We start from the raw sequence: 56,001 nt of genomic DNA on the forward strand, positions 1-56,001 counted from the left end.
AGCAGCCGATGCCTTACTAGGCGATCAGCCAGCAGAGAGCGAGAATCAACCACCGCGACCCGCGAGTGAAGACCCGTATGGCGATCCGGCAAATCAAGCGACCGATGCTGGGCAGTTCGGCAATGTGCAACCTGCGAGTGAAGATCCGTATGGCGATCCTGCTAACCAGGTCGCTGAGTCTGGGCAGTTCGGCAAGGTGCGACCTGCGAGTGAAGACCCGTATGGCGATCCCGCTGACCAGGCATAGCACCTGATACAGGGTGAATATATTGAGCGAGCCGTGAATCGCCAACACAAAAGCACCCTAACCAACGATTGGCTAGGGTGCTTTGTTTTGAATCCAATTTGGCATTCCTGTAGCTTTTGAACCCAAAAAGACTCTAAGCCTGAAAGCCTCTCTAGGACTGACTTGCGATGGTTATAGCCGTCGCCGAGTGTATTAGGACAGATTGGTGATGGACATCATCACCCGTGGGCTTTGTGGATTGACCGTTGTCCTAAGTCTTCCGTCCGTTGCTATAATTTCTCGGTTTCCCTAAAGCCAGAAACCGCTCGACGCATCAGGTTTCCAAATACCTCGATTAGACTTGGTTCTCTGCACCGGCAGCAGAAGTTCCACGCAATAATGGGAGCTTTAGCCATTACAAGGAACGAGTGAATTATGGTTTCAGCTCTTTGTAGTGCAGTGTAACAGTCCAAAATTAAGCCCGTCCTGTAGTATCGGCGAAAATGGACTTAATCAAACCTTATCAATTGTCTGGCTGAAATTCCCTAACGATTTCTCTGACCCGAAAGCTACGGGAACGCCGGATAGGGCTTTCAGAGGCTTTTGTTTTTCTCTGACCAATTCAATAACAGGATTGTATCCTGTTCAATCCCTATAGCTGAAAACTATAGGGAGAAAGCCTTTCAGCCGAAACCGTAAATTTATGTTCAAATGCGCCCGCCGGTCCTTGATCGTCAGACCATCTGATAAAGTAGTGGCAAATGTACTAAAGGCACCCATTGCCGACTACTTCTAACTACCGCACAGTTCTACCTACAAATCCAGCCCGAAGTCCGGCTGCTGCTTCACTCACTGCTTTTTTTCCTTTGTCAACAACTGCTCCAGTGCCAAAGAATTCGTGGGTCACCCCGGTGTAGTTGGTTGCCTTGACGTTGACTCCGGCTTCTCGAAGTTTTTGCGCGTAAGCTTGTCCTTCACTGCGAAGCGGGTCAATATCGGCAGTGATCACCGTCGCGGTTGGCAGTCCGCTCAGATTTCCTCGTAGCGGAGAAGCATAGGGGGTTTGACCGTCTGCTTCGTTTCTCAGATAATGACTCCAGAACCACTGCATCATGGCTCGATTGAGGGGTTTAGCATTTGCGTTCTCTTGATAAGACTGCGTATCAAACGCGTAATTTGTGACTGGATAGATGAGCATCTGATGCACCGGCAGTTTGCCCTTACGATCACGCGCCATCAAACACGTCACAGCGGCTAGGTTTCCCCCTGCGCTCTCGCCTCCTACAGCCACTTGGTTAGGATTGCCTTTAATTTGAGCTGCATTCGTCATCACCCACTGCGTCGCTGCGTAAGCATCTTCGGCGGCGGCAGGAAACTTAGCTTCGGGTGCTTGTCGATAAGCAACGGATACGACAATGCAGTTTGCTGCATTCGTGAGCGCACGGCACGAGGCATCATAAGTATCGAGATTGGCAATCACCCAACCGCCGCCGTGAAAGTACACCAAAACAGGAAACGACGAACCATTACCTTTTGGCTGATAAATGCGAACTAAGAGGTCGCCTGCAGCTCCAGGAATCAGTCGATGACTGACCGCTCCGACAGCTTCCACTGTGGGTCTACCTCGCTTCGACAAAACGCCCATTACGGCGTTCGCGATCGTCGGATTATTGCGGGCATTAAATGGGGTTTGTTTCTCGATCGGGGGTGCCCCAAACGATGTTAGTTCATCTAACACCGCTTTCATTTGAGCATCTGGTGCCGACGCTGCCTCAGCAGTTGGAGTCAAAAACGAGTTGCCCAGTGCGATTGTAGTGACTCCTGCTCCGGTGAGCATCAGTGCGTCTCTTCTCGATAGCTTATAATTCAAAATCCCTCCAAACAATCCGCAATATGGCGGTGTCTTCTTCTAATTTGGCGTTCGTTAAACTGTGGACAAATCACACTGGCGCATAATTCGTCGAAATTGAAGTGAAGCTGTCGCTGCTTCACCCGTTGTAACGGTTTGCAAAAGCAGTCTGGTTGAAACAGTTCACTAATACGAACGCCTGAGGTTAATCATAGGAATCTGGAAGTTTTAACTCCTCTAACCGCAGTCAGGAGTTCTCTCTCACAATGCCTATCTGGAGGCACAGATCAGACTAATTTGAACATCAGTTCGGGTTAAGCCGGAAGCAGCAAGTTGTGGCCAATCATAATTGCAGCCTTCTTTGGCTGAAGCTTGCTTTGGCATCCTTTCTCTAACGTGGGCACGATCGCAAAGTTCTGAAACCAGAGTAAGCGTGAAACTTAGACTAGGTGAGAGCTTCAGCATTTACTCCTCCACTGGTTGCGTATCTCGTGGGGACACACAGACAGTTCTCTGATACTCAATAATTGACCTCTCGATGGCTAGGTGCACGAGCATTTGTTAGACACATTACACCTAAGTTGTAGCGAGCAATGCCTACGCGCTTATTACAATCGCTTAAGAATGCCTCTAAAACAAACTCATACCGAGTACGATTAAGCTTGTAACTATTTCACGCGAATTCAACCCGCTTTCTCGGCAGCTCTAGTTTGCACCGTAGATTAGCGTTTTCTAAAAGACAGGAGATACTATGAGCAGCGAAAGCGGATGCCCATTTGTGGGCGGAGGTCAAAAAATTGCAGCGCGTCATAAGCCGTCGAACCGCGACTGGTGGCCGAAGTATTTGAATCTGAGCATCCTCCACCAGCACTCACCCGAAACCAACCCGATGGGTGAGACGTTCAACTACGCTGAGGCGTTCAAGAGCCTCGACTTAGCTACTGTAAGGGCAGATATCTTTGAGCTGATGACCACCTCTCAGGACTGGTGGCCAGCCGACTACGGTCATTATGGACCGCTCTTCATCCGGATGGCGTGGCACAGCGCTGGCACCTATCGGATTGGCGACGGTCGCGGCGGCGCAGGTTCGGGTAGTCAGCGGTTTGAGCCGCTCAACAGTTGGCCCGACAATGCCAACCTTGATAAGGCGCGGATGTTGCTTTGGTCCATCAAGCAGAAATACGGCAAGAAACTCTCGTGGGCTGACCTGATGGTCTTCGCAGGCAACTGCGCGCTTGAGTCGATGGGCTTCAAGACGATCGGCTTTGCAGGCGGACGCGAAGACATCTGGCAACCCCAAGAAGACATCTACTGGGGTTCTGAGAAAGCTTGGCTTGGCAATGAGCGTTATGAAGGCGATCGAGTGCTAGCGAATCCCCTCGGCGCCGTTCAAATGGGTCTAATCTACGTCAACCCGGAAGGACCGGACGGTGAGCCTGATCCGGTTGGCTCAGGGCACGATATTCGTGAGACCTTTGGACGGATGGCGATGAACGATGCAGAAACGGTCGCGCTCACCGCTGGTGGACATACCTTTGGCAAGTGTCATGGCGCGGGCGAAGCGACGCACGTTGGTGCTGATCCTGGGGGTGCCACGATCGTCGATCAGGGACTCGGCTGGAAGAGCACCTTCAACACGGGTGTCGGCGTTGATGCGATCACCAGCGGGATTGAAGGCGCATGGACTCCCACGCCAACGCAGTGGGACAACACCTATTTCGAGACCCTATTCAAATATGACTGGGAGCTGACGAAGAGTCCTGCTGGTGCATGGCAGTGGAGACCCAAGGGCGGCGCTGGTGCGGATACGGTGCCCGACGCGCACGATGCGTCGAGACGGCACGCCCCCATGATGACCACAGCAGACATGGCGATGAAGATGGACCCCACCTACGAGCCGATCTCGCGGCGTTACCTCGAGAACCCGGATGAGTTCGCCGAGGCGTTTGCCAAGGCGTGGTTCAAGCTGACCCATCGCGACATGGGACCTCGATCTCGCTACCTTGGTTCAGAGGTTCCCCAAGAAGAATTCTTGTGGCAAGATCCCATTCCCGAAGTCACCCATGAATTGATGGATGAGCAGGACATCGCCGCGCTCAAAGACAAAATTCTGGCTTCAGGACTGTCTGTTTCTCAACTGGTTTCGACTGCTTGGGCATCAGCCTCCACGTTCCGGGGGTCTGACAAGCGCGGCGGAGCGAATGGAGCGCGCCTTCGTCTTGCACCTCAGAAGGATTGGGAAATCAACCAGCCGGCCCAACTGGCAACGGTGCTGCAAACCCTGGAGGCAATCCAACAGGAGTTCAACAGCTCGCAGTCTAATGGGAAGCAGGTGTCGATCGCTGACTTGATCGTGCTGGGCGGATGCGCAGGCGTTGAACAGGCGGCAAAGAACGCTGGGCATGGGGTCAAGGTTCCCTTTAAGCCAGGACGGGCAGATGCCTTGCAAGAGAAAACTGATGTCGAGTCCTTCGCCGTACTTGAGCCAGTCGCAGACGGGTTCCGCAACTACACCAGCGGCAAGCACAGCGAATCGCTTGAAGAGTTGCTGCTTGATCAGGCGCAATTGCTCAGCCTATCAGCCCCTGAGATGACGGCTCTCTTGGGCGGCTTGCGCGTCCTGGGTACGAACTTTGGAGGCGCTAAACACGGTGTCTTAACCGATCGCCCGGAGACGCTGACCAATCACTTCTTCGTGAACCTGCTTGATCTGGGCACAACGTGGAAGGCGACCTCTGAAGATGAGTATGAGTTTGAGGGAAGCAGTCGCAAAACAGGCGAACTCAAGTGGACTGCGACCCGTGTTGACCTGATCTTCGGCTCAAATTCTCAGCTACGTGCCCTCGCGGAGGTCTACGGATCTGAGGACTCGCAGCAGAAATTTGTAGATGACTTTGTGGCAGTGTGGGACAAGGTGATGAACCTCGATCGCTTCGACCGCACCTAGTCTCAGCGCAAAGGTCTTTGAGGGTTTCTCAGCGTCATTTCTAAGATGGGTGATCGCAGATCGAGGCGACGCAAATCTGTAGAAATCCTGAACGCAAGTGAAAGCCAGTGACAAAAATGAGGGCGGTGTTTCAACTTATCTTGAAACACTGCCTTATCTTTAGGCTCTTGCATCAACCATCTAATAAAATCTATGAAACCGTCAGAATTCAACGCAGACACATATCCGCCTAGTACGCCAGGTGCATATTACTACTCGCCTTGAAGCCTAACGGCGAAGTTCAACGGCTGTAGACCAACCCTAACTGAGACAAGTAGAACGAAACAGTCTGTTGTAACGATCTGTCAGACCGCTGCTTCGGCTTGAACAATTAAACTGGATGCGCCGCCATACCCAACGATCAACACGAAGCAGATAAACGCAAGACTCGAGATGGAGCAATAGAGCGCGGAACTATGCAATGAATGTGATCGACGAGAGGTGGGATAACGGCTCAAATCAGCGGCAGCTAGTGACTTTGGCAAGGGTATGTCAACTAGGAACGGCGGACGCATTTGAACAGAAAGTTACGGTTTCGGCTGAAAGGCTTTCGCCCCTCGTTCGTACAAGGCTCATTCTAGAAGTCATCAAAGTAGTGGCTCATTACCGAGCAGATAACTGCTGGAAGCAGAATGAGCGAGCAGATCGGAAGTAGCTCAGAAAACTATTCCTGCTGGGGCACGAAATCGAGATGTATTTGATGGCAAGTTAATCAGGTCACTGTTTCGTTTCAACTAGAACTGATAACTCATGCCTAAAATCACCGTCTATGGAACACCCGTCAGCACCTATGTCCGCACAGTGCGACTGCTGCTAGAGGAAGCGAATGCAGACTATGACCTCAAAAGCGTTGATATCTTTAACGGCGAAAACACGTCAGCCGAGTATCTAGCCAAGCACCCATTTGGCAAAGTGCCGACGGTCGAGGTCGATGGAGAAGTCATTTACGAAAGCGCTGCCATCACAAGCTATCTAGATACGACTTTGGCAGGTGGGAAATTCGGACCTGCTGAGCCGCTGCTGCGATCACGAATGCATCAGATTGTGGCGATTATAGACAACTATCTCTATCCATCGGCAATTCTGACCATTGTGATTCAGCGCTTGATTGTACCCAGTCAGGGCGGACAGACCGATGAGGCTGCGGTGAAAGCGGCGGTTGCGCCTACGCAAAAAGCCATCTCTGCGATCGAAACGCTGACGGTTGGCAGCCCATATCTACTCGGCAGCGAGGTCAGTATTGCCGACTTCTACCTGATTCCCATCTTTATCTACCTCTCGAAAACTCCAGAGTTTGATCGCATCATGGCTCAGGCTCCAAAGCTGCAAGCATGGTGGCAGACCGTGCGCGCACTGCCCACCGTGAAAAAGGTGTGCGGCTAACAGTATTCGCAGTGGATCAGCCAGCAGTTGGTCTCTTTGGCGATCAGCTCTAGAGTTAAGCTTCGGATTTGAGCTGATTGAGTGCGGAGTATCGAGGATCAGCGGTCGCAGACAGGGGTTGAGTGTCTATCGGTTAAATAGTAGACGTGTTGGGAAATAAAACTGGCTTCAAGACAGGGTTTTCCAATTCTTCTCCCATCTATGCGGCATCTAAATAGAAGTTCCACAAGCCTGCTGCCGTTAACATCAAACGGTCATCGAAATCAGGCACACGATTCCTATACACCTGTGTTACGGCATTGTATCGCTTGATGCCCGCGTGGGCATGTTCACATTTGACTCGTTGAGCACTAAATTCTCGGTTTTCTTGCTTCTGTTGTGCGCTCAATTCTTTGCCTCTCGGCTTTTTGTGCGGCAGATGAATGTTATCAAACTCATTTTGTAATCCCTGAAATCCTAAATCTCCCTCGACAGCCACTTCATCCGGGATGTTGCCCACCAGGTCTTCTTCATCCAATTGCCGCTTGTCATGGGTTTTGCCCGGTCTTGCCTTGGTTAGGAGGATCACTCGCTTTTCTCGCGTCGTTGCGGTGATGTGCTTCCGGGTATGCCGCTTCTTTTTGCCGGAATAATGCTGCTTCTGGCTTTCTGAGTCTTGGGGACGCTGCACTGGACGTTCTGTGCCGTCCAAAATCACTGCCTTGACCTCGGGAACGCCGTTCTGGAAAACCAACAGATAAAAGGGTTGTTGGGTAATAAGCTCGAAAATTCTTGAAATCCTTTTGTAGTAAACTTTTCAGCGATTTTACGGCAGAATCCTTGAAACTCAGTCTACTCAGAGATTCCAGCAATTTTTCACTATTTCCCAACAGGCTCAAAGAATTGGTAGCTAGTAAGTAGAACTCAAGTTAGATAGAAAACTCTAAAACCTCTATCCCGTAGAGGTTTGTATGATTACTTTTAAGACGTATTTCAGCACGATGTCATTAATATTGTCTCGGTGAGCTTGGTAATTATACTGACGACGTTCCTATCGCAAACAAATATGGTGCTTTATATAGTCCTTTATTGTACTTGTTAAATTCAGCGTTTCTAAGAACCGTGATTGAACCGCAAAACATTGCAGAGTTGGTTCGGGAATTTCGGCTACGGTTAGGTTTAACTCAAGAGGAGTTTGCAGCCAAGCTGGGCGTTACTTTCCCGACTGTCAATCGTTGGGAGAATCGCCGTGCTAAACCGTCTCGAATGGCAATAAAGCTGATCGAGGGGCTGCTTCGGCAGACCGGTGAAAGTGCTCAAGATTTACTGACTAAGTATTTTACGAACTAAGAATTCAGAGCTAACGCTACCCTCTCCACCCCACTTACTGCAAATCTATGTCTGATTACACTGGCATGACTCCCACCGTCATTATTGGATTGGGGGGCACTGGAAAAGAAGTCTTGCTCAAAATTCGGCGAATGATCGTGGAGACCTATGGCTCTCTAGAGAGTCTGCCGATCGTGTCTTTTCTGCACATCGACACAGAGCAGAATGCGAAAGCGACAGAGTCACAGGTTGTCCTCAAGCAAGACATCTCTTTGAGTCCGGTTGAGCAAATTTGGGCAAAAGTCGAGAATGCTAAACCCATCCTCAACAATCTTTCTTCCTACGGCTATCTGTCTGAGTGGTTTCCGCCGCAGCTAAAAGGAACCGATTCGATTTTGGCAGGAGCAGGACAGGTGCGGGCATTAGGTAAATTCGCCTTCACAGCTAACTATCCGCAGATTAAAACCGCTTTTCAGTACGCAAAACAGAAGATCGTAGGGCATGAGAAATTTATGCTCGATCGCTGGCAAGTCGAGCTAGACAAAGGTATCAACATCTTTGTCGTCTGCTCCTTCTCTGGCGGCACCGGGTCTGGGATGTTTCTTGACCTTGCCTATAATCTACGCGACTGGATACCCGCTTCTGAAATTCCGCAGAGTTCCGCTTATCTGATGCTACCGGGCGCATTCTCAGGCTTAGGCGATCGGGTGGTTGCCAATGCCTATTCCGCGTTAATGGAACTGAACCACTACTCCCGCAACGACACCCGATTTGAGGCACAGTATAGCGTCAGTGGCTCTGATCGCATTAGCAGCAATAGCGGTCAAGACGTGCCCTTTAACTTCTGCTATCTGGTCGGCAACAGCAACGACAAGGTGACACTGCCCACAATCGGATCAGTGTTAGAGATGGTGTCTCAGAATATTTTTCTAGACTTCAGTTCTGGGTTTAGCCAATACAAAAAGCTGGTGCGCGACAATATTCGTAAACACTGGTCTAGTCCTGATCCCCTCGGTTTTCCGCAAAACTACTTGACCTTTGGGCTTTCTAGCATTCAGTTTCCGGTCGATCGGGTCCTCAACGCTTGCGCGGCTCGTCTTGCCCGTCATGTGGTTTCCTGGTGGCAAAATCCTACACCCTCGCCGTCTGCGATGCGGGACGTGATTAAGACCGAAATTCTGCCCAGCTTAAACTTGGCGGAGTCGGAAAACGATCACCAACTGCTCGACAGCATTAGCCTGGGTGACAACCTGAAACCCTACAGCAAAGAAGTTGCCGATTGGGTTTCTAGCATTCGCAAAAAGCGCAACGATCTGAACATTCCGTTTGAGAATTTGCAGCGCTTTGTCTCGGTCGAACAAGAGAAATACGCTCCTCACTTTAACGATAGCCATCCTGACCCTAAGCATTGGAGCGACTACTTCCAAAAAATGTGGGATAACCTTCAGAACTTAATCCCACTGAAGCGTCAGGAACTGCGTCAGACTGTTTATAAATTGATGGAAGATCGCTTCCGGGGACCTAAATTTACCCGTCAGTTTCTCGAAGTGCTGCAAGAAGTCTTCACCGACTATCGCAATCAGTTTGATCAAGCGCGCCAGAAAGATTGGCTACCCAAAGAAAAGTCTACTACCAATGCCCTGCAAGCGTTGCTGAAGCAGATCGATGACCACGCCAAGCAAATGCTAATGCTCAATCGGCGGGGCGTGATTGACGAAGAGTTCAAAAATATCTTGCAAGCGCTAGAGCTAACCTATGCCTCCAAAGTGGAGGTCAAAGCCCGCACACTGGGAGTCATGCTGCTGGATGAGTTGAAGCAGGAAGTTGATTTACTACTGGCGGACCTGACTGGTTTTGATCGCGTCCTAGAAACCCTCCAAAACAACATTGCCGAGCGAGAAAATGTCTACGTCCAGGAAACCGGAACTCTGACCGTCAACGGTATTTTGCTCTATGACGCGAAAGACATTGATCATGTTTATGGTCAAACCCTGGCAGACCGAGAAGATATCATTTGTCAAAGCGTTTCTCAGTCGATTTTGACTGCTGTAAACAGCCGACTGTTTGACTTACATCGCTTTAATCCGCTCCGCGTCAAAGATTTGCAAGAGCGTCTCCTCGTGCGGACTCAAGACGAATTCAAAGCCAGCACTCAAGTCCAAATTTCAACCGCGCAAAAGTTTCTAGAGCGCTACCAAACGCTAGAAGAACAGGAGGCACAGATTAAAACCACCTTTCAAAAAAGTGAGCCGTTCCTGCGGTTTAGCAAAGAACAAATGGGACTGGGCTGGAATGATATAGCCGAAAAACGACAGAAGTTAGTGGGCATTCAGGGCGGCACCAAGCCCACCGATCCGGCTGTAGAGGCTGTTCTGCCCATTCTGCGAAAAGTCAGCGCTTTAGATGACAAAAACATTAAGCCGCTTAATGACCCGCATCGCATCTACTTCATCCATGAGGTTGGAGCCTTTCCCCTGCGATTGATTGAAGGCATGGAAAAGATGCGATTAATCTATCGATCGGTTTCCCAGTCAGATAAAAATCCACTTCACACCCATCAAGACAACCGCCAGTTCAAAGACTTGCTGCCCGCACCTCAAGAAGAAGCACAGGTAAAGCAAAACCTGCTGCTGGGTGTCGCGCTCGGACTGATTACCACCACTGAAAACAAAGCGACAGGCTTTTCTGAAGTGCGAATGCAGTATCAGGACAAGCAGACCGGACGGGAAAAAATGCAGACGATCGGGGCTGATTTACGTGAAGCCGAGGAATATTTGCTCGGTGATGCCAATAATAGCGCCCGAAATATCTTGAGCGATGCGCTGAACAACATTGGCAAGAGTGTAGTGACAAAGCCTGATAAGCAAGCTATGCACCAGCGCTTGATCACTTACTTGCATCAGTTTGAAGCGACGCTGCCGCACGGCAAAGACAGCCCAGAGTATACGCTCGTTGAGACGGCGATCGACGGATACATCAAAACTCACAATCTGTTTATTGCTACAGCTACAGCAACCGTTTCCCCAACCACTACAACGCCAGTAGTTAACACCAAGGTAGTCACCAGCACTAGCACTGAGAATATCGAGAAGTTTCGTAAGCTGGCACAGACTTGTTATCGTCGCGGCAACCCATCAGCAACAGAAATGCAGCTTTTAGAACGCTTGCGCCAGAAACTCGGCATCACGCAAGAACAAGCTGATCAAATCATCGCAGAGGTAGCGCCTCAACCAACGTCGAATGAAGCGATCGAGGAATATACCTTGATGTTTAAGGCATTCATTGGGAATGACGGCGAGATCGACTTAGAAGAGCAGGCGCAGTTGATGGATCTTCAGGAAGAACTGCACTTGACGGAGGCGCAGATTACGGCGATCGAGACCAATGTTCGAGACGAACTGGGCTACAGCACCTAAGCCAACTTGTGCGTCGTGATCTCACCCCACATCAATTCACTGCATTGCGCCCAAACAATCAAACGATTCCAACCAGTAAAGACTCATGACCACCAACTTTAATTACGTCAAATGTCCGAAATGTGGACACGATCGCAATCCGTCTACTGCTACTAAATGTGAAATCTGCGGGACTTCTTTGCGAAAGACCGGTTCACCTGTAGCGCTGATTGGAGCAGGAATCGTCACGATCGCCCTTCTAGGAGCGGGAGCCTATCTCTTAAAAGACAAAATACCAGGATTAGCACCTCAAGCAACAAAATCTCCTGATACTACAGCAGTTGCCCCAAATCAACCCACTCCATCGGCCTCCCCATCTTCAGTTGCGATCGCCCCTAACAATGTTCCACAGGTTCAGGGTGCCGTTGTTTCTACCTATCGCAGCCTTGCAGAGGTGCCGAATGTGCCTCAGGGCGTGTTCAATTACGGGGGATCGACCACATTTGCGCCATTGCGCTCTCCGGCTGTGGTCGGCACAATCAATCAAGCTCACCCGCAATTTCAAGTGCGCTACACCGAGCCAACCACAGGCAAACCGGGTTCGGGCAGCGGCATTGAAATGCTGGTTGGCGGGCAACTGAGTTTCGCGCAATCTTCACGGTCGCTCAAAGATGAAGAATATGCGAAGGCAAAGAATCGAGGGTTTGCTTTAGAAGAGGTTCCGGTAGCGATCGATGGCATTGCACTTTATGTCAATCCTCGACTGATTAATCAAGGGGTCAAAGGTCTGACTCTGGCTCAAGTGCGAGATATCTTCACAGGCAAGATCAACAACTGGCAAGCAGTCGGAGGACCTAATCTCGCCATCGCTCCGTTTAGCCGCAACTTGCAATCGGGGGGCACCGTCGATTTCTTCCATGAGAACATTATGGAAAAACAACCGTTAGGTGCCAATGTGAAAGAAGTGCGAAACACAACCGAATCTATTCGGCAAGTCGCCACAGCTGAAGGGGGCATTGGTTATGCAACCGCAGCAGAGGTGATTAATCAGCAACTGATTCGTCTAATCCCAATTGCTAAAGAAGATGGTAGTCAGGCATTTGTGTCGCCTTGCGCTGACGCTACTTGTGCAGCCATCAACGAAAAAGGGTTTGCAGACAGCTCTTACCCGATCACCAGGCGGCTATTCGTCATTATTAAACGAGATGGTAGATTTGATGAGCAAGCGGGAGTCGCCTACGCCAATATGCTTTTAAGCGATGAGGGACAAAAGCTGGCAGAGCAGGCAGGTTTTGTGCCGATTCGTTAGAAAAGTAGTTGGCTATGACTCACCCCTACCCAAAGGGGTCGAGTCGCCAAACCACGATCGTGTCTTCTTTTCGGGCAAACTCAAAGGCTTGTTTCAGTCCAGGGCGATCGGCGTTTGCTCCGCTCATCTTGTCTGAGAAGATTTTTTCACAATCGGCAGATTGCAAAGCATCATGTTGCAGTGCCAGATTTTGGTCGTCTGTAGAAACTCGTTCGTAGCCAATCAGCATCGTTGAGGATTCTAGTGTCCTGTTATTGTCTCAGAACTCGTTAAACTTGCCACGTTTTGAGACATAGATTCATTAACAAGTTGATTGACACGTTGGTGAACCTGAAAGCCTCGTTTTGGGAAAGCGCGTTCCACTGTAAAACAAAGGAGCGTTTAAGACAGATGTCACGATCGTGGTCAGCGGCTACTAAGATCATTGCAACTTCACCAACGGTCTTCAACTGCTCGGTGCACCACGGTTGTTATACAGTGGCGCGATGCGATGATCCCACTGCTCCTGCGTGATTCGCCAATCTACCTCGTTCCACCCTCGCTCAGACATCCACGAGGAACCCGGACGAATGGCAACGACTTCTGCACCAATCCCCTGAGCCAACCGAGCGATCCGCTCGTTCGCGCTCACGGTGGAACCGGAAATGACATCCAGCTTTAATTCTCTAAATCCAAAATTGAGCAGGGCACGCCCCACTTCAATCGCATAGGCATAGCGGCCCCAATAGTTCGGTGCAAGTTCGATTCCCAGTTCCATTTCACCCCCTGGGCACTGTGCTCCCCGCAGTCCACAGCAGCCGACGAGTACTTTAGGTTCTTGTCGTTGCACGATCGCGAGTTGGTAGTTAATGCGGGGGCGATCACCAGCCCACCTCAAAAATGTTTCAAACAAACGTGTTGCTTGTTCAGGGTTAGCATCTCCTGGCTTGTAGAAGGTCTGGCTGCGTGGATCAGCTTGATAACCCAAAAATGAAGGGCGATCCGACTCAACGAAATCCCGCAGTAGAAATCTTTTGGTCACAATTTCCATATCAGCAAACGACCCAATCGAGAGCTAATGATTACGCCCTACGAAGGCGAAGTGCTGGGGATGCTAGTGCACTACCTGGTGCTGTAGGTAAGTGAGGGGCAATCACTTCTATCGGGGACCGCCCTCTCTTCCATAACCCTACTGTGTATACACAAGCGATGTGAAATCGGGGATAGGCGCGTACTGAGCCGCCCCAGACTACACGCTTGAAGATGAGCTGTGCCGACGGCGGTGTAGCTCATGCACTTGCTCCGCGAGTTCAGAATAGGGACCCTCTACCACGAGATCGGGAACAATCTCTCGAATCGGCAGAGTTCGCACAGGCGATGCGGGAACCCCCAAATCGGCAAGCCAGGCTGCCAGTTGCTCGCAGGAACTGACATACACGATGCGACCCAGCCCAACCCAGCCGTGGGCCGCCGCACACATCGGGCAGTGCTCACCCGACGTGAAAACGGTTGCTCCAGCTCGTTCTTCAGGCGTCATATTCGTTGCCGCCCAGCGTGCCAGCGCAAACTCAGGATGCTGGGTGAGATCGCCAGAAGCGATACGGTTGTAGTCCTCAGCCAGGACAGTTCCGTCGGCACCGACCAACACAGAGCCAAAAGGCTCGTTACCAGATTCTAGTGCCTCGGTTGCCAGTTCTACACAGCGGCGCAGATGCCGCAAGTCGGCGTCATTCATTCTGATGGGTTCCAAGCATTGTCGCCTATCTTACCGCAAGCCCCTCGTGAACTAACCCAAACCACTTCAACCCTTGGGGATCCGCAAAAAAGGGAATTGCTGACCTTATCGATAAAACGTCACCTTGTAGGGCTGATCCTTTTGGGGAGTGTTGCGATTGACCAGGTCAGAGATGCTATTCGTGCTGCTAATCACCTCCCAACCCACCTCAGAAAAAGTCTTTCCATTAAAAATATTTTCTGCTAACAAAGGCTGCGTCAAAGCCTGAGAAAAGGCATCAAGCCCGACCAGTCGTTCAATCAGAGGCGCTAACGCTGCATTGTCTGGTACATCCTCCGCACAAAGCCCGACATAAAACTCAACCTTATCTACATCACCGTATAGCTCTTGCAAAAGTTTTTGAGCCTCGCGATCTCCCGTAATCTGGTCAAAATCAGTAACCCGTGGATAGCCAGACATTTCTCGATAGTCGTTATAGCTTGCCATTTGAGAGACTCGCCCCAGGTTAACGGTCGCCAGCTCTGTGAGCTTGACTAAGAAATCAGCCGTATTGAACAAACCAAGACGACTTGCGGGTTGTGAGCAGGTTTCCTCAAATAATTCCCCTAATCCCTTATTAATTAGCATCTGGTTATTCCACAGGCTGGTGATCATGGGGACTTCTTTACCGTCATAGACCAACGTATTGGGAAGGGCACTGTGCCAACGGTAAACCAGACTAAATTCCAGGGTCATCCAGTTGGTGCGATACCACTTTTCTTGGGTGAAGGAGGGAGGATCAACAATGACTTTGAAATGGTAAGGAGTCAGGTGGTTAACATACTCCTCCACCACAATTTTCATAATTACAACCATTAGAATGTTTCTTGCCGTTTGAAAGAGGCGTTCATCATCCCAATCTGGATATTTTTCTGCCATTAACTTGCACAGGCGATTGTGTTCTCTCAAGCAGAGAACATTCAGCATGACATAGCCAACCTGTACATTTGCCCGCTCAACTCCCATCGCAAACAGTTGAGATTTTACCGCTGGAGGGAGTCTTTTCTCATCATTGAGGGGTTCATAAAGCCCTGCGAATTCTGGTTTAACAATCCCCTGTTCAGGGTCATCGTAATAAAACAGTGGATACTCTTCACCATTAATCATTTGGCTCTTAAGCCTACCCCCCTTGAATGATCGCAACAGATGAGTGGATTTTGGAGTTAATCCATAAACCGGACTCAGATCAATATGGTGATTGGAGGTGTTTTTGAGGGGATTGTCGCGATCTTTGCGGAGAAACCCATCGGTGAACCACTGCACCCAGTAGGGAAACAAGAGGGAGGATTTTTCTGAATGGATCGTAATGGACTTGCCGTTTTGGTCTCTTCTTTTTTCAAATAAAACAGCCAGGTCTTCGAGTTTAGGTAAATTTCCTGCCTGATTGAAGACCGGATCGGGGGGAAGATGGCGACCAATATAGGTGCGATCAATCAGCGAGTCCCATGACGTATAGGTATAGCCGTCGCCACTTTGCTTAGGACATTTTTGGCAGTGTGCTTCGCGTGCTGCCGAAGATGTCTCTGTCCTAACCTATGTGGCGACGGCTATATCAGTTTTCTTAGGAATTCCCTTTCCCGGAATATATCCCTCGATCGATTGAAATCTCTCATCCTCTGTTCCTGGAATAAACGGCTCTAGCGTCATCATACTGAACGCATAAGGGCGAGTCGGAACTTTGTAGACGACGTTGTTGATCAGCAGCTTATTGGCTTGACGCTTGAAGAAATCGTTGCTTTGAATCAAAGCCCAAAACCACTGAAAGTGAGTTAAAGCAAAGGTTTGAAGCTTATTACCAAACCCATCTCTGGATGTATCTCTGCCTGTAGCCATTTGATTGCTTCCCTCTCAATAACGCCTCAAGCCTGTTCGCACCCATCTCAAGCACGAAAATAACATTCCGGGAGAGGAACTCCTAGAATGTAATACTTCTTCTCAAGTAAAAATACGTTCAATGGTTCGGCATTTGCCTGTTTTGATGGGAGAAGTAAGGCGATTGTTCTTTGCGTTTCTAAAATTGATTAAGCAGCATGTCGTATTTTGCGTGAGAACCAATCCAGAACCAGATGATCGTGTCTTCATTTAATTGACCGACTGCTCGATAGTTTCTGTTGATCTGCGCAGAATAAATTGAAGTGCACACGCCCATTGCAGCAGCGACCCTAGCACTCACTCAGATGCTGACCAATGAAGGAAGAAGACTCTATTGATCATCCCCTTTTTCCACTGACTAACTATTGACGAATAGTTAGTCAGTGATAAAACAAAGCCTCTTGAGCGATCGCATTTTCTCATCTTGGTCTTAGAACTCAAGTTTGACTCTTAATCAAGGCAGCGCTAATCATTTATTCTGTTTATTGCGTTGAAAATCGACAGAATTGACAAAGGTTGAATGTGGAGTGGTGAAGAAGACAAAATCGTAAACCGCGAATCAATTAGAGGGGCAGAACGTTTAAAAGCAAGGCTCACGAGATCCGAATGATTAGGCGTGCGGTTGCATCACCAATTTAACGAGGGGTCTTACAAGTCCTGGATTGAGCAGCGTCTTATTCTGTCGATTTGAATTTCAATCGACAGAATAATTCACCCTTATAATTCTGTCGATCTAGATGCAAATCGACAGAACAAAATGAGCAGCCCTCATCTGGAAGCCGAGCGCGAGCGCCTTCTTCAACTCATTCAATCCATCCGCAACTCTGGCAGTGTGGCTCCGATAAACGTCTGGATCAGCCCTGCACCAAAGGGTGAACGCCTCTATTACAAACTCAGCAGCAAGAATCCTCAGCACAAAAACCAGCATTTAGGTAAAGCAGGGAGCGAGAAGTATCGTGACTGGAGAGCGAGGATACAACGACGGGAGGCGATCGCTGAGTTGGAGCAGCAGCTTTCTATGCTGCAAGCTTTGATCGATCGCCAAGAAACTTCAGCCGGAATCCTGGATGTAACTAAAAACACAAACTAAAGTCAGTTTCTCTTATTCCTTTTTCAAGCTGAATTGTTGGTGTAATATGTCGCGATCTAATTTGGCAATATCTAACATTGAGTCAAGCGCTACCACTACATAGCCATCAATATTGAGAATCCGTTGCATGATGATTAAAAGGCTGCGAACGCGCGCAATCGGATAACCAATGATTCGTGACAGTGCATTCAAGGTAATCTTGCCGCCGGAGTCATCCATTGCTAAGAGTGCTCTAGCTAGTACATCGTCTCCTGGAAGCGTTCGTCCTGCTACTTTCTTGCGTGATTTGTAGATGGGCGAAGCTAGTAAATCAATGATCCACTGCGAGGGTTGCTGAGTAGAGTGTGGCACCTCGAACTCTACTTTTACTGAGAATAAGGGTCCAAAATCAGCTTGGATAATCGGTTGAGGCGACACCATCAATGGGGAAACATTTTCTATGAATGCGATCTGTTCCTCCCACCAGAGCGGCGTATCAACGGGTGCCTCAATCCATCCGGCAGGATAGGTAGTGGACGAGCAAAGAACAGCAATCGGGACAATCATTTCTTGAGGCGAAATCCCACCATGATATCCATTGTTTTTAGACCGATACCGAAGTCGCTCAGTCCAGGGGGCAATGAGAGAGTCTAAGTTAGGCAGTGCCACTCGTGAACCTTTAATCCGCAGTTCCCCCTCTTTAGGGTGACCATCATCTAACCGCCATCTTTCGCCACCCTCAGAAGATTTCTTGACCATCTTGTCATCGTCCATTTGATGATCAAAAACATGCCCATGATCGCTGAGTAGAATGACGAGGCGATTAGAGGCTTTGGCTTCGTAAAGCAGGATCGATAGTACCTTAATTTCGTCTTGTGACCATTGAACATCAAGTTGATCACCCTTCGCTAGATAATCATCGATCGCGTTGATCACAACTCCAACAATCCGGTTTTGAGGAACCTTGACTGCGTTTCTCACCACATCTGCTAACACTCCATCTTGCTCACGGAGCGCATCCTTATGAAACAAAATAGGTGGAGAACCGTGGCGACAGTGTGCCAGAAGGGATGGTAGTGCTGCAAATCCTTTTTTCTCGTCAGGCGACTTACCCTGTCTTAAGTGCCCACAGAGCAAGCTGGTACGAGAGACTTCTGTAGTAGAGGGGATAGCTGCTAGACCTGCGGTAACGGCTGATGTTTGTTCGTTCTGACACAGGGAAACCCAACGTCGTTCGGCTGTGATGTCTGCTACCAGTTCGCGACAAGCTGCCATACTCATCCCGTCCATAACAATGACAAGCACTGGTGCGTGGGATGCCAGAGGCGCAACGATCGCTTCTAAAATGTGTTCCACAGGAAGCACGGCTTTTCCAGTAGAACCCACTTCTACCCAGTTTTGTAGTAAGGTAGCAAACTGAAAAGCTTGCTGTTCCCGGAGCGCAGTAACTTGGTTAAAGAGGATGGCATAGGCTTCAGATAACTCTCGAATTGACTCACTCCATCGCAGTGAAAGCCTTGCCCAATCGACAAATCCCCCTTCAGTTTGATAATTCATCATGGCTTCGGCCAAAGATTCAGTGGGCTTTGGCATTTTTTGACTAGCCATCCACTCCATCAAGCGAATTGCCATAGCAATACGGTTTAGTCGGCGACATTCTGAGGGAGCTTTGGCTCGGTCATGATTGAGAACAGATTCATGAGCCATGTGAATTGGCTGGATGAAATCTGTTTTTTTTGTCTTCAGAGTGTCTCCCAGACATTTTCCTAAGGTAGCTAGCCGTTGTTCAAAGCCTGTAGGAGAGGTATCGCTCAAATAAGCAAACGATTCTGCACCTATTTCCAGCAAGATTTTATCTGTACGCTGTAGGAGCTGATGCTTTTGGTCAGAATTAAATTGCTGCAAACAGGCTGTTGCAACCTGTCCCCACCGAAATACTGAATGGGAATCAATTACCGTGCCACCGAGATAACGTTCCTCAAGTTTGCCGATCGCTTTGTCCAGTCTCCCATTCACATCGGGATGTAAAAGCACCTCAAGCGCTAATCCAACGGGTAGCGCATCTGGGCGCTCACTACTCAAAACACAATGAAGGACAGTTCTAGTTGCTGAACCCGCTGTGGATGTCAACCAATCAACCGCAGACTTGCGAAATACATCGGGTGCTGCTTTCAATTTTGCTACATTGTCTGCATCAGTTGACCAGTTAAGAATTGCCAGGAGATCGGGGCGGTGATCCGTCAACCCAATTCCCTGGTTTGTGAGAATGAACCAAACGGTTTCGGCATCAAGAAATCCTCCACTAACTGACGGATAACCACCGGAGGGAACCCAATCCATCAAGTAGTCGGCAATCCAAGGAGCTTGCATGAGCCGCGGATCGATTGAATTTGCCCGAAACAACGTTTTGATAATTTGCCAACTGTCAATCAGATGCAGTTTTCGTCTCGCTAATCGCAGCAGAACATCATCGCCCAAATCAGCTTCATCAAGACTTGTCAGAAGCACTGTAATGGTTGGATCGCTGTGAGTTTCACGAAGCGCAAGCCGCATGGCTAGAGGCGAGTCGCACTGCTCAATTCGGTAGGTTTCTGAGCCATCGTGTTTAAGGCGATCGCCTGTCCAACGTCCTTGAGCGCGAATTCCAATGATTTGAGCGTCAGGAGTTTTCTGCCGGATGGCAGCTATTTGAGCTTTGATTTGGCTAAAGGTAGGTGCTGTCACGACTCAGTACTACTTTCCTCAACAACCCAACTGATGCTCAAACGAAGCGTTTGGTCTGCTTTTAAGTTTTGCGTCAGTTCTGACAGCAGACCCTGAGCGCTATTGATTTCCAGGTTTTCCTTTGTACCTTGACTTATGACTTGTTTACCACGCTTTTGAATGAGACTTGGCGTTAAGGTTTGGACAGGTTCAGGTGTTGATCTGCCTTCACCCATAGAGTTTTTTTCTATGGGAATGGAAACAGATGGAGTTGGAATAGGTTTTACGGTTAGTTCCCGTGCTTTTGTCTGGGCAGTTCTCAGGGTTGAACTCAAGGAGATGACATATTCATCGCTGCACAAGGCTTGTCTAACCGTTTTGCAGATTTTGTCTGCTGACTGTTTGCGATCGTCAGCCAACGTCGCAATAAACTCAAAAACTCCCCAGTCTGTCTGTTCTAAAATAGTAGTCAGCATGGATGCTTTACTGAGGCATTCTTTCATTGCAGCTTCGGTTGTCGCGATCGTTGCCTCAGCTAAAACTTTCACAACGCTGTTCGCTTGATTGGAACCAATCTGCTCGACTAGCACAAGGGTTGCAGTTGCCGTTTTGAGGCGGTCGCTCTCAGTGTTTAATTCAAACCGATCCAGCGCGGTGCTGAGAGTTTCAGCATAAGTGTGAATAGCATTGCGACAGGAGAGCGATCGCTGCGTCACTTTAGACTCGATATCTGCGACATTATTGGCTTTCCGCAAAGGAGAAATCTGAACTCCAAAAATGCTGTCTGCTCGCTCAACTGCCGTTTGCCACTGTAACTCATCTGGCAATTTCTGCTCTCGCAGTTCGCATTCACTCCAGATCTCCTTCAGCGTCGGTTCAACAGGGGTATTGTGCCGAAAGAAGGTGCGGTTGGTCTGTGCAGCAAACGTCAGGATGATCAGATTTTGCACTTCTTTGGGTAAGCCCATCGCTTTGGGTTGATCGATCCATTCCCGTAACTGACTGACAGTGATAGGGCCGCCTTCGGACTTGCGGATAAAGTTCGTTTTCCAATGCTGATCGAGAACCAGGTGAGTGGCATCGTGTCCCATTTCCGCAAGTCGCAATGGATTTGCAATTTGCCGCAGTAACAATCGGCTGGGTTTCTCAACGGGAACGCGATGATCGGAAGCTAGGGCTGCTGCATTAAGGATTTGATAGACCTTCTCTAAGTCATTCAGCTTGATAGTTTTGCCTTCATCAATTGGAAAAATTGGAGCGGCGGGAAAATCAAATATGAGGGCTTGCTCTAGAAGATTGAGCATTGCTCCTTCTAGGCGAGCGGCAACGGGGGGCTGTAAATCAAAGCCAGGATAAAGCGAGACAAACCGTTCATTCAGTTCTAGAGGATGGGTCGTGTCTAGAGAATTGGGTGAGAGGGCTTCTAATCCGTAGGCAGCATCCAGATGGTTTTGGACTTGCTGCCGCAGCATACTGCACTGGTTCTCTAACAAGGATTTTGCAGCTTGTCGGTCTTGAGGGGAGAGGTGATTTGCGTACTGGGAAAAGCGATCGCCCGTCAGAATGTGTTCTAGAGTCACCAGTGAGCCGAGATCTTTTTGGGCTTCAGCACTGAAAAAGGCAGGCACCCAGCAAAGCGTTTTTGCACCATCGGGAAAGGATGCTTTAAACAAATCAAGGCGGCTCAAATCGTCACGGGGACTATGACCCTCTTCAAAGGGAAAATCAATAATTAGTTTCCATCGCTCACTGTCATTCTCTAACGAGGCATCCGGCAGTTCTCGGATGTTTTTGAACAGAACAACGCATGATCGCTTGGTGCCTCGCCAGTCAAAATTACGGTATTGCTCGAACTCGTCCTCGCCTTCAACCTTGAGTTGTTGAAAGACCATTTGCCGCAGCAAGCGGATGCGGTTGCCTCGGTTATCAACTTCTCCTTCGGCTTGTTTGAAAATCCGTTCTGTATCAACGCCAGAGAGTTGAATCGAGATGGAAGGATTTTGTTCTTCGCTGATGCGGATTTCGCCAACGCTCGCGGCCCAAGTTTTGCAAAGGGTTAAGACCATAGAGCCTTCTCGACCCGCGATCGGAGTTTTGATCGTGCCATGATTGAGCGCTGCTAGACGTTCGGCGTTTAATGCCCGCAGGGATTCGACTTCTGGCACTAAAGCAGAGAGCAGTAAAGTTTTAATCAGACGATCGTGATTGCGGAATGCGGTCAATCGCGGGTCTTGGGGAGATAATGTTTCTAATTCTTCTCGGCGGATGCCCTGTTGCTTTTCAAGTAAAGGCAGCAATTTCTGGTGATAGAGGCGTTTTGCATTATTGAAATGGATTGCCATCTCTGGACTAAAGGCTTCATCGCCATGAGCAATGACATCAAATAAATCCCCGACCGGAACGATATCGCCTAGCGCCAGAGTTTCTTGCTGATCGACTAGAAGTTGCATCATGACTTTGAGGGCGGTGCGCTCCCGTTGAAGCACACTGGAGACGGCAATCAGCGTTTGTACTAAGGCAGGACTAAACGGGTAAACCTTGCGGAACATCTCCCGATCGCCTTCGCTGGTCAGGAGCGTCGTCATGACCGTGTCGCGTATTTTTGTTTGCTCGAAAGCGGTATTGAGTTCTAATCGAGCGGCAGGGGTTTTACATTTGAGAATGCGTTCGTGGGCGATCGCGGGCAGGTTACGATCTTCTAAGTTAATGCGATCGAATCGTCCTTCCCAATGTTTGAGGGCATCGCTAAAGTTGAGCCGTTCTGCACCGGGAACTGCGTCACCAATCAGTTCGCTCAGGTCGCGCTGACGGGCGACAAAGCTGATGATCGGCACGGGTCGATCGGGCGTTTGGGCTTCGACTAATTTTGCAAGTTTCTGCCCTTCTTGGTGAACAAACTTCAAATCGGTGGCACGGCTAGCCAGCCAAAGAATCAATTCATCCAGAAACAGAATGACGGCATCGTAGCCGAGGCTTTTAGCGTGTTGACTGAGAACCGATAAGCCCTGATCGAGAGAAACGTATTTTTCTTGATTGCCATCTGAGATATTTTGATACGATGCAAAAAAACTTTTTACTAACGCTCCAATTAAGCGTTGCCGCTCCTGAAGTTTCACAGTTTCATCGTGGGTTAGCTGCTTTCTCTCATTCTGGTCAGAGGGCATTGGAGGAGTGAGCACAGCAGCCTCAAACCGCTCCGCATCCCAACCATTTTCTAATTCTCCCCAGCCGCCCTCGCTTTGCTCTTCAGCCTGGTTGAGTTTGGTAAAGAAGGCTTCATCTCCCATACCAACACGAATTACTTGGGCATCGCGAAAAAGTCCTTCTCCTAAATAGACACCAGGAATTGAGGCATTGGGATGAGTTCGGCGTATAAAGTCGGCATAACCGCCCAGAATCCCTGATTCCATATCGTGGGCACCGATCATGTGATAAGGCACCAATAGAAAGCGTTTACCCTCAATCCATTCGTTGTGTTTGGTGATGACAGGGGCAAGTTTTTTGAGTTTACGGGCTTCTAAGTTGCCTTGCAGGATGAGGTGCAAGACTGCCATGAAGTGACTTTTACCGCTACCAAAGCTGCCGTGTAGGTAGGTGGCTTTGCTGCTGTTGGCTTGTAGGGAACTGCGGATAAAAATCAGGGCAGTATCAAAGCATTCTTCGAGTTCTGGGGTGACGACGTAGTCGCGGAGGGTTTCGGTTGCACGAATTACGCCTTCGGTGAGTCGCAGGACAAAATCGCCCTTCTGGACTCGTTCGGGGATATGAATCAGATCTTTGATCAGCGTCATGGAGGAGCCAAGGCGATTAAGTTACCTTATGTTATAACCTGAGTTGCTGTAGGCTAGGAAATTAGAAGGTTGAAGCCAGGTAAAACGTCTTCACCAGAGAGGGTAGCTGGATAGGGCAGCGTCTCGACGGGTCGATTGAGTCGGTAGATTTTGACTTGAAGATCTTGAGGGTTAATTAGCCATCCGAGACGTAGGCCGCTTTGCAGATATTCCTGCATTTTCTCTTGCAGTGGGATGAGTCGTTTAGCGCTTTGCGCAACTCCCCAGGAACCGGTGCGTGAACGCAGTTCGATCACAAAGTCGGGGCAGAGGGGCGGAAATTTTTCTCGTTCTGTTTGGGTCAACGATTCCCAACGATCGCGCTTTACCCAAGCCACATCGGGAGAGCGGCTGCTATCGCACACTGCGTGACCGCCGCCACCCGGTAATTTGAAGACGGTGGAAGAGCTAAAGACAACTCCAAGCTCGGTCTGCTCATTCCAGCCCACAACTTTACTGATTAAGCTGGCTTCCTGGATGCCGCTTTCACCTCCGATCGGGGTCATGATGATTAACTCTCCTTTGGGCGATCGCTCCATTGCGACATCGCGGTTTGCCATACACAGTTGGTAGAACTGCTCATGAGTAAGTTGAATAATGGGTGATAAATCAAGGACAGTTGCCATATTTCTTACCGCCGAATCGTTCAGATAGATAGACAAAACCAAGACGTGATTTGAGAATGAACTCAAAGAACAGAGGAGCTATTGATGATTTGCAATATCGTTGAGAATTTGAACAATGACGGGTCGGAGGGTGGATAAATCTTGTTGAACGGTGTCCCACACGACCTCAAGATCTACACCAAAATATCCATGAATTAGTTTATCTCGCATTCCTGTAAAGCCTCTCCAAGGAATTTCGGGGTACTGGTCGCGCAAGGGTTGCGGGATGTTTTTAGCTGCTTCTCCGATTACTTCAATTGCCCGAATAATTGCAAACACTGTCTTTTGATCGTTTTGGAATTCGGTAAAGGTCAAGCCACCTAAAAAATTTTCGGCAAGGTCGATCGTCTCCAAAATATCTTGAAGAGAATCTCTAATATCGCGCTGAGTCACAGGTAAACGACCTCTCGTAAAATTTGTTCACCAATGTAGGGTTTTAAGCCTTTCTTCATGACTAAATCGACTTTCAGCTCTAACAGATCGCTCAAATGATTTTCTAATTCACAAAATGTGAGTAAGCCAAACCGAAATCCTGGCTCAAATTCTACTAGCACATCAATATCGCTTTCTTGGGTTTGTTCTCCACGCACATAGGAGCCAAAAACACCAAGCTGGGTTACATGATACTTCTGCTGAATGAGCGGTTTAGCGCGTTCTAGTTGTTGCTTGATTTCTGCTAAAGATTTCATCGGTTTCTCTCCTCTTAACTGTCGGTACTAAGTCATCGACGGCGATTGGTTCGGGTGGGAGGTTGCCACGATCGTACTTCGTCTAGGGTTTTGTCGATTTGGCGGGCTTCGTCTTGAATGAAGGATTCAAAGTAGTCGCCCATTGATAGGTCGTAAACGGGATCGAGGTCGTTGTGCCATTGTTTGAGCCAGGGGAGGAGTTGGAGGAGGTTGGCAAGTAGGGGAGGCAAGCGGGGATCTTCGCGTCCGCCGAGGCATTCTTGGACTTCGACAAAGTAGGCGCTGATGGCTTGGGCGAGTTGGAGGTGGTTGTAACCTGCCCAGGCGATCGTCATGGTTCCGTCTTCGGCGTTGCAGTGGGGGAAGCTGACCCAGCGTTCTTTGGGGACATCGAGTTTGCCGCGCAGTTTCCAGTAGTGGGGTTTTTGAAAGTCGGTGTTGGTGTATTTGGGTGGGACGGGGATGGTGCCAATTTCGTGCTGGGTGACTTGTTTTAGGATGGCTTGGGGCAGGTAGTCGGGATGGTCTTTGTCGAGTTTGGTACGATCGCTAATTTTGTCTTCTAATCGTTGCAGGTTCCAGGTATGTTCCCATTCGGATCGTTTGCGAAGTCCGGTGGGCTTGTAGCGAAGGATGGGCAAGAGGGGGACGCTTTCGGCTTCGACGAGTTCGGTGACAAGTTTTTGGACGTTGAAGGTGGAGTCGTTGCGGTAGAGTTCGCCGACTTGCAGGAATTCGGGGTCTTGTCGGGCGAGGTCTGCGAGTTGGGCGATCGACACCAGAGATATCTCAATTTTGGCGGTGGGTTTGCCGTCGTCGTTCATGCGTCCGTCGAAGTCGAAGTAGGTTTCGAGGCGATCGAACAACCATCCTCTTAAAGCGCGTTCTAGCTGAGAGTCCCAGGGTTCGGTGTTCCAACGACGTTTGTATTCGGGTTGTTCGATGAGGGCAATGTTACGATCGCGCTCAATAATTTCAATACGTCGCTGTACGAGTTGTTTGTAATCGTCTGACCATTCGATCGGGAATTTGGTAATGGGTGTGGAGTGGTGGCGATCGAACCAGGTGGTTTGCAGTTCGCCTGCTGCCATTTTGCGAGCCATGACGATCTCGAAGGCGCGTTGACCGAGAGCGATCGTAGGCGGATCGGAACAAGTGAGATCTTCGGTAAGGAGACTATAGAGTTGATAGCACTGCCAATCAAGTTCTTCTTGAAGAGCGATCATTTGGTCGATCGTATGTTGCCAAACTGAGCGATCGGCATTCAGATTTTTTGCAGGTAATAGATCACTTAACTTTGTGGCTAGTTGATCAAGCTTCCTCGACAATTCAACCGGACGTAATTCTGGCAGGGGAAATAGTTTTAATCCGGTGCTGGCATACTCATATGTATTGAACTCAACCTCTCCCGTTGTCCGTGCCCCTTTTTGGTCAGTTGAATCACCTTTATTATGAAAAATCTGTTTCATCCAAAAGCAAGCAAGTGAACTATTCAATAGTCCAAGTAGAACTAAATAATCACCTTCAGTTGCATCACTAGGAAGCATAACGATGGGAGCATGACGATTGAAAGCGTTAGTACCTTGATCAAGGGCAAAATGATTATGGGTAGCAACAAACGCTTGAGCAATCCGAAATTTTGCTCTGTATCGTTGATGAATATAGCGAACCCAAGTGTAGTAGGATAAGTTCTCTTCTTCAATAGTCTTACCGCCAATGAGAACGCGAGATTGGAGGTGAGATCGGTTTCTCCACCAAGCTTTTATGCAATTTGTGATACCGTCAACCTGAAACAAATGTCCGTTACTTGTGTACGGAATCGCAATAATTTCATCGGGTGAGATAGCCCAATTACGGATAACATCTCCAGGAACAAAGTTTCTGATTAAACTCTTTTCCCAATTTTTTCGACAGGCAGTAGCACGATCACTCACAAAAACTTCGTCTAGTCCAGCCCAGCTTGCAACACCAATTTCATCAACGACATCATTAAGTAAGCTTGTTGATGATTGATCTAAAAATTCTTTGAGTTCTGATGCGCCACCGCCACCAATTGACCAGGGATGCTTACAGAAACTCTCCCGCATTGAATCTGTAACGCTAATGAATTCATTCCGTGTCCCAGATTGATCAATGTAATTTACGATAGCCAACCAAACTAATCCCTGGGATGGGTCATTTGGTGAACTTGGTTCTCCTCGAATTCCCATTACAGTACGGATTTTACTTGAAATTGGTTTACGATTTCGCCCAAATAAAATTACTGTTGGTGTTCCATGTCCTGGAATATAAGCGCCACTCGTATCAATAACGTGAGTCAGATCGATATTTGGGATAAAGTTTTCAATTAATTTTTTCCCGAACTCCCGTTTCATAAAATTGTTTGCAGTAATCTGCCCAGTGAAACCACCCACAACAGCAAGTGAATAAATTCGCTGCATAAACGGCACTGCTAACGAATACTGCCGATAGCAAGTTTCTTTATATAGGTTCCGATATGCCACATTCAACGCTCGATCTTTTGGCGTGATGTAAGGCGGATTTGCCACAACCGCGTGATAGTGTCCTGGAATCAAAGTTCGATTCAGTTCTGCAACATCTTCACTCTTGTAGTGATGATCCTTGGGTGACACACCCTCAAAAGCTAACTGCGTCCCTTCCCCATGCAGCAGCGAATCTCCACACACCACCTGAATCTTAAACGCAGGCGCATCCCGCAACCGCTCAATTCCACTCGATCTCATCGCCGCTAACAACAACCGAAACCGAGCGATCGCCACCGCATACGGATTAATATCAACCCCGTGAATGCTATCGAGCGATCGCTGCGCTAACACCCGCACATTCGTCCCCGGCTCCTTCTTTAACCAGCGATCGAGCAACCGAGCAAACGCACCCAGCAAAAAATGCCCACTGCCACAAGCCGGATCAATCATCCGAAAATCGCTCAAACCAAACTCAGCGATCGCCGGATCTAACGTGCGATCGAGAATAAACGACTCCACAAACTCCGGCGTTTGCAACAGCGCATACTTCTTCCGTGCCGCCTCCGACAAATCCTGATACAAATCTCCCAAAAACCGCGTATCCCAATGCTCATCGCCAAAGTCATGCACCAACAAACCCGTCGATGGCTCCACCCTCTGAAAAAACCTGAGCAACTCCCCTGCCGCATCCCCGCTCAACCAATTTGGCAACTCTCGAATGCGGTTATTCGTGCCAAAAATCTCCCGCGTTCCCGGCAATTTCGCCAATCGATCGAACACCATCAGCCAATACTCACGATCGGTTTCCTGCGGATGTTGACGAAAATAAACCTCATGCTCATCGCGCGATCGCTGTAGTCGCTCCCCCGCTCCCGAAATCATCGGCGGATCAATCAGTTGATTATCTTCAAGAAACCGGACAAACACGCCACTCAGCACCCAAGCCGAAGCCATCTGAGTAATCGCATCCGATCGCCACTCCTCAAAACTCTGCGCCGTTCGTTCAGCCTGCTTTGCGCGATCGTAGTCTGATCGCAGCATTTCCCCAACTTCTGGCACATCAAAGGAGTCACTGCGCTCTAACAGATCTGTTTCCAGTGTGCGAAGTAACTTCTGTAAATCACTGAGGAGTTTGGCGCGATCGATCATAATTCCTACTTCTAAAAATTAACCTGCAATTGCTTCACTCGTGCCAAAGTCAGTAAACTGACGCACATAAGGCTCATGGAACGCCAAAATGATGTCTTGTTTGGGCACCCCCATTTCGACTAGCCGATTGGCAATTCCTTCTTCTGTCCCATCATGCTGAACCCAGATCTTTCCGTCTTTAATATCAAGGTGCAAAATGCAGCCAAAATCACGCTTATTTCCACGCCAACCGACATAGAGCAGTTGATAGTGATCGTGTTCCGCATCAAAAATCGTCTGCACCTCATACTCTTGAGCATTTCGCTGCATCGAAGCCCGATCGCGCCGCTCTGATAAAAGATGTCGAATATACTGCCGGTATTGTTCTACAGCCATACCTACCCCTGTACAGTTCGACAAAACTGTCTAACTGCCCGAACTACCGTTAAATCTGTCCCAGTTCGCCGCACCTCCAGCCATTGGTTTAACTGCTCAGCATTCACCATCGGAAACGCCCGACTCGCCAGCGCATCCACATACGCCCCGTTCTCTAAATGCTTAATCTTGAGGCGATTAGCGCCAGACGCAACTCCGAAGGAACCACGTTGATAGAGCCATACCTCCGGCACGCCCATTGCCTGATAGATACTCAATTTACTATCAGAACGATTGGCAATATCCACTTCCAGCGCTAAATCAGGAGGCAAGTCATTAGAGATCGGCTCACCTAACCCTTGTCCTGCCTGAGCATTTTGAATATAAAAACAGCTATCTGGCTCGATACCTTTACTCAAGTCAGCACGATTCATCGTCATTGAACCCAAATCGTTAAACTCAAAGCCAAACTCTTCTGCTAGAGTCAACGAGATCGCTGCCAATACTCGATTCGCGGATTCATGCGATTGACCAGGCATCCTAATTTCTAATACTCCGTTCTCATAAGCAACGCGGGTCGAGCGATCGTCTCCTAGCTCCTTCAATAGCGCAACATACCCCTCCCATGTCACACCACTAATCCGAATGGCGCTACCAGGAGTGAGTTCAATTTGACTAATCGGAGTTGCAATTGCCACACTCATCGCAAATTCGACCTCAATCGCCTTCACTGAACATTGTACGCGCCATTCTCTTAGCCGACTGGAATCGTCCCAGCCCGATGTCGGTTGCCAAGCCAGCTTGCAGGAACTCGCGATCGCTGTCCCGGACTCAAAATCGGCACCGCTTTTCCATCGATCATCGCCTGCTGATCTCCCGGCAGCAACAGCCATAACCCCGGAATTCCACCAGAACGCCCAATGCAATCCCGCAACCGCTCCAGCATCGTCATCTGGTCATATCGAGCCAGTAGACCGCTATAAATCAGCAGAATTGTCTGATCCATTGCGGCAAGCTGTGCCTCGACGATCGGCATCGCCCGCCCAACTAACAGCATCAACTTATCCCAGTCCCCTGTATGCGGTGTTGCATCCGTCTGCAATACTAAGTCCCAATTGACTTTGGCTTTATCTGCCACCTGACGCAACGCTTCTAGAAACAGTCCCTCAAAATCCACCAGCTTTACCGGAAAGCGATCGCATAGCTCGTGACACGCCTGCTGGTAATACTTCGGATTTACCAATAGCACTAAAAATACTCCCTCCCCAATGCCTCGCTGAAGCCGTTCTTCAAATTGACGGGCATCCGCTTCTTCAGGCGTAATGTCTCTGGCAATTCCCCCAGTTGCAGTTGATAGTCGCGCGATTGAGGTGCTATGCGTCAGATCAGAAGAACTGGCAACCAACCGATTCACGTAGCTTCCATTTTCTCCTACGGTCGAACTCCAGTGAAAATCCAATCCCACTTCATTCAGAACTCGATCAAGTGCAGGGCGATCGAGCAGAGGGGCTGCCTCTGGATATCGACTGCTGACGCGATCGCGAATCTGCTGAACTGTCAATGCTTGAACTCCATAGAGGGCAGCCTGCGACAGCTTCAGCGCCCGCATTGCGTCCATGCCACGCGGATAGAGTTCTTGCCGACTTGAAACTGCCGCCTGTTGAGATGCTGCTGCCGCTAATCGCAAAACTCGCGTATCTGAAAAAACTTCAACTCCTGTGGGCAAAGTCACTTCGCGCAATCGCTGAATCGTTCGCACAGGTGGAACCAGAGGATCTTCATCCGCAATTTGGTCAGCAACGTCCCCAAGCTGACTGGCGTACTCTGCAAGCTCTTGGTTCCGGGCAATCAAGAGTCGAGTTTGGTCGCGACGAATCACAAATCGCGGCTGGCTGACCGTACTCTCAACCTCGATCGCAACGCGCAAGGTCGCGATCGCGTGTTTCGTTCTCAATGGTTCATTTTGAATCGAGCCACGAGCCAGCAAGATTGCCTCTGCCAGTTCCTCAGCCGTCATCACGCCACCGACACCCGCTAAAATCTCAACCAGATCGCTCCGCAATTTTGTCACGGCGGGTTCTTTTGCCCAACGGCTCTGAAACTTACCCACCCAATGGTTTACAATTTCTGGAGTTTGATTGAGATGCGCTGCTGCATCTGCCTGTCCTACCCAAAATTCAGTCATCGCCGGAATCAAGCCAAGTAATGCCATCTGAATTCGATGAACGTGCTCTCCCTCCTTAGAGCCTGCTCGCAAGATCTTCGGCATCAACAGATCGACACTCAGCTTTCCACCCTCAACAGACTGGCTCTCAACCGTCTTGGCGGCTTCCAACGCAGCGTCCGGTGTTCCCAATCGCTGACGCAGAATTTTGACGGCTGTAGAAATTTCGCGCCGAGTCAAATTTCCAACGCCGCGCAATCGGCTTAAAATGCGAGGCGAGATCATGAGAAGATCCCTCACCGTCAGGAGATTCGCTCGATCCAACGCATTGGTTGCCCGTGTTCCCAACCCTAGCTCAGAGATTGAGGTATCAAACCCAGCATCTGCCAATAATTTGCGGAGTTCTGATTCATTGTCATGATCCGAGAGTGCGCCAGGGGCTTCAATTCCTTCAAAGCAATCTCGCCATGCCCGCAGCATTTCCTCTGCATTATCAAATCGCTGCCGGGGATCACGGCGAAACGCTTTCTGAAAGAACTCTGTTAAGCTGTCTCGCAAACTGGCATCAAACAGTTCAGCATCGATCGTCATCTCAGAGTTAGAGTGAGAAGGATCGGTCGTGCCATCGCCCCATTTAGGGAGTACTCCAGTTGCCAACTCATACAGCGTTGCGGCAGCCGCATATCGCTCCGCATGAAGATCCCAGCGAGGCGGTTTACGGAGTTGAAGTAACGGATCAAGGTAGCCTGCGGTACCGACTCGAATATTTTCAAGTGGCGCTTTAGAGAGTGAGAAGTCAAACAGAACCAGATGCAGACGATCGCCTCGCCCCACTTGCCCCACTGCAATATTGTCAGGCTTGATATCACGGTGATTTACGCCCTGCTCCTCTAAATGCTTAATTGCATCCAGCAAGTCTTCACCAAATCGCTGGAGCAAATCAATATGCAGCCGACCTTCTTTACGTAACCGCTGTCCTAACGTTTCTACCGATCGATCCGCTTTATCGGTATATACCGGACGCATCAAAAACGCCGCTCGTTTGCCAATCTCTAATACCTCGCAGAACTCCACAATGTAAGAATGGCGCAGAGATTGCAGGGCTTCCACTTCACTTCCTAACCGGGAATTATCATCTGGGTCGTTTGCCACTTTAAGAACGAACTCTTGTCCATCCCGTTCCACTAGTAGCCCTGTCGAAGTCGCTCCCTGCCCTAATCGCCTAATCACCGTAAGATTTCCGGGCAACAAATCACCCTGCTGTGCCTGTGCTGGATTCTCAACTAGATGATGCTCTAATGCTGACAGCTTTTCCTCAACCCCATCCAAAATGTTCAAGAAGTCGGCAACGGAATCAATGCGATTTGCGACATCTGGATGGGTGCTGTACCCGATTAGAAATTGCAGAACCTCCGGCGCTCCGTTCAACACAGAGCTAATTTGTAAGCCTTTTGTTTCACGCAATTTACTGCTGAGTTCTAATCCATTGGCTGCCGGAGCCTCACCTGAAAGTAAATGAAACGCGATCGCCCCCAACGAGAACACATCTAAATACTCCCCAACCATTCCTTCATCGGTTAAAGCTTCAGGTGCTAAATAAGCAGTACTGATATCTTCAACCAGACGGTCAATATGCGAGGTCGCACTGACCTCAGAAGCGTTCGTCATAGAATCATCAGTTCTGCATCCTACCTGCCAGTTGTAGAGCTTCACCTGGGGTAGACCGTCCTTATTCTCAGTCACCAGAATGCTTTGAGGCGAAAGACCACGATGCACTACTTTTTTTTCATGGGCGAAACGGACGACTTCAGCAACTTGGCGCAGCAGATTGAGCCGCACATTCACGCTTAGTGAGTCTTTTTGCTGTGCCAAGTAGTGATCAAGTCGAATTGCAGATGGGTCATATTCAAAGATTAATGCAGGACCAAGCTCGTATTCAGTGTAATTGTCGCAGCGCAGAATACTGGGATGAGGCTGTAACGTTTCTAGCAAGCGAAACTCACGCAGTGCAGCGCGTTCGATCATTTTGCGATCAGCTTCCGCAGCTTCCGTCCGCACTAGATAGATACGCACCCGCCGCTTAGCTTTAAGATTTTGCGTATGAGTCGCTGCCCAATCCTGATAACCTGGACCGCTCTCGATCGTGTGATCAAGCTTGTAGTCACCGACCTTGCGATGCCGTTCTGAAGAGCGAATACCAGCCTGCTCCATCGCCTGACCGATCATTCTAACCGTGGAACGGTCATAGATTCCTCTTGACTGTGGGTCTACCCCAGGGCAATCACGCTCCAGCATGGCAGCCATGATGCCCGATCTCGCTCCCCTTGTGCCAGTCGGGATCAAATCCCGCAGACAAACGCGATATCGTGCAGTTTCTTGCAATTCCAATCGAAGATCTGGAGCAGAACAAAACACAAGGGCTTCGATAAATGGAATTTGCCCTTTGCTGCGGCAGGCTCTTTGTCTCTCCAGGAGCGATTTCAACTTCTTCGCTTTGGTGTTGGTTGCAATCAATGGGTTGTTACTGGTGTAAAGTCTCCCGTTTGTTTCCCAAGTCCAAGTTCCAGCATCACCATACAATCGTCCGGGGCGACTCTTAATTTCAATTAGAAAAAATCCCTGTGGCGTGAAAACTAGCAGATCAACCTCATTGATGCTGCCATCTGTCGCAATAAACTCAAAATTGGACCAGGCTCGATAAGGCTCCTGTGCGGGGAACTGCTGACGCACGAAATCTAGTGCTTCCCGTTCCCACGGAAAGTTTGATTCAGTAATCGTGTTCCAGTTGCTCGAATCACTCATTCCAATTCGCCCAGCAATAAACTGTCATCCCTAAATCTACTCCCTTTAAGGGTAGTGTGCCCCGGATAATACTCGCCTTAAAAAGCACCACAAAAGACTGTTCTCCACTGAGCGTTTAGCTTTGTTCTCAGAGCATAGCCTCAAGTTGTGAACGTTTGAGGCTAAAAAGTCTGTGGATCTACGTTAGGTCTGCACTTTGATCGAACTCTTCAATAACAGCAGCCACAGCTTCTATCTCATGCTGCAAATCTTCAATAGAAGGAAGCTTCGCCTTGAATTCTTCAGGAAGCCCCCCTGTAGTACGGTAGGTCGAAACCCCAATCGGCTGATTCATGCCCCGAAGCGCGTACTCAACGATCGACTTCTTCTTAGAGCGGCAAAGGATGATTCCGATCGTCGGGTTATCGGCGGGACGGCGTAATTTGTCATCAATGACGTTGACGTAGAAGTTAATTTGCCCCGAATACTCAGGCTTGAAGTCAGTTGTCTTTAGCTCGATCGCCACAAAACAACTCAGGGCGAGGTGGTAGAAAAGGAGATCGACGAAAAACGCCTATCACTAGACCTCTTGCGCGAGTGGGAGGAAAGCGGCTACAAGTAAGGTCAAGGAGGCATAAGCATGACCTACGATCAACTGAAACACCTCAAATCCAGTGACTTTAAACGCCGATGCGGAGTCCACCCCGAGACCTTTGAGCAGATGGTTGAGATTCTGCATCCCCACCTTGACCGCCGAGGTCAGCGTGGCGGGCAGTGCAAACTGAGCGTTGAAGACCAACTCCTCCTAGTGCTGGAATACTGGCGAGAATATCGCACTCAATTTCACATTGCTACAAGTTGGGGACTGAGTGAGTCAGCTGTTTGTCGGCTGATTCAGAAAGTGGAAGGATTGTTAATGGAGTCCGGCAAGTTTCGTCTACCGGGAAAAAAGCAGCTTTACCAAAACGCCCAGACTTGGAACGTCCTAGTCGTGGATGCGACCGAAAGCCCGATTGAACGCCCAAAAAAAACAGCGTGACTACTACAGTGGCAAGCAGAAGCACCACACGCTAAAAACACAATTCGTGGTGAATCAAGCCAACGGTCAGATTATCTGCACTGCTTTCGAGAAAGGACGTGTCCATGATTTTCGTTTATTTAAGTTGCATCGCCTTCCCCTGTCACCAGAGCAATTGTGTTTAGCAGACAAGGGCTATCAGGGCATGATTAAACACCATCCCTCCACTAGTCTTCCTACCAAAAAGCCACGCCAAGGCAAATTGGACAAAGCCGAGCGTTATCACAATCAGAATTTAGCTCGACTGAGATTAATCGTTGAACACGTGAATCGCAAGTTGAAGATTTTTCGGATTCTAGCGGAGCGGTACCGGAATCGACGCAAGCGTTTTGGACTACGGTTTAATCTGATTGCTGCAATTGTTAACTTTGAACTTGCACTCTCTTCTTGATTCACGCAAGAGGTCTATTGATCGTTTCCCTGCCGCTTTTCCCAATCTTCCTGATTTCAAAGCACGACCATTCTGAGTCTCTGTTGCCGAGACCTCAAAGGGAAGGGATGATGCAAGGATTAGCTTTGGCAGAAATGCCGGAGATTGATCAGCGTGTATGCCAGGGTTTTCAAGGCGTAATGCAACTTGCTGATCCGCTCGAAGCGCAGCAGTAAGCGACGGAACTTATCCTCTCAAGCGAACACTCGCTCAAATGAGACAAATCATCCTGACCCAACGGAGGCTTAACCTGAATGCGACCCTACAAATCAGCAACATCCTCAACGATCACCTTCAGCAGATTCAGCAGCTCGTTATCTCAGAGCAAACTCAAATTGTTGTTTTTTGGAGCGATTTAGTTTCTCGTGAGGAACTCCGTAAACACATCTGGCTGAGGCTGGAAGATAGCTGTCTCTTGCCTGAAAATAGGCTGGGTAGTCTAACGGATCAACTCACTCAGCTTGCTGAACGGCACACTTCAAATCAGGGACAATGACTACGCTGACCTTTGGTGAACTCTCCTTTGAATTACGCGAAAGCGCCCGTTGCCGCACCGTTGATCGGGATGGTAGTCTTGTTTTAGCAACCCCGCCACAGGTTCCAGTAGAAGATTAGGAAAGCATCGTCAACCAAAACCGCTTTTGGATCTACTCCAGGCTTATTAAAAAAGAGTCTTACAAAACTCCTGAAGGAACAAAAACCTACCTTCCTGGCGAAGGCTTTCATTATTTAGGACGTAGTTATCGCCTCAAACTCGTTGATGAAGCTCAAGTTCCCTTAAGCTTGTTTCAAAGTCGGTTTGAGTTGCTGCGATCTCACCAGAATCAAGGGCATGATCTTTTTATTCAGTGGTATCGGAATCATCTGAAAACGCAGCTAGACCCTTTGATCGACTCATTGACTAATCGGGTAGGAGCAAGTCCCCAAGTCATGCAAATCCGTGAGTTGGGCAATCGTTGGGGCTCTTGTAATCCCAAAGGCGACCTTTATTTTCATTGGCGTGTTGCACTTCTACCTCGCTCAATGATTGAATATGTTGCTGTCCATAAAATGGTGCATTTGGTGCAACCTGATCACAATCAGGACTTCTGGAACCGCGTCGCACATATCATTCCTGACTGGCAAGAGCGCAAATCCTGGCTTGCTAAGAACGGAGCAATTTACGACTTGTGAAACTTTACTGCTGGTGCTGCTGATTTCTCGATCTGCAAATAAAGTTGCTCAGGTGTCAAAATCCAAGTAGATTTGAGTCATCTACCGAAAACGTTTTCGGTAGATTTAGAGAAGTCGTTTTTACCGAAAACGTTTTCGGTAGGTTTTGAGTAATGCCAAAAGCTAAGTCCAAAAAGGCTTTTAGCCAATCAAATCTGCAAGTACCTGTGATTATTGGCTTTGTAAATCAGAAGGGAGGGGCTGGCAAATCAACGGGCGCAACGCACGCAAGCGTCTGGTTCAAACGCCAAAGTTATTCTGTTGTCCTAGTCGATGCAGACGGGCAGCAAAGTAGCTCTGACTGGATCAAACACATTAATAGTTTAAGGGAGTCAAAAGAGCTATATATTCCTTACGTGATTAACTCAGATCCCGAAGAGCTATTCAAGCTTCTGCCAGAGTTAAAGCAAAAGTTTGACGTTGTGATCGTTGATGGACCTGCAAACATTGGCGAAGTAACGAAGACAATTTTGTTTAGAAGTGACTTAGCGTTAATTCCCTCTAGAGAATCCTTCCTCGACTTGCGAAGTACGGGTAAAATCTTGGAGTACGTTGCTCAGGCGAAAGAGTTGCGGAATGGGTCGCCTATTGCAGCAATATACTTAAATGCTGTAAAAAGCAACACATTGGTTCTCAAAGACGCACAAGGAGCTTTAACGAATGCGATCGTTCCACTTTTAGAAACAGCAATTCACGATCGTGCCTGTCTACGTGATGCGTCAGGGCAAGCAAAGACTGTTTTTGAGATGCGAGGGAGTGGACCCGTAGCTGCTGCGAAAAGCTACGAGGCGTTGTTTACAGAAGCTTTGAGGTTATTATCCAATGGCGGAAAGACGTAATTTACAGGCAGCCCTTACTTCGGACGATGAAGGGCTAGCATTTGTGTTTGGTAATAAAAAAGCTTCTACCGAAGAAATTGAAACGATCATTTCACAAGTCCCGCAGCAGTCAATTTCAATAGCCCTGATTCACACCTCTTTCACGTTTGCTCCCAATAAACAGCCTTATCGACACTTCTACGATCAAACGCAAATTGAAAGCTGGGCAGAAGGGGAAATTGCTAAGAATGGGATTCGCTCTGCACTGTGGGTACGTCCTTTACCCAATCAGCCAGGTAAGTATGAGTTAATCGCTGGAATGCGCCGACTAATCGCTGCAAAAGCTTTAGGCTTACCTGAGGTCCCTGTGCGTGTCTTTGAACTCGACGATGCCTCTGCCTATCAAGCAATGCGGGCAGAAAACCGCGATCGAGAAGAACCTACCCCCTTAGAAGACTTAGACGGCACTCTGAATTTATTAGCTATTCGCTTAGGGCGCTCTATTTCAGACGTGATCAGCTTATTGTATCGAATGGACAATGAAGCGCGAGGCAAAGTTACCAAACAGACTGTACTGGGCAGCCCAGACGCTCAAGTTGTTGAGGAAGTGTTTGCAGATTCTGGAGTGAGTTGGCAATCCTTTCTATCGTCTAGATTGCGGTTGCTCAAACTGCCTTCGGAGATCTTAGAATCGATTCGTGAATCAAAGCTGCAATACACCAAAGCTTTGGAAGTTGCTAAGGTAAAAAACTCAGAAATACGACGGAGGTTGCTCGGCGAAGCAACGTCACAGAACTTATCTACTTCTGATATCAAGTTGCGAGTTAGAAAGGCAAATACAAGCAAGCTTGAAGAACCAAACCTGACATCACGCTTGGATGAAGCTTACAAGCGGATTAAAAAATCCAAAGCCTTGGAGAACCCTAAAAATCTCAAGGCTTTGCAAAAAATCATTGAGCAAATGGAAATGTTAGCAGAGAAAAAATGAGCGGTCAGTCGCTTACAATAGGATTCCAGGATCAAAAAAATCCCTACTGCAACTAGCTTTCTTGCCCTTATTGTCGAAGGGTATATGGCTTTTCAGCTTACGTTTCTGGCAAAATAACACTAATTGGTTGAAGCGAAGGCACTTTAAACGGTAAGTGTAAGTCATGAAGATGTTCTTCCAAAAACTGTTTAGCTCTGTCCAGTCGTTGACAAATTAAGGTGGGAGATGGTGCAAAGGATGGATCTAGATCAGGTATCTTCCTAGAATCTTTTAGGCATGAATTGAGTATTCGGATGAGTTCCCAATCCTTCACAATCCAGAACTTTTCTGATGAATCAATACTGAGAGCTACAACAGACTGTCGAATAACTTGAGAATCTGAGGTAGTCACTCGATCCGTAATTAGAAAAACAAATAGTGCTTGGTCTAATCCTGGTAGTGTAGTGATGCAACTTGTATATCCGATCGCCTGTGACAAAGCAGCGTCTAGTAGCTTATGCCCTACACCTAGAAGATGACTTAAATCCCTATGACTAGAACGCTCACGATCAAAGTGAACTTGTTCATACTCTCGCTGGATTGCAGGTTCAATGCGCCAGGGTTCTGGAGTTAAGAAAGCCAAACCCGATTCTGCTTGAGTGATGCGTCGTTTGTTCAGATGCAGCATCGATAGAAAGAATGTCTGGAGATCTTGTAAATCTAGCTGTGGAAGTAGAGCTGATGCTTGCTGAAAGTCAAATTTCTCGCAGCCCCCTACAATCTCCTGAACGGCTGAAACTGCATCTTGTCCGCCAAGCTTTGCCGTTTTCTGGTCAAACCATTGGCTCAACTGATCGGTGTGCCGATCAGCATCACTAAAGATCTCCTGAAATAGCTTGGGTGAAGTCATCCCCAAAATGAGTTGTAGCAAATCTTCAGGTTCGTCCATCACCTGTTGCAAGGATTGCATAATGCTGTCAATTTTTTGATTGAGCTTATCCCAAATTAAAGTTTCTACAGTGTCTGGGTTTCTGAGAGTGATGACCTCAACGGGCTGCTTTTGCCCATACCGATTGAGCCGTCCAACACGCTGATGCAGACGCATAGGATTCCACGGTAGATCCACGTGAATCAGGGAGTAACAGCTTTCCTGTAAGTCAATGCCTTCTCCACCTGCTTCTGTTGAAATAAGAAATCGAACTTTGCCTTGGTTGAATTTTTCGGCAGCAGTTTCTCGTCTTTCTCTAAATCGATGGCTCTTCTGTTCAGAGGGTAAGACCACATCGTCTACTTGCTCATCTCCGTTGATAAACGTGACGCAAGCTTCGCCGTACTTCTCTATCAGCGCTGACATCAGAAGCGATTGGGTTGCCTTATACTCGGTAAAGAATAGAACTTGACGATGGCTAAATTCGTGGTCAATAACTTCTAAAATCTTCTGAATCTTGGTTTCTTTTTGAATCGAATCAGCAGCTTCAATCAATTCTCTTAATCGAGGCTCTTCGTCCTGCATTAATCGAATCGATTTAGTAAGCTCTGTTACCTGTTCTTCCAACTGGTTAATTTTGTCGTTTTCTAAAGCTTCATAATCTTCTAAAATCTCCAGCTTTTGTTTGAGCGTTTTTAGCTCGACGTAATTATTATCTAATCGGTCAAGGCGACCTCTTAAGGCACGCTGAATTGCTGCAACCGAGCTAGAAGCCAGCTTTTGCATACAGATTAACGTCAGGATTACAGCCCGCTGATTGAAGTCATCTAGTCCAGAAGCATAAGTTTTTCCAGTTAAGATAAATTCTGTCAGCTTGTTGTAAAACCGATCCTCTTCAGGAGAGTAGTGATAGGTTTCCGATTTTACGCTCAAAGGAAAAAACAACTTTCTCCCCTTCATGTCTGTCACAGACTGTTTGTTATTTCGGATCATCACATTGCGAAGCAACGGCATTTGCTCTTCCAAGGGTTTATGAGGATCAAATAAATCTTCTCTTAACAGTTTAAGGAGTGAGAAAAATCCATAATTTTTGCCACGATGGGGCGTTCCTGAAAAGAAGATAACCGAGTGCGCTTTTCGATGTCTGTTCACTAGTTTCTCAACAAAACTGTACCCAAGCGTTGGTCCACTTTGCTCGTCAGCGTTTAAATGATGGGCCTCGTCAACAATTAGTAAATCCCAAGGCTCTGCCTCTAGTAGCCGTTTGTGTCTATCTCGGCTGTTTTGACGCAAGGTTGGCAGCGATGCAACCACTTGGTGATGAGTATTCCAAAAGTCACTCCTAGATGTGTCTGCTTCATTCGTGTAGCGGGTACATCGAATGTCAAACATAGTTCTCAGACGATACTGCCACTGATCGACTAAAGAAGCTGGACAGATAATGAGAACGCGTTTGATAGCTTGCTTGCTCAACAGTGTCCAAAGGATTAGCCCGGCCTCGATCGTTTTTCCCAGTCCAACATCATCTGCTACAAGCCATCGAGCAGGTAGTTCTTGTACAACTCGCCGACAAACCCACAGTTGATGGGGTAGTAGAGTAATCCGTGCTAGGGAAAAGATCCCCCACACGTCATTGACCGACCGGATCGCTAACGCTTGTACCCGCATGATAGCTTCTAGCGATGGCTGCCAGTCACCTGTCCTTATCTCCTCTTCTAGAGAAGACAAACGAATCAGTTCTTCTCTTGGACACTCCTCTAAACCGTGTTCAAAACGGACGATGATAGTGATGCCCTCATCAGCCCTAATTTCGCCAAGCCCATGCCGAGAATGTGAAACGCGATCGCCACGATTAAATGTAGTACTCATACTTAAAATCCCTCCTGCCCTAGCTCATCCAGGAGCTAGGAATAACTTGACCATTCGACAGCGTTGCAAAACCTTCATCTTCGCGAGAAACCTCATACTGAGAATGTTCTTCATCAGAGATGCTTTCATACCAATCAACATCATCTCGAACTTGGATGTTACGAAGATCTACTTTGGAAGAATTTTCTGCATACAACTCAAAGGGAATATCAAAGCAGTTATTGAACGTTGGTTCATCTAGCAAACCTGATCTCATGAATTCTGTCTTCAAAAACTGGTAGATTTTGCCAGATGAGCGATGGTCTGGTTTATTTAAATCTTGGCAGCCTAGGTGTGTTAACAATCTTCTAACATTAGCTCTTGGAACAAAACAGTGTAAATGAACATAAGCATTTGAGATCGGTTGAACAACCTCTAAGCGCACCAATTCTCTTATAATAAAATTCGCTCCGATGCCTAACGGTAATGGAGGGGCATCTGCTCCACCGCCTTGAAAGGCAGGATTACTTCTCGGTGAGGTGATAAGATTTAGATCGAAATCATCTTGACTCTTTTCAATACTGAGGAAAGAGTCAGTATAGGCGTTGAGATAGCTTGCAATCCGGTAAATGCTTGGAAACTTTTCTATCCAGTAGTACCAACCTGTATACTCAATTTGTTCTTCCATGTACTCATTTAGAACCCTCATCCATTGGTCAGGAGATGAGCGTGGATTCGGGCTAGAGAATTGTTGCCACCAATCTCTATCTAAGCAAAAACGGATAAAATTCCGATGCTGTTCATGCCTAGTTCGTCCCATCCTGTGAGTCATTCCCAAGAACAAAAGCATTAACCATGCACTTCGGTCTCGATTCCGAAGTTTTTGCTGCATTTCCTCAACTTTAAAGGGGTAAAGGCATTCATTGTATTGTTGGGTTTTAGACTGATGGTTTGCTTGCCACCAGTTAAAGAGATCGTGAAGAAGTTCATCTGAATTTTCTGTCCTGCTTTCGGTAACGCTTGACGGTTCGCTTTCATTCCCAGTCCTGTTAACTTCAGAGCCAACGTGATTTGTCACCTGATTCCAGTCGATTTCACCTTTACTTGCTCGCTCGGCTTGCATCTGTTGAGCGTTAATTTCTAATGTTTCTCGGATACCTGGATAATTTTCCATCCATGTTCCGATGAAAGCTTCTTCTAAATAAAGTGCAAACGCTGCTTTATGTTCACCTGATACTAAATGATTTAAGACTGCTTGTCTTTGAGTGTCTGTGTTTGAATCCAGCGCCCATTCAATTAGTTTCTCAGTAGAAACTGTATTTCTTTGTTCGCGGCAGGAAAGAAAGAATTGAAGAGCGTTTCCTGTATACGCTGAGTGAAGCAAATTTCTACAGGGAGCAAATGCTGCCAATCGCTTTTCCTCTAGGCTATTTGCGTGACTTCTGACAAGAAGTTGGCACGCAGGGGTGTATTGTCGATTGTCTTCGCTTTCAAAGTAGATGGTTTTATCTACTAGCATTGAAGAAATGTCATCTTGTTCTAATCTGTGGGAAACTTTCCATTCACGTAGTTTTTCAGGAGTGATTAATTGACCGAGTTGATTTGCTGTATCAGGCGTAATTCGGCGATCTCCTAACTCTTTACTCAATACATCTACTAGCTTGAGGCTCTCAGGTGTAGTGATATCTGTGCCTAGGAGCTTCTTAACAGTCTGCCAGACCGTGTGGTGGACTAATCGATCGACAGAATAATTCTGGTTGAATTGCTCCCAAGTAGCTACCTGACCAAAAATAGTGTGATTAATTAGTAATCCTTCTAGCTGATGCGTGACTCTTTCCAATCGGACTAATCGGCGAGCTTGATCCCATAATCCGTTTGGCAAGGCAGCGCGAGAAGCGATTAGGATTCCCATTCCACAATAATCCCCTCCTAATCCTTCCTGAAGCAATTGATTGGTTGTGCTATCGCCGTTTCGGTTTAACCAGTCTACAGCTAACACATCTCAGAGAAACTCCCAGAATGTATATGCATCAACCTTCTCAAGATCAAGAGATTCAGAGAACGAACTCCAATTTCCTTCTGTGAGCCGAAACAGTTCACAAAGTTTCTCGCCCAGGTTTTCCCCAATTCGCTTGATTAAATCTTGGTTGTGGTTGGAGTTACGATCGAGGCTTGTACGTCCTGTCGTAATGTCAAATGCGCCATTAACGACGAACCTCAAATTTAACGATTCTTTTGTTGGAGCGGTGACCCAAAATGTCGGTAACTGTTTCAACGGAGAAGAACTCTGTAAGCGATTATCAGGAAGTATGATTGCTACATCTCCAAAAGGCAGATGAAACCGCAGCAGTTTGTGCACCTGCCACTGGTCTGAATCGTTTGGAAGCCGGATTGTCCCATACTCAACACCTTCAATGCCTAGAACAGTTGTAGGACTCCAGCTTAAAGTTTCAGTTGACGTGGATCTGTCAGTCAATTGACAGGTTTTAATACACTTTGCGAAAACCAGGAGTAAGGCTGCTTGCTGCCCAAACTCCCTGACAATTTGTTCTGCGGTTGTGTTTGAATCGAGGGGTAAATCAATTAACGTTCCACCTGTGATTTTTGAAGCTGTCTGCTGTAACTGCTTTAGGCGGTGAACCCGCTCTTCATCTGCTTCTTGGTGACCAGGGCGCGGTAGTGCGAAAGGCAGCAACCCTGCTTGAATCGTAAAATTCAAATCACCGCTGATAATGCAAGGTTCCTGGGAGATGAGATGAACTGTTTTGAAGCCCAACCCAAACTTGCCAGTCTCGCCCTCAGTCTTATCTGAGATATTAAAGTTCAACATCTTGTGCAGGTCACGATTGAAACCCGCATCCTCAAAGTTTTTTGTTTGGCACGTCTGCATGAGTCGCGAGATTAATGGGTCTACCCCAGTGCATAACAGTTAAATGATTTGTATTCCAGTTCAAAACGTAGTGCGATCGCTCCGGCAGTTTTCGATCCAACATCATCTCAAGTTCTGCTAAGGAGTCGTCGGCGTTTTGAAATAACTCAAAAGGAATGCTATTAATACTGTAGCCATACTGTCCCTGTCCGATTTTCTTCCGTACTGCTTGAAGAACATCGCTGATAGCATTTGTGTCTGCCTCAACTAACTGACGAAGATCTTCCTTTGCTGTTTGTAGAGATTTTTTGACTTGAATGCGCCTTTCCCGCGCTCTGATATCAAGACGAAGTTCGAGTTCATGAAGCTCTTGATCAGACTTTTCTAACTGACGCAGACATTCCTTGATGTGTTGGTTTTGTACTCCTAGCATTCTTAAGATCAAGGGCAAATTTTTAAAGGTGTAAGATCGAGCTGAATCTACATAGATGCGTTGGGAATTCGACAAATCTTGCCACACTTCAGCTAATGATTCGGTATCCGTTCGATAGATTCTTTTAATTAGAATTGTGGCAGAAGCAAGTATGACTCTAGATAGAGACTGAGAATCCCGTTGCTGAAAATCTCGTAAAGTAATTTCTGTTGTTAGATGGTCAAATTGACCGACGAATAGATGCTCAGGTACTTGATTCTGTTGAACGTGGACATTTCGTGAATCACCAAGCAAATTCTCGACTGTTTGAAGAGAATTCTCAGATGTTTTAATCCTTACGGTAAAATTTCGCTTTCTCAGATCCTCTGACCAGAGTAGACGCTCTCGTAACCCATCAAAGCTACGGCTTTGAAGATAGATTTGAGCAAGCTGCTGAATCGCTGTGTCTGTGCCTGCCAACAAACATAAAAAACCTCCGATCGTTTCAGAAGGCAGATAAGATAGCCAAGGGCGAAAGTATTTTTCTAATTGCTGAACACTTGTTTCAATTGCTTTGGTAGAGCCAACTTTAAATTTAGAGAGTGCTGACCGAGTCGTGATTACTGTCGATCTTTGTGCTAACCAAGAACTCAGAATCTCTCGTTGTGAACTATCTAGAACCGATGCTGGGTCAATGCCTGTATAACGTTCGCCGTCACATAGCTCTCCTGGCGAGTTCCATTGCCCCATCTGATTGAGCAGTTGGATGTAGGGTAAAATGTCTGTGCCGGACGTTTTTTGAAAGTAGCAGGCAAGTTTAAGATAATAGTTATAAACTTCGACGACTGCTGATTGAGGAGAGGAATAGGTTGCTTTAAGCCAGTTCAGGATACTACACAACCTTTCAGTATCTTGAATAGGCTTCGATGCCTGCGGGAGAATAAAAACCTCAAATTCGTCGATTGTCATCCCATTAGACAAAACTAAAGCTGGCGTTGCTTTACAATCGCAAAAAACCTGAATAAATTTCTCTAACAAAGCTCGATTAATCGGCAGATCGCCTAAATGGTACTCAGGCAACTGAGCGATCGCTTCTCCAATTCGCTCAATTGCATCTTCACCGGAAACAAACAACACTTGAAGCTGAGGATTATCTAGACAAAAGCGAATGTCTAGATCTGTCCGTAATAGGTCAGGAGTAACATCATTCCAAGTTATCAGCTTCTCCAAAATTCTTGTTGTTTCAACTTGTAATGTAGGGCAATGAATTACTTGCTGAGGTGATCGAGGTTGCCCGTTGCGATCAACTAGCCATGCTGTATTTCTAAGTCTTTCTATGTTGATATTGCTAATGGTTTGCCGTCGTTGCTCAAATATTTTAAGCAATGACAGAATGAGCAAAACTTGCTGAGATGGCTGCTGTGTTTCAGCCAGCAAAAACTCCAGAACTCTGTTTTCATACCAGGTTGGGCAAATGCGATCGAGACTCTCCTGAGCAGCTTGAACGTCTAACCTATCACGACTGATATAGGAACTATTCTCATTTTGAAAAAGTTGATCGAGACCTTTTCCTAACGGTTGAAGATCAACAGGAAAGAGAATAACTTGCTGAGGGGCTACCGTATCTCCGGCGATTGAGTTTAGCCAAGCTGTCGTCTTGAGCCGCTCTAAAAGCTCCTGATTTGATGAAATTTCTGGTGTTTCGGAAATGATCTGAAGTATCAATTTAGCAAACCGCTGCGGGTTTGGTTGATTTAGTGCTGTCTCGACCGCCGCTTTCGGTGTCCACAAAGGAATCCATTCTGGGTGATTAGTCTGGCTAATTAGTGTAATGTGAGGTCTCAACTCAGGAGAAAGTGGAAATGCCAAGTTTTCTCGATAGGTTGCCTCGGTGATGGTTACTAACTTTCCATCGTTGGCTTCGTGCAGAGCCAAGCTTTTCCAAAGAGCTTCATGCTTAGGATGAAGTGATATTTGATTTAAAACCTCTTCTCGTTCCACTGCATTAGGTAAATCTTCTCCTGTTAATGAGCCTAGAGTTAGATTGACGATTAAGCTCCGCGGCGAAATTTCATGAATGTTGAACCCGTCCCACAAGTGGCGCGGAATCCGTTCCGCTAACGTTGGAGAGATTACTTTCCATTTCTCCAGAACTCTGTCAGCTACTCTGCTCCAAACTGAGTTACTGTGAGAGGCAAGATAGAGGTGTTCAGAGTTGTCGTAATGCTTTGGGCAACCATGTAGTAGAAAGCGTATTTGAAAAAAATGCTTTTGCGATGTTGCATTCATGGCAGAAGTCTCTCGAGCAAGTTGATACGATTACTACAGTCAGCCAGTCTAGGTTTTTGTGTCAAAGTCATTAAACAAGCATCTCGATTACACTCTTGTACAATTTCTAGACAAAATCGCTTTGCAAACAAATCATCAATCAGCACAATTGGTCGCTCGTGTAGTGCCCCTTGTAGATCCCGTGCGAAGTCCTGGCTACTGTCAGAGTTCAGAAACAGTTGTCCTTGCTGGCTTAACTGCCTAATCTCTTCCGGTGTGTAAAGAGAACTTTGATTTATCTGGCAGTTGAATCCTGAGATAAATCTAATCTTGTTCAACTGATTATAGAGAATAGTCGATTCTTTTGTAGCAACTGCATTCACAATTTGAAGAATTAAAGGCTGGTTTAAGGATGAGTAATGCCTCTCAATTAACGTTGCAGCATCGTGAGCAGGTAATTTAGAAGAATTCTGTCTTAATGGCGCGAGATGGGAAGGTAGAATTAAAATCTTGATTGGTGTTTGATTGAAGAGTTGTAACAGCTTAAGGTTGTCTGAGTCTAGACAGAACCACCGCGCTTCATCCAGTAGCAAAATCGCCGCTTTTAGCCAGGTTTGTACCAGAGTTGCTGTCTCTGTCTCTGATTCGATCAGAAAGGTTTTAAGCTGTTTTTGCAAGCAGTCTTGAACAGCTCCTGAAAGTGATTTCTCAGAGCTTTGAGACGTGCTTTGTAGCCATTTGACTAAGAACTCAAATTGACTTACCTGATGAAATACCTTATGAATGTGCAGCGAATTCAGTACTTCTACAATGTCTAGGTCTTGCCACAGATCGAACGCGTCTTGTGGGATTAGGTTTGGAGCTGGTTCTAACACAATCTGCTTTGTTTCTGCTATTTGACATAGGGCTGGGAATGCGTCCCAACCAGGAACGCTGGGTAGGGTCAAAATGGGGTTTGTATAATCAATCAATTGCCAGCTTGACTGAGCGTGTTGAAGTCGATAAACCCAGCAGTAATCTTGATAAATGCACTGTTGCAAATTTCTATTCTGAAAAATTTCAGTTTGCCGCAACAAATAACAAATCTCTTCGATTTCCTGATGACCTGGTATGTATTGCTTGCAAAACTCTTCGAGTGCAAGCAGAACTTGTGGTAATGTGCCTTCTTTTGCCAGGGTTGTGTTCCACAATTGCATCATTTGTGTATCATTTGCAGGAACGACAACCTGCTCTATTGAACTGCTATAAATGTCGGCTAAGGCTTCTATTGATCGCCGCCCTGAATCTAGAAAGAAATAGCCATGTAGTAGTAACGTGTAGTTCCAGTCCTGTTTACTTGGAATTTGCTCAAATTCAGTGTTGCCGCTAGACTTATCATCTACGAGCGGAAGGAATACTGCCCACTGTACGGTCAAGCTACCTACATCTTGAGCAGGGCTGCGAGAGAAGATTACTCCGCAGTGAGGGATGGCTTTGTCTTTAACCGATATGGGTCTGCCAAATTCGTCCTGTGTGAAACGCTTGGGCCAATATGCTGAATCTCTCAACTGATTGAACTGAGCAACATCTAGAAGAACCTCCTTTCCTCCGTAAACGGTTTTGTGGTCATCTATATCAACCCGCCCGTATAGCAAACGATTCATCGGTTCTCCGATTTCTCCGTCTGCTTTAGGATAGATGTAGCGTCGAGCCGAACTATCTAACTGAACTTGAAAATCTTCTATTAGACAATTGTTTTCATCAGGAAGCCAGTAGTGGACAGACTGGAGAGATCGCAGCATGGGCATCAGTGTCGCGATTCTGCTGCTCAAATTTTTGGACAAATGCTCTTGAATGGATTGGTGATCGTAGTAGTTAGGTAAAATACAGCGATCGCTGATTGCATTCGAGCGAAGAGGTAGCCATAGAAGGAAAAACTCATCATCTAGCAAGCCTGTGCCACGCAAATACTCGACGACACGATTTCTGTCATCAAGAGTTAGTTGCTTCCAATCAGGATGTTTGGAGTCGGGTAACGTGAGATTGGTTGAATCTGCCCAAGGATTGAGAAATCGTCCTCGGTCAGGCTCTCCTGACAGATGATGAGAATGGGCAACATAGAAAAACGCTTCACAAAAGTGGAAAATGCTTTTTTGCCCTAGACCAAATTTACCAATCTTCGCCGCGTTGCCAACATTCATGTCAGCGCCAAACCAACCGATTGCTTGAGCATCTGAATCGCAAAAATTACCATTATTGATAAAGAATAAACCGGAACCCTTTAGCAAAGGGTGGGTGGCATTCTTCAGTCCCTGAGTGATGCCGATGCCGAGCTGAGTTGCTCCTCCATCATTTGCATTTTGGATGATCTCTTTGATGATGGGAAAGCCTTGTTTATAGCGTTCCTTAAGCAAGGTCTGAATCTGATTGACGATCGATGCTGGGGGAAGTGAGAACCCGGTGCTTTCTTCCCAGTTTTGAGAGTCTTCTTGCATGGTTTAAGGGGCGACTAGGGCAAATCGTCTAGATGAAAACATGAAAACATTTATCTTTTGCGGTTGGCTCCAGTTTGTTTTTTAGAATTCCCCACTTTCCCTGATTGAGACACGAGTTATAGTTCAAGCTCCATCGATTCTTGGGAGAGTGATCGAGTTTGAAGTTGCGCCAACCTTGCCTACTCACCTCTGCATGTTGGACATTCCATTGATTTTGATAAGCTGACCGCGCCACAGCGACCACGTGAGTCTCCAATCGCTGGGGAATTGAATGGAAACGTATGTGGTATCCATGACTCAGCAGAAATTCGGAGTTTCATGTGTCAGTGGACGACTAGGGGCTATCTGCAAACTCCGCTCACCGCCTTGAGAACGGTTGAGATTCCCTAAATCCCCCTCAAAAATGGGATTTTGTTGAACTTCTCCCCCTTTTGGAGGGATTTTGAGCGTTTGCAGATACGCCCTGAGCAGAATCCTCCCTCTTCCAATCTCGCATCGCTTCAAGGGGCGGCTCGCCGATGTTAAACCGCTTTGCTTCAAAGCTCAAAAGCGTGGTAGTAGGATTCTGGCTTTGATCTTCCCCCTGAGTAGAAGAAGATAACGCAAGGGGCGGATCACTCATTCCCACGGCACTTTCTAATCGGTGTCGCCGCTCTGCTCGCTTCTGGAGAATCGTTTTGACCTTTTCCCAGTGCGCTTGATCGAGTCGATAGCACCACCTGCCTTTGCCATTCTCACGCACATAGCGCCGCGTAAACTTAATGCCGAGTTGGCTCAGCAGCTGGTGAATGATTTGAACGTTTGACATGCGGGGCACGATCGAAAAGCGCAGCGCTAATTTGATATCGCTAGCACACCGTCGCGCTAAGTCTGCCCGTGACGAGATTGCGTCGTCGTCCCCAAACCATTCATTCCCCGCTGCTGCCCACTCTAGAAACGCAAGTAGCCCCAGTCCTTGTCGAGCCCTCAGCCGCATCGCTGCCCCTGAGAGATCCCACGGCGTATTGCCTTGGTTCCAGGTGTTTTGTTTCTCTAACCCTTTCAGCGTGCGCTCGGTCGCCAGCTCTGGATGCAGCAGCGCTTCTAGCTCTATAATCTCGGCACGGCGTTTGCCCTCACCGTCCCACAGCACCTCTTCTGTCGTTAACGCTTCAGGCGATAGACCATAAAAGTCTGCCAGCCAGAGTCGAGCCAGCGCCGTTTGTTCTGCTGGGGTCAAAGACATCTTTTCTGCTTTCTCTTGAAGCATCAACACGTCTGTGTAGGTGAGCACTTCCGCCGCCACTAACGATTCTGCGGCTTGCAGCCGCACGAGGGAACGCACTGATCTTAGCCGCTCTTTGATGACCTGGTTCGCTTTGCGCTTGATTACCGAGACGCGATTGCCTTCATGCTTCAATCGCACGACCAGTGCCGCACGTAGATGAACCATGCTGCGATTCTGCTCCACGCTGATCTGGCTGTACACCTCCACATGCGGATTCTCGCTCCACGCATAGCTATCCAGCCCCTTCGTCGGATCGACTACATCCGGGCGCAAGCTCGAGCGAATCAAGCGCACCGTCGTCGTGGTGCGCCGCTCTAAGTCATGACGGAACGCCTTGAGCGTGGTGGCTTGACTCACCTGGGCAAAATTACGACCTGTGGGAGCACACCAAACCCGTCGCTCTACCGGTTCTCGCAGGCGCACCAGGATCTGAGCCATATCCGCGTCATTGAGCGAGACCCCCATGAAGATGCCATAGACTCGTTGAAACACCCCTTGGATTTCAGCGGACAGACCCGTTGCGACCGAGGGCGTGCAGAGAATCACTTTCACGCCCGCCTTCTGTAGTTGAGGAATGAAAGCATCCGGCGCTTTCATAAACGCCTGCTCGAACTCCCCACCGCTGGTATCGGAGTTGATGTTGAACACCTTCTGACCCGTTACCTCTGTGATCAACTGCTCCAGGGTCTTCGCCAATGCCTTCGAGTCGGTCGCGACCCAAATCATTTTGCCAAGTTCAAGTCCCTCGATGTCCTCCATCATGTCAGCAACGATCGCGGAGCGATCAGGGGACTCGTAGACGATTGCTGAGTAGCCGACGGGCGTGTAGTCATTGCGAATTAGAAAGACCGGAGTCTCGTCACCTCGCAGTTTGCGGAGGTAGCTCAGCGTGGCATCGTCTAAGTCAGCATCAGCCAGAATGACACGACCTGCCACCCTGAGCAGTTCCTCCAAACGTGCCAGCAGCGCCGGACGCTTGCCATTTTGGTTGCAGATGGACGATTCGATCAGACAGCGCACCAACTGTACCGCTTCATCCAGCACTAAGTCGCAGCCTTGAAACTGGTCAGGGTTGATCGCCAGCAGGGAGGGCAAACACGTCGTGATGCGAGTGGCATAACCAGAGGCACTAATATAGGTGCCTTTCGCCCTGTCGAGATCACCCCGATAGTGTGCGGCTCTGCCTTCTTGATCAGTAAGTCGTTCTGCCAGGTTGCGGGCTAAGGAGATGAGGTTCGTGACGGCAAGGAGTTTGGGCGAGTCTTGGGTTAGCGCCGCAATCAGCTTGGTTTTCTCAGTGCCTTTGGCAGACTTAAGAGCGACGATTCCGGTTTGAGGAATCGATGAGCGATGCAACTGCGTCAAGCGAGCCATGTTAACTCGCAGCGTTGGCTTCCAGGTCAGCTTGCCCTCCAGCCGATTCCAAATCGACCACTCTTCTAGCGGTAGCGCCTGAGCCAGTGCCGCTTCCCATACTTCAGCGCCGCCGTTCACAATCAGATCATCGACCCCTTTGCCTAGCTTGCCATCCCACTGAGCGATCGTCACGGTGCAGCCAGCTGCTGAGAGTAGTCCTCCCAACCGACCAAGTGCCGCGTTGACGCGATGCCGGGTGGCGGCTTTCTCGTCTTGGTCAAAGGCAAGCGCAATAGAACGACCCAGAACCGCAAAGCGTTGCAGGTCTACAATCAGCTCGGGCTGGAGCTTGTGAATCTTCTCGCCGGCGATGCGATCGTAGACTAAGCAGCCCCCATCAACTCCATAGAGGGCGAGCGCCACATAGCCCTGAGTGAGAAGCGAAAGCGCTTTCTTGCCGCCCTCGGTCAAGACAATATTGATCTGAGGAAGGTGCTGCACCCACTCCCAGAAGGACTGAGTTTCGATGGGGGTGACGATCAATGAGCCATTGCCACGAGTTAGTTCTGTACCTACCTCGAACGATAAAGAACGATTCGGTTCAGCTTTGCCGAAGAAATAAGGAATGAATCCTCTCAGCCCGCTCTTGAGCGTGAATTGTCCCCTTGCCGAAGCGGCTTGCACCCAAGTTGGGAGGGCATGGGTCACGCCAAAGCGTCTGGCAACCGCTACCCAGGTCTGAACCGTGACTGCTGGTAGAAAAGCGCGTGCTCCCTGACCCACGGGAGTCTCATACTTGCGGGGTTTTCCCTTCTTCTTGTCCCAGAGGGGACGGGCGAGTTTCGCTTGCCAAGTGGAGCCGTCTTCATTCTCAAAGAGGGCAGCATATTGGGTTGTATGCGCCTGGTGAGGAAATCGACTGCGCTGCCAGCCGAGGGCTTCGTGAATCGGGTAATCGACTTCTCCCCCTGGCAGTAGCTCAACATCGCTGATCAGAGTGACGGCAGCTTGATAGAGAGATGGAGAGATGGCGCTGCCTTTGCAGCACTCTTGCTGCATCTGTCGATGAAACTGATCCAGTGTCAGACTGGACTCAATCGGTGGAGCGGCTGAACTGGGACGACTGCCGACCGGTTGAGTAGGGGAAATAAAGGGTTGTTGCAGGGTCGCGATCGGGGAGGGACTCATGGCTGCACCTCCAGGTGAGCGCGATCGCTTGAAAAATGGGCAGCGAAACCGAAGATGAGTGCTGCCCGTCCAAGAGTCTGTGAAGTTCCTGCCACGAAGTAGCTAGCACTGATCTGAAGTGCATGAAAGAAGTGATGAGTCAGCATGATTCTCTGTTTTTTAGGGGTAAAAACAGAGACAAAGAGCAATTGGGACCGACTCATTGAGTCAGCCAAACAGTAGATTCAAGGATGAATTTACTCAAGATTTAAAGCTCTCCGTCCCTTGTGTGGAGGGAGGGGAAGAGAGCCATGTCCTGGTATGACTTAAAACTTCTCCAAAATAAGCAACAGGAAGTGTTGCCATCTGGGGTAAATAAACCATACTATAGACATGGCACGTTGGGAGACCTAACAAGCGCCGTCCAAAGCATCAAGTTAGCGTCCCCGCCCCTCTTATTCAAACTAAATATTTAGCCTTCAAAGCCCTTTCTGTATCAGCAGTGAGGGTTTTTGGCTTCTAGGGTTCCTAGAACATTGGGTTAACTCCTTTCGCTTCAAGTGGGAAAACTGAGTGGATCATAGAATGTCCTACACTGCGGTGAAGTGAGTCTAAGTGTACCAGGACATTTTCTCTGATCAAGGCTCGATCCATAACAAATATTTCTGTATTTTCGTCGAGTGAGCGCGAAGCAATCGGACGCATGTTGGACAAGGGTTGAGTGGTTAGATAGTGCTTCACCCTTTACCTCTTTGCGTTGAACACTTGCTCAACCGTCAATTGCAACGCTTGGAACTGAGACTGGAGGGTTTGGCTTCCAGCATAGTCTCGTTCCTCATACAGACCCGACACCAGCGTTAGAACAGTCACCTTGCTCGCCTGTGGATTGATGATCCAATGCTCCGAGATGCCCCTGGCTGCGTACTCAGAGCGTTTGTACCGATAATTTCGGTCCTCGTTCTGAGGCATCTCTCGGGTGATTGTGCCTCGGCGGTCTCCTAACGCGGCAGCGAGTTCTTCACTCAGGACCATCAAGTCTGGGAGTCGAGTTTTTGCTCTAGCGCCCGACACTTCAATCTCGGTGTCTTTATGACAAATGAGGTCAAAGGGAATCAATTGGGCGAGTTCTAGCGCCAGAAAAAAAGAGATTCGAGAATTAATGCGCCCTCCAGGTGGCATGGCGACTAGCTCCCCGTCAATCAATTCATAGGGAGTATCTGTCCCATCGTCGTGGGCGAGATACTCTTCAAACGTCAGTTTCTTCGTTCCAATCGTCATTGAGATCGCCTCCTACTGACCTTTGTCCTCGCTGGCAGAAGTTTTTTGCTTTTGCTCCTCCCATTGCTTAGCTGCATCCTGACAGATGGCATAAACCATGTTGCTCAGGGTTCTATGCTGTTCGTCTGCCATTCTTTCTAGCTTTTGCCTGAGTTCCTCATCAGCTAGAAAGCTGATTCTAGGGTGCTTCGTCGGCATAGGGGTACTGAAATCTTCAGAACTTAGTACCCAATTGTGCCTTAAAAGCTTTGTAAGAAGTAGATTAAAGCGTGAGTGCATCGTTAGTTCATCACTTAGATAAAAAGTGCTGAACCTATGCTACCATGCGTTCATGAAAAGAGCAGCTAGAGAACAGTTCACGAACACGGAACTTTGCGCCTAGTTTTGCCTCGAACAGCTTTCAACCTAGACAGCCCCATGCTTTGACCTACTTTTTAGGAGAAATTAGCTCCATGATCACCAGCCGAATGGCATCCCCTCTGGGGCTCCCCAACGAACAGACCCCGACCCTTGACCTCAAACGGCAAATCGTGGTCTTCGATGGCGGCAACCGCGCCCTCAAATGGATCGACCCAGACCATCAACCTCGCATAATTCCCGCCTTCATCAAGTCCTTCGAGCCAGGGTTTGATGACCCCACACCCGACGACCACAGCATCGTCATCAGCACTGGAAATGATCACTTCTGTCTCGGTGCCGTCGCTCGCGACATGAAAGGCACCCCGGTCTTTCAAGACAACAAATGTGAGCTGGCGAAAAAGCTCGTTCTCGCCGCCCTCGAACCTCACTCCGGCAACAGCGCCGTGACGATCGACCGCCTAGTGATTGCCCTGCCCAACAGCCGCAATTCCACCGACCTCGCAGACCTCAAGCAGATTGAAGGCACTCACCAGTTTACCCGCAACGGACAACGGATCACCGCTGTCGTGCATCACGTGCAGCCGATCGACGAAACCCAAGCTGCCTATAGCTTTGCTATGAAGCGCGATCTGTATCGCAGCAAACGCCAGCTGAATGGCGTTTTAGATCTGGGCGGCGGCACTGGCATCGGCAGACTCTACAGCGTGGGCGGTTCCTTGATTCGTGAAGCCGATGCGATTCTCCCCGGCACCTATGACCTCGCGCGACGCATCAGCGCTCGCATCACCCCGCAACTGGTCAACAGCCCTGACCTCTCCCAGATCATGGACGGCATTGAACGACAAGACTTTACCCTGGGCACCAGCGGCGTTCAGTTTCAAGACGCGTTTGACCTGTGTCGTGAGCAGTGGCTCTCTGACCGGTTGTGTCGCAAAAATAGTAAGGTAGGGAAGCTTAATTTTTTCTAGCCTTGCTCTAAATGACGACTGACTCTCTGTTCAAATGGCGGCACTTCTTGCCCGAAATCATCGTGTTGAATGTGCGGTGGTATTGCCGCTATCCTCTGAGCTACCGGGATTTGGAAGAAATGATGGCAGAGCGAGGAGTGGAAGTGGATCATTCCACCCTCAATCGTTGGGTGCTGAAATTTGCCCCTGAACTGGACAAACGCATTCGACCGTTCTTGAATCCCACGAATGACGGGTGCGACCTCTATTTGATACTATTAGAGGGCAACGGAAAAGCCGTATTGATTCAGTTTGTTCCAGAATTGATCCCAACGCGTTGAGGTCAAGACC

General features: G+C 48.2%; 38 protein-coding genes and 2 pseudogenes. 14 read left to right on the plus strand and 26 right to left on the minus strand.

The genetic code is table 11. The features are described 5' to 3' along the window. Positions 1 to 247: translation initiation factor (locus A8707_RS16980; protein WP_156518662.1), on the plus strand; the 247-nt coding region annotated here is incomplete at its 5' end. 775 nt (positions 248 to 1,022) lie between these two features. On the opposite strand, the gene A8707_RS16985 is transcribed toward A8707_RS16980, so the two are convergent. After that, complete coding sequence (locus tag A8707_RS16985) at positions 1,023 to 2,063, minus strand: alpha/beta hydrolase (RefSeq protein WP_082906400.1); 1,041 nt, start codon at positions 2,061 to 2,063, stop codon at positions 1,023 to 1,025. A 763-nt stretch (positions 2,064 to 2,826) separates the two neighbouring features. On the opposite strand from A8707_RS16985, the gene katG reads away from it, so the two are divergent. Both katG and A8707_RS17000 read left to right on the plus strand, forming a co-directional pair. Next, a complete protein-coding gene (katG, locus tag A8707_RS16990) occupies positions 2,827 to 5,022 on the plus strand; it encodes a catalase/peroxidase HPI (RefSeq protein ID WP_068818399.1) in 2,196 nt (731 codons plus the stop codon). Positions 5,023 to 5,811: 789 nt separating this feature from the next. After that, positions 5,812 to 6,444 (plus strand): glutathione S-transferase family protein, encoded by a 633-nt coding sequence (locus tag A8707_RS17000; RefSeq protein ID WP_068818401.1) that lies wholly within the window; start codon positions 5,812 to 5,814, stop codon positions 6,442 to 6,444. Between the two features lie 199 nt (positions 6,445 to 6,643). Here the strand turns inward: A8707_RS17000 and A8707_RS17005 are convergent, their stop codons facing one another. Further along, the gene (locus A8707_RS17005; protein ID WP_074382519.1) at positions 6,644 to 7,177 is read right to left on the minus strand and encodes a transposase family protein; all 534 of its coding nucleotides are present in this window, start codon (positions 7,175 to 7,177) and stop codon (positions 6,644 to 6,646) included. Positions 7,178 to 7,545: 368 nt separating this feature from the next. Between A8707_RS17005 and A8707_RS17010 the strand changes: the two genes are divergently transcribed. The 3 genes from A8707_RS17010 to A8707_RS17020 all read left to right on the plus strand — a co-directional run bounded on the left by A8707_RS17010 (position 7,546) and on the right by A8707_RS17020 (position 12,456). After that, positions 7,546 to 7,773: a helix-turn-helix domain-containing protein gene (locus A8707_RS17010; RefSeq protein ID WP_068818431.1), complete on the plus strand. Its 228-nt coding sequence runs from the start codon at positions 7,546 to 7,548 to the stop codon at positions 7,771 to 7,773. A gap of 47 nt (positions 7,774 to 7,820) precedes the next feature. Then, positions 7,821 to 11,168 carry a tubulin-like doman-containing protein gene (locus A8707_RS17015; protein ID WP_231948117.1) on the plus strand — a complete coding sequence of 1,116 codons (3,348 nt, stop codon included), beginning with the start codon at positions 7,821 to 7,823 and terminating at the stop codon, positions 11,166 to 11,168. 85 nt (positions 11,169 to 11,253) lie between these two features. Beyond that, positions 11,254 to 12,456: a substrate-binding domain-containing protein gene (locus tag A8707_RS17020; RefSeq protein WP_068818402.1), complete on the plus strand. Its 1,203-nt coding sequence runs from the start codon at positions 11,254 to 11,256 to the stop codon at positions 12,454 to 12,456. A gap of 25 nt (positions 12,457 to 12,481) precedes the next feature. Here the strand turns inward: A8707_RS17020 and A8707_RS17025 are convergent, their stop codons facing one another. The 6 genes from A8707_RS17025 to A8707_RS30855 form a co-directional block, all read right to left on the minus strand. Then, complete coding sequence (locus A8707_RS17025; RefSeq protein ID WP_082906401.1) at positions 12,482 to 12,685, minus strand: recombinase family protein; 204 nt, start codon at positions 12,683 to 12,685, stop codon at positions 12,482 to 12,484. A gap of 216 nt (positions 12,686 to 12,901) precedes the next feature. Beyond that, entirely contained in the window at positions 12,902 to 13,486 is a 585-nt protein-coding gene (locus A8707_RS17030; RefSeq protein WP_068818403.1) for a GNAT family N-acetyltransferase, read from the minus strand. A 198-nt stretch (positions 13,487 to 13,684) separates the two neighbouring features. Then, positions 13,685 to 14,170, minus strand: coding sequence for a nucleoside deaminase (locus A8707_RS17035; RefSeq protein ID WP_068818404.1), 486 nt, complete (start codon positions 14,168 to 14,170; stop codon positions 13,685 to 13,687). A 105-nt stretch (positions 14,171 to 14,275) separates the two neighbouring features. Continuing rightward, positions 14,276 to 15,487 (minus strand): peroxidase family protein, encoded by a 1,212-nt coding sequence (locus tag A8707_RS17040; protein WP_231948118.1) that lies wholly within the window; start codon positions 15,485 to 15,487, stop codon positions 14,276 to 14,278. A gap of 255 nt (positions 15,488 to 15,742) precedes the next feature. Next, positions 15,743 to 16,042 carry a hypothetical protein gene (locus A8707_RS27625; protein WP_082906403.1) on the minus strand — a complete coding sequence of 100 codons (300 nt, stop codon included), beginning with the start codon at positions 16,040 to 16,042 and terminating at the stop codon, positions 15,743 to 15,745. Between the two features lie 178 nt (positions 16,043 to 16,220). After that, positions 16,221 to 16,358: a ParE family toxin-like protein gene (locus A8707_RS30855; protein ID WP_462686395.1), complete on the minus strand. Its 138-nt coding sequence runs from the start codon at positions 16,356 to 16,358 to the stop codon at positions 16,221 to 16,223. A gap of 480 nt (positions 16,359 to 16,838) precedes the next feature. On the opposite strand from A8707_RS30855, the gene A8707_RS17045 reads away from it, so the two are divergent. Further along, the gene (locus A8707_RS17045; protein ID WP_068818405.1) at positions 16,839 to 17,171 is read left to right on the plus strand and encodes a hypothetical protein; all 333 of its coding nucleotides are present in this window, start codon (positions 16,839 to 16,841) and stop codon (positions 17,169 to 17,171) included. A 12-nt stretch (positions 17,172 to 17,183) separates the two neighbouring features. Here A8707_RS17045 and pglZ read toward each other — a convergent pair whose 3' ends face one another. The 10 genes and pseudogenes from pglZ to A8707_RS17095 all read right to left on the minus strand — a co-directional run. Next, positions 17,184 to 19,874, minus strand: a complete 2,691-nt coding sequence (gene pglZ / locus A8707_RS17050; protein ID WP_068818406.1) for a BREX-2 system phosphatase PglZ — start codon at positions 19,872 to 19,874, stop codon at positions 17,184 to 17,186. Continuing rightward, the gene (locus A8707_RS17055) at positions 19,871 to 23,644 is read right to left on the minus strand and encodes a DUF6079 family protein (protein ID WP_068818407.1); all 3,774 of its coding nucleotides are present in this window, start codon (positions 23,642 to 23,644) and stop codon (positions 19,871 to 19,873) included. The genes pglZ and A8707_RS17055 overlap by 4 nt, the downstream gene beginning before the upstream one ends. 53 nt (positions 23,645 to 23,697) lie before the next feature. Next, positions 23,698 to 24,309, minus strand: a complete 612-nt coding sequence (locus A8707_RS17060; protein ID WP_068818408.1) for a Uma2 family endonuclease — start codon at positions 24,307 to 24,309, stop codon at positions 23,698 to 23,700. A gap of 78 nt (positions 24,310 to 24,387) precedes the next feature. After that, on the minus strand, positions 24,388 to 24,741 hold the full coding sequence (locus A8707_RS17065) for a HepT-like ribonuclease domain-containing protein (protein WP_068818409.1): 354 nt from the start codon (positions 24,739 to 24,741) through the stop codon (positions 24,388 to 24,390). Next, positions 24,738 to 25,037, minus strand: a complete 300-nt coding sequence (locus A8707_RS17070) for a nucleotidyltransferase family protein (RefSeq protein WP_068818410.1) — start codon at positions 25,035 to 25,037, stop codon at positions 24,738 to 24,740. Before A8707_RS17070 ends, A8707_RS17065 begins: the two co-directional genes overlap by 4 nt. A 32-nt stretch (positions 25,038 to 25,069) precedes the next feature. Then, positions 25,070 to 28,672, minus strand: coding sequence for a BREX-2 system adenine-specific DNA-methyltransferase PglX (gene pglX, locus A8707_RS17075; protein WP_068818411.1), 3,603 nt, complete (start codon positions 28,670 to 28,672; stop codon positions 25,070 to 25,072). Positions 28,673 to 28,690: 18 nt separating this feature from the next. Beyond that, on the minus strand, positions 28,691 to 29,047 hold the full coding sequence (locus A8707_RS17080) for a XisI protein (RefSeq protein ID WP_068818412.1): 357 nt from the start codon (positions 29,045 to 29,047) through the stop codon (positions 28,691 to 28,693). Positions 29,048 to 29,049: 2 nt separating this feature from the next. Beyond that, positions 29,050 to 29,730, minus strand: coding sequence for a Uma2 family endonuclease (locus A8707_RS17085; protein ID WP_068818433.1), 681 nt, complete (start codon positions 29,728 to 29,730; stop codon positions 29,050 to 29,052). Positions 29,731 to 29,780: 50 nt separating this feature from the next. After that, positions 29,781 to 33,992 carry a BREX system serine/threonine kinase PglW gene (gene pglW, locus A8707_RS17090; RefSeq protein WP_068818413.1) on the minus strand — a complete coding sequence of 1,404 codons (4,212 nt, stop codon included), beginning with the start codon at positions 33,990 to 33,992 and terminating at the stop codon, positions 29,781 to 29,783. A gap of 178 nt (positions 33,993 to 34,170) precedes the next feature. Continuing rightward, positions 34,171 to 34,530, minus strand: a pseudogene (locus A8707_RS17095) (PDDEXK nuclease domain-containing protein); the annotation flags it as partial. An 81-nt stretch (positions 34,531 to 34,611) separates the two neighbouring features. Here A8707_RS17095 and A8707_RS17100 point away from each other — a divergent pair. From A8707_RS17100 to A8707_RS17120, 5 genes are all read left to right on the plus strand, one after another. After that, a protein-coding gene (locus A8707_RS17100; RefSeq protein ID WP_156518666.1) for an IS5 family transposase occupies positions 34,612 to 35,440 on the plus strand; the annotation gives its coding sequence in 2 pieces (ribosomal slippage) (positions 34,612 to 35,003 and positions 35,002 to 35,440; 831 coding nt in all). 253 nt (positions 35,441 to 35,693) lie between these two features. Further along, the gene (locus tag A8707_RS17105) at positions 35,694 to 35,975 is read left to right on the plus strand and encodes a hypothetical protein (protein ID WP_068818415.1); all 282 of its coding nucleotides are present in this window, start codon (positions 35,694 to 35,696) and stop codon (positions 35,973 to 35,975) included. A gap of 125 nt (positions 35,976 to 36,100) precedes the next feature. Next, positions 36,101 to 36,652: a M48 family metallopeptidase gene (locus A8707_RS17110; protein WP_197484827.1), complete on the plus strand. Its 552-nt coding sequence runs from the start codon at positions 36,101 to 36,103 to the stop codon at positions 36,650 to 36,652. 152 nt (positions 36,653 to 36,804) lie between these two features. After that, positions 36,805 to 37,530 carry an AAA family ATPase gene (locus A8707_RS17115; RefSeq protein ID WP_082906405.1) on the plus strand — a complete coding sequence of 242 codons (726 nt, stop codon included), beginning with the start codon at positions 36,805 to 36,807 and terminating at the stop codon, positions 37,528 to 37,530. After that, positions 37,514 to 38,497 (plus strand): ParB/RepB/Spo0J family partition protein, encoded by a 984-nt coding sequence (locus tag A8707_RS17120; RefSeq protein ID WP_068818416.1) that lies wholly within the window; start codon positions 37,514 to 37,516, stop codon positions 38,495 to 38,497. The genes A8707_RS17115 and A8707_RS17120 overlap by 17 nt, the downstream gene beginning before the upstream one ends. A 97-nt stretch (positions 38,498 to 38,594) precedes the next feature. Here A8707_RS17120 and A8707_RS17125 read toward each other — a convergent pair whose 3' ends face one another. From A8707_RS17125 to A8707_RS29795, 8 genes are all read right to left on the minus strand, one after another. Beyond that, a complete protein-coding gene (locus A8707_RS17125) occupies positions 38,595 to 41,273 on the minus strand; it encodes a DEAD/DEAH box helicase (protein ID WP_068818417.1) in 2,679 nt (892 codons plus the stop codon). 19 nt (positions 41,274 to 41,292) lie between these two features. Further along, positions 41,293 to 43,251: a hypothetical protein gene (locus A8707_RS17130; RefSeq protein ID WP_068818418.1), complete on the minus strand. Its 1,959-nt coding sequence runs from the start codon at positions 43,249 to 43,251 to the stop codon at positions 41,293 to 41,295. A 3-nt stretch (positions 43,252 to 43,254) separates the two neighbouring features. Further along, positions 43,255 to 44,142: a hypothetical protein gene (locus tag A8707_RS17135; protein ID WP_156518667.1), complete on the minus strand. Its 888-nt coding sequence runs from the start codon at positions 44,140 to 44,142 to the stop codon at positions 43,255 to 43,257. After that, complete coding sequence (locus A8707_RS17140; RefSeq protein ID WP_156518669.1) at positions 44,114 to 46,822, minus strand: hypothetical protein; 2,709 nt, start codon at positions 46,820 to 46,822, stop codon at positions 44,114 to 44,116. Before A8707_RS17140 ends, A8707_RS17135 begins: the two co-directional genes overlap by 29 nt. Beyond that, a complete protein-coding gene (locus tag A8707_RS17145; RefSeq protein WP_068818421.1) occupies positions 46,819 to 49,275 on the minus strand; it encodes a sacsin N-terminal ATP-binding-like domain-containing protein in 2,457 nt (818 codons plus the stop codon). Before A8707_RS17145 ends, A8707_RS17140 begins: the two co-directional genes overlap by 4 nt. A gap of 397 nt (positions 49,276 to 49,672) precedes the next feature. Further along, positions 49,673 to 53,086, minus strand: a complete 3,414-nt coding sequence (locus A8707_RS17155) for a plasmid replication protein, CyRepA1 family (RefSeq protein ID WP_068818423.1) — start codon at positions 53,084 to 53,086, stop codon at positions 49,673 to 49,675. A gap of 723 nt (positions 53,087 to 53,809) precedes the next feature. Continuing rightward, the gene (locus A8707_RS17165; protein ID WP_068818425.1) at positions 53,810 to 54,343 is read right to left on the minus strand and encodes a Uma2 family endonuclease; all 534 of its coding nucleotides are present in this window, start codon (positions 54,341 to 54,343) and stop codon (positions 53,810 to 53,812) included. A 12-nt stretch (positions 54,344 to 54,355) separates the two neighbouring features. Then, positions 54,356 to 54,541 (minus strand): ribbon-helix-helix domain-containing protein, encoded by a 186-nt coding sequence (locus tag A8707_RS29795; RefSeq protein ID WP_068818426.1) that lies wholly within the window; start codon positions 54,539 to 54,541, stop codon positions 54,356 to 54,358. Between the two features lie 254 nt (positions 54,542 to 54,795). On the opposite strand from A8707_RS29795, the gene A8707_RS17175 reads away from it, so the two are divergent. Further along, complete coding sequence (locus tag A8707_RS17175) at positions 54,796 to 55,671, plus strand: ParM/StbA family protein (protein WP_068818427.1); 876 nt, start codon at positions 54,796 to 54,798, stop codon at positions 55,669 to 55,671. Between the two features lie 11 nt (positions 55,672 to 55,682). Next, positions 55,683 to 55,895, plus strand: a pseudogene (locus A8707_RS17180) (IS6 family transposase); the annotation flags it as partial. Between the last annotated feature and the right edge of the window lie 106 nt (positions 55,896 to 56,001).

The organism is Phormidesmis priestleyi BC1401, assembly GCF_001650195.1.
Lineage (GTDB): Bacteria > Cyanobacteriota > Cyanobacteriia > Leptolyngbyales > Leptolyngbyaceae > Phormidesmis_A > Phormidesmis_A priestleyi_B.

Coding starts and splice junctions, on each gene's coding strand:
- A8707_RS17145 (WP_068818421.1), bottom strand. CDS start 49,275: ATGCAAGAAGACTCTCAAAACTGGGAAGAAAGCACCGGGTTCTCACTT.
- pglW (WP_068818413.1), bottom strand. CDS start 33,992: ATGAGTGATTCGAGCAACTGGAACACGATTACTGAATCAAACTTTCCG.
- A8707_RS17085 (WP_068818433.1), bottom strand. CDS start 29,730: ATGAGTGTGGCAATTGCAACTCCGATTAGTCAAATTGAACTCACTCCT.
- A8707_RS17060 (WP_068818408.1), bottom strand. CDS start 24,309: ATGGCAACTGTCCTTGATTTATCACCCATTATTCAACTTACTCATGAG.
- A8707_RS17175 (WP_068818427.1), top strand. CDS start 54,796: ATGATCACCAGCCGAATGGCATCCCCTCTGGGGCTCCCCAACGAACAG.
- A8707_RS17115 (WP_082906405.1), top strand. CDS start 36,805: ATGCCAAAAGCTAAGTCCAAAAAGGCTTTTAGCCAATCAAATCTGCAA.
- A8707_RS17025 (WP_082906401.1), bottom strand. CDS start 12,685: ATGCTGATTGGCTACGAACGAGTTTCTACAGACGACCAAAATCTGGCA.
- A8707_RS17125 (WP_068818417.1), bottom strand. CDS start 41,273: ATGAGTACTACATTTAATCGTGGCGATCGCGTTTCACATTCTCGGCAT.
- A8707_RS17015 (WP_231948117.1), top strand. CDS start 7,821: ATGTCTGATTACACTGGCATGACTCCCACCGTCATTATTGGATTGGGG.
- A8707_RS17135 (WP_156518667.1), bottom strand. CDS start 44,142: ATGCAGACGTGCCAAACAAAAAACTTTGAGGATGCGGGTTTCAATCGT.
- A8707_RS17055 (WP_068818407.1), bottom strand. CDS start 23,644: ATGACGCTGATCAAAGATCTGATTCATATCCCCGAACGAGTCCAGAAG.
- A8707_RS17045 (WP_068818405.1), top strand. CDS start 16,839: ATGAGCAGCCCTCATCTGGAAGCCGAGCGCGAGCGCCTTCTTCAACTC.
- A8707_RS17070 (WP_068818410.1), bottom strand. CDS start 25,037: ATGAAATCTTTAGCAGAAATCAAGCAACAACTAGAACGCGCTAAACCG.
- A8707_RS17120 (WP_068818416.1), top strand. CDS start 37,514: ATGGCGGAAAGACGTAATTTACAGGCAGCCCTTACTTCGGACGATGAA.
- A8707_RS16985 (WP_082906400.1), bottom strand. CDS start 2,063: ATGCTCACCGGAGCAGGAGTCACTACAATCGCACTGGGCAACTCGTTT.
- A8707_RS29795 (WP_068818426.1), bottom strand. CDS start 54,541: ATGCCGACGAAGCACCCTAGAATCAGCTTTCTAGCTGATGAGGAACTC.
- A8707_RS17165 (WP_068818425.1), bottom strand. CDS start 54,343: ATGACGATTGGAACGAAGAAACTGACGTTTGAAGAGTATCTCGCCCAC.
- A8707_RS17035 (WP_068818404.1), bottom strand. CDS start 14,170: ATGAATGACGCCGACTTGCGGCATCTGCGCCGCTGTGTAGAACTGGCA.
- A8707_RS30855 (WP_462686395.1), bottom strand. CDS start 16,358: ATGGGCGTGTGCACTTCAATTTATTCTGCGCAGATCAACAGAAACTAT.
- A8707_RS17000 (WP_068818401.1), top strand. CDS start 5,812: ATGCCTAAAATCACCGTCTATGGAACACCCGTCAGCACCTATGTCCGC.
- A8707_RS27625 (WP_082906403.1), bottom strand. CDS start 16,042: ATGGCTACAGGCAGAGATACATCCAGAGATGGGTTTGGTAATAAGCTT.
- A8707_RS17105 (WP_068818415.1), top strand. CDS start 35,694: ATGAGACAAATCATCCTGACCCAACGGAGGCTTAACCTGAATGCGACC.
- A8707_RS17020 (WP_068818402.1), top strand. CDS start 11,254: ATGACCACCAACTTTAATTACGTCAAATGTCCGAAATGTGGACACGAT.
- A8707_RS17155 (WP_068818423.1), bottom strand. CDS start 53,086: ATGAGTCCCTCCCCGATCGCGACCCTGCAACAACCCTTTATTTCCCCT.
- A8707_RS17030 (WP_068818403.1), bottom strand. CDS start 13,486: ATGGAAATTGTGACCAAAAGATTTCTACTGCGGGATTTCGTTGAGTCG.
- pglX (WP_068818411.1), bottom strand. CDS start 28,672: ATGATCGATCGCGCCAAACTCCTCAGTGATTTACAGAAGTTACTTCGC.
- A8707_RS17140 (WP_156518669.1), bottom strand. CDS start 46,822: ATGAATGCAACATCGCAAAAGCATTTTTTTCAAATACGCTTTCTACTA.
- katG (WP_068818399.1), top strand. CDS start 2,827: ATGAGCAGCGAAAGCGGATGCCCATTTGTGGGCGGAGGTCAAAAAATT.
- A8707_RS17080 (WP_068818412.1), bottom strand. CDS start 29,047: ATGGCTGTAGAACAATACCGGCAGTATATTCGACATCTTTTATCAGAG.